Source organism: Paenibacillus sp. OSY-SE, from assembly GCF_000283315.1.
In the GTDB taxonomy this organism is placed as follows: Bacteria; Bacillota; Bacilli; order Paenibacillales; family Paenibacillaceae; genus Paenibacillus_B; species Paenibacillus_B profundus.
Window position 1 is genome coordinate 1 of the sequence record NZ_ALKF01000164.1, and the last position, 57,671, is coordinate 57,671.

Annotated in this window: 49 protein-coding genes, 4 pseudogenes and 1 riboswitch (1 of these 54 running past the window's edge); of the genes and pseudogenes, 24 read left to right on the forward strand and 29 right to left on the reverse strand. The window is 49.7% G+C overall.

Features of this window, described 5'->3' with window-relative positions:
- Positions 1-388: 388 nt before the first annotated feature.
- Positions 389-760: an iron chaperone gene (locus A372_RS0108250; RefSeq protein ID WP_019420364.1), complete on the forward strand. Its 372-nt coding sequence runs from the start codon at positions 389-391 to the stop codon at positions 758-760.
- A gap of 165 nt (positions 761-925) precedes the next feature.
- Positions 926-1,027 (forward strand): annotated as a pseudogene (locus A372_RS39510) (GrpB family protein); the annotation flags it as partial.
- An 82-nt stretch (positions 1,028-1,109) separates the two neighbouring features.
- Here A372_RS39510 and istB read toward each other — a convergent pair.
- Both istB and A372_RS33575 read right to left on the reverse strand, forming a co-directional pair.
- A pseudogene (gene istB, locus A372_RS33570) lies at positions 1,110-1,865 on the reverse strand (IS21-like element helper ATPase IstB).
- Positions 1,862-2,957 (reverse strand): annotated as a pseudogene (locus A372_RS33575) (Mu transposase domain-containing protein). Before A372_RS33575 ends, istB begins: the two co-directional pseudogenes overlap by 4 nt.
- 492 nt (positions 2,958-3,449) lie before the next feature.
- Between A372_RS33575 and A372_RS0108265 the strand changes: the two are divergent.
- Together A372_RS0108265 and A372_RS0108270 are read left to right on the forward strand one after the other, a co-directional pair.
- Positions 3,450-3,653 carry a type II toxin-antitoxin system HicA family toxin gene (locus tag A372_RS0108265; RefSeq protein WP_019420366.1) on the forward strand — a complete coding sequence of 68 codons (204 nt, stop codon included), beginning with the start codon at positions 3,450-3,452 and terminating at the stop codon, positions 3,651-3,653.
- A gap of 30 nt (positions 3,654-3,683) precedes the next feature.
- A complete protein-coding gene (locus tag A372_RS0108270; protein ID WP_019420367.1) occupies positions 3,684-4,097 on the forward strand; it encodes a type II toxin-antitoxin system HicB family antitoxin in 414 nt (137 codons plus the stop codon).
- Between the two features lie 693 nt (positions 4,098-4,790).
- Here the strand turns inward: A372_RS0108270 and A372_RS37265 are convergent.
- The 5 genes and pseudogenes from A372_RS37265 to A372_RS0108300 form a co-directional block, all read right to left on the reverse strand.
- Positions 4,791-4,931, reverse strand: coding sequence for a hypothetical protein (locus tag A372_RS37265; RefSeq protein ID WP_019420369.1), 141 nt, complete (start codon positions 4,929-4,931; stop codon positions 4,791-4,793).
- 153 nt (positions 4,932-5,084) lie between these two features.
- A pseudogene (locus tag A372_RS37905) lies at positions 5,085-5,222 on the reverse strand (NUDIX domain-containing protein); the annotation flags it as partial.
- Between the two features lie 159 nt (positions 5,223-5,381).
- Positions 5,382-6,308 (reverse strand): aminoglycoside phosphotransferase family protein, encoded by a 927-nt coding sequence (locus A372_RS0108290; RefSeq protein WP_019420370.1) that lies wholly within the window; start codon positions 6,306-6,308, stop codon positions 5,382-5,384.
- Positions 6,309-6,750: 442 nt separating this feature from the next.
- Positions 6,751-7,539 carry a class I SAM-dependent methyltransferase gene (locus A372_RS0108295; RefSeq protein WP_019420371.1) on the reverse strand — a complete coding sequence of 263 codons (789 nt, stop codon included), beginning with the start codon at positions 7,537-7,539 and terminating at the stop codon, positions 6,751-6,753.
- A gap of 448 nt (positions 7,540-7,987) precedes the next feature.
- Entirely contained in the window at positions 7,988-9,046 is a 1,059-nt protein-coding gene (locus A372_RS0108300; protein WP_337483669.1) for an SMP-30/gluconolactonase/LRE family protein, read from the reverse strand.
- Between the two features lie 62 nt (positions 9,047-9,108).
- Here A372_RS0108300 and A372_RS33580 point away from each other — a divergent pair, with 62 nt between their 5' ends.
- Entirely contained in the window at positions 9,109-9,384 is a 276-nt protein-coding gene (locus tag A372_RS33580) for a GNAT family N-acetyltransferase (protein WP_019420373.1), read from the forward strand.
- Positions 9,385-9,581: 197 nt separating this feature from the next.
- Here A372_RS33580 and A372_RS0108310 read toward each other — a convergent pair whose 3' ends face one another.
- From A372_RS0108310 to A372_RS0108355, 10 genes are all read right to left on the reverse strand, one after another.
- Positions 9,582-12,077: a CoA-disulfide reductase gene (locus tag A372_RS0108310; RefSeq protein WP_019420374.1), complete on the reverse strand. Its 2,496-nt coding sequence runs from the start codon at positions 12,075-12,077 to the stop codon at positions 9,582-9,584.
- A gap of 202 nt (positions 12,078-12,279) precedes the next feature.
- Entirely contained in the window at positions 12,280-13,251 is a 972-nt protein-coding gene (locus A372_RS0108315) for an LCP family protein (RefSeq protein ID WP_019420375.1), read from the reverse strand.
- Between the two features lie 336 nt (positions 13,252-13,587).
- Complete coding sequence (locus tag A372_RS0108320) at positions 13,588-14,547, reverse strand: serine hydrolase domain-containing protein (RefSeq protein WP_019420376.1); 960 nt, start codon at positions 14,545-14,547, stop codon at positions 13,588-13,590.
- Positions 14,548-14,627: 80 nt separating this feature from the next.
- The gene (locus tag A372_RS37275; RefSeq protein ID WP_019420377.1) at positions 14,628-14,801 is read right to left on the reverse strand and encodes a hypothetical protein; all 174 of its coding nucleotides are present in this window, start codon (positions 14,799-14,801) and stop codon (positions 14,628-14,630) included.
- 40 nt (positions 14,802-14,841) lie between these two features.
- Positions 14,842-15,417 carry a TetR/AcrR family transcriptional regulator gene (locus A372_RS0108330; protein ID WP_019420378.1) on the reverse strand — a complete coding sequence of 192 codons (576 nt, stop codon included), beginning with the start codon at positions 15,415-15,417 and terminating at the stop codon, positions 14,842-14,844.
- Positions 15,418-15,588: 171 nt separating this feature from the next.
- Positions 15,589-15,903, reverse strand: a complete 315-nt coding sequence (locus A372_RS0108335; RefSeq protein WP_019420379.1) for a DMT family transporter — start codon at positions 15,901-15,903, stop codon at positions 15,589-15,591.
- Positions 15,903-16,244: a DMT family transporter gene (locus A372_RS0108340; RefSeq protein ID WP_019420380.1), complete on the reverse strand. Its 342-nt coding sequence runs from the start codon at positions 16,242-16,244 to the stop codon at positions 15,903-15,905. Before A372_RS0108340 ends, A372_RS0108335 begins: the two co-directional genes overlap by 1 nt.
- A 677-nt stretch (positions 16,245-16,921) precedes the next feature.
- The gene (locus tag A372_RS0108345; protein WP_019420381.1) at positions 16,922-17,851 is read right to left on the reverse strand and encodes an aldo/keto reductase; all 930 of its coding nucleotides are present in this window, start codon (positions 17,849-17,851) and stop codon (positions 16,922-16,924) included.
- A gap of 25 nt (positions 17,852-17,876) precedes the next feature.
- A complete protein-coding gene (locus A372_RS0108350) occupies positions 17,877-18,866 on the reverse strand; it encodes a Gfo/Idh/MocA family protein (RefSeq protein ID WP_019420382.1) in 990 nt (329 codons plus the stop codon).
- Positions 18,867-19,239: 373 nt separating this feature from the next.
- Positions 19,240-20,577, reverse strand: coding sequence for a TrkH family potassium uptake protein (locus A372_RS0108355; protein ID WP_019420383.1), 1,338 nt, complete (start codon positions 20,575-20,577; stop codon positions 19,240-19,242).
- A gap of 324 nt (positions 20,578-20,901) precedes the next feature.
- On the opposite strand from A372_RS0108355, the gene A372_RS0108360 reads away from it, so the two are divergent.
- On the forward strand, positions 20,902-21,330 hold the full coding sequence (locus A372_RS0108360) for an EamA family transporter (RefSeq protein ID WP_019420384.1): 429 nt from the start codon (positions 20,902-20,904) through the stop codon (positions 21,328-21,330).
- A gap of 37 nt (positions 21,331-21,367) precedes the next feature.
- Here A372_RS0108360 and A372_RS0108365 read toward each other — a convergent pair whose 3' ends face one another.
- From A372_RS0108365 to A372_RS0108375, 3 genes are all read right to left on the reverse strand, one after another.
- Positions 21,368-22,333, reverse strand: a complete 966-nt coding sequence (locus A372_RS0108365) for a hypothetical protein (protein WP_019420385.1) — start codon at positions 22,331-22,333, stop codon at positions 21,368-21,370.
- Between the two features lie 340 nt (positions 22,334-22,673).
- Entirely contained in the window at positions 22,674-23,942 is a 1,269-nt protein-coding gene (locus A372_RS0108370; RefSeq protein WP_019420386.1) for an MFS transporter, read from the reverse strand.
- 626 nt (positions 23,943-24,568) lie between these two features.
- Positions 24,569-25,948, reverse strand: a complete 1,380-nt coding sequence (locus A372_RS0108375) for a YjiH family protein (protein WP_019420387.1) — start codon at positions 25,946-25,948, stop codon at positions 24,569-24,571.
- 421 nt (positions 25,949-26,369) lie between these two features.
- Here A372_RS0108375 and A372_RS0108380 point away from each other — a divergent pair, with 421 nt between their 5' ends.
- The 6 genes from A372_RS0108380 (at position 26,370) to A372_RS33585 (ending at position 32,419) form a co-directional block, all read left to right on the forward strand.
- On the forward strand, positions 26,370-27,707 hold the full coding sequence (locus tag A372_RS0108380) for an FAD-dependent oxidoreductase (RefSeq protein ID WP_019420388.1): 1,338 nt from the start codon (positions 26,370-26,372) through the stop codon (positions 27,705-27,707).
- A 692-nt stretch (positions 27,708-28,399) separates the two neighbouring features.
- Positions 28,400-28,993 (forward strand): RNA polymerase sigma factor, encoded by a 594-nt coding sequence (locus A372_RS0108385; RefSeq protein ID WP_019420389.1) that lies wholly within the window; start codon positions 28,400-28,402, stop codon positions 28,991-28,993.
- Complete coding sequence (locus A372_RS0108390; RefSeq protein ID WP_019420390.1) at positions 28,959-30,131, forward strand: DUF4179 domain-containing protein; 1,173 nt, start codon at positions 28,959-28,961, stop codon at positions 30,129-30,131. The genes A372_RS0108385 and A372_RS0108390 overlap by 35 nt, the downstream gene beginning before the upstream one ends.
- Positions 30,132-30,234: 103 nt before the next feature.
- Positions 30,235-30,360 carry a hypothetical protein gene (locus tag A372_RS39030; protein ID WP_272943459.1) on the forward strand — a complete coding sequence of 42 codons (126 nt, stop codon included), beginning with the start codon at positions 30,235-30,237 and terminating at the stop codon, positions 30,358-30,360.
- Between the two features lie 290 nt (positions 30,361-30,650).
- The gene (locus A372_RS0108395) at positions 30,651-31,445 is read left to right on the forward strand and encodes a DeoR/GlpR family DNA-binding transcription regulator (protein ID WP_019420391.1); all 795 of its coding nucleotides are present in this window, start codon (positions 30,651-30,653) and stop codon (positions 31,443-31,445) included.
- Positions 31,446-31,552: 107 nt separating this feature from the next.
- Positions 31,553-32,419 carry an MgtC/SapB family protein gene (locus tag A372_RS33585; protein ID WP_019420392.1) on the forward strand — a complete coding sequence of 289 codons (867 nt, stop codon included), beginning with the start codon at positions 31,553-31,555 and terminating at the stop codon, positions 32,417-32,419.
- A 257-nt stretch (positions 32,420-32,676) separates the two neighbouring features.
- Here the strand turns inward: A372_RS33585 and A372_RS0108405 are convergent, their stop codons facing one another.
- The 3 genes from A372_RS0108405 to A372_RS0108415 all read right to left on the reverse strand — a co-directional run bounded on the left by A372_RS0108405 (position 32,677) and on the right by A372_RS0108415 (position 35,704).
- On the reverse strand, positions 32,677-33,387 hold the full coding sequence (locus A372_RS0108405) for an ABC transporter permease (RefSeq protein ID WP_019420393.1): 711 nt from the start codon (positions 33,385-33,387) through the stop codon (positions 32,677-32,679).
- Positions 33,384-34,238, reverse strand: coding sequence for an ABC transporter ATP-binding protein (locus A372_RS0108410; protein ID WP_019420394.1), 855 nt, complete (start codon positions 34,236-34,238; stop codon positions 33,384-33,386). The genes A372_RS0108405 and A372_RS0108410 overlap by 4 nt, the downstream gene beginning before the upstream one ends.
- Positions 34,239-34,450: 212 nt before the next feature.
- Entirely contained in the window at positions 34,451-35,704 is a 1,254-nt protein-coding gene (locus tag A372_RS0108415) for a LytTR family transcriptional regulator DNA-binding domain-containing protein (protein WP_019420395.1), read from the reverse strand.
- A 289-nt stretch (positions 35,705-35,993) separates the two neighbouring features.
- A riboswitch (purine riboswitch) is annotated at positions 35,994-36,093 on the forward strand.
- A gap of 97 nt (positions 36,094-36,190) precedes the next feature.
- Between A372_RS0108415 and A372_RS0108420 the strand changes: the two genes are divergently transcribed.
- The 5 genes from A372_RS0108420 to A372_RS0108445 all read left to right on the forward strand — a co-directional run bounded on the left by A372_RS0108420 (position 36,191) and on the right by A372_RS0108445 (position 42,737).
- Positions 36,191-37,636 (forward strand): NAD(P)/FAD-dependent oxidoreductase, encoded by a 1,446-nt coding sequence (locus A372_RS0108420; RefSeq protein ID WP_019420396.1) that lies wholly within the window; start codon positions 36,191-36,193, stop codon positions 37,634-37,636.
- Positions 37,637-37,913: 277 nt separating this feature from the next.
- On the forward strand, positions 37,914-38,783 hold the full coding sequence (locus tag A372_RS0108425; protein ID WP_019420397.1) for a formate/nitrite transporter family protein: 870 nt from the start codon (positions 37,914-37,916) through the stop codon (positions 38,781-38,783).
- Positions 38,784-39,569: 786 nt separating this feature from the next.
- Entirely contained in the window at positions 39,570-41,480 is a 1,911-nt protein-coding gene (locus A372_RS0108435) for a beta-N-acetylhexosaminidase (RefSeq protein WP_019420399.1), read from the forward strand.
- 112 nt (positions 41,481-41,592) lie between these two features.
- Entirely contained in the window at positions 41,593-42,447 is an 855-nt protein-coding gene (locus A372_RS0108440; RefSeq protein ID WP_019420400.1) for a DMT family transporter, read from the forward strand.
- Positions 42,438-42,737 carry a hypothetical protein gene (locus tag A372_RS0108445; protein WP_019420401.1) on the forward strand — a complete coding sequence of 100 codons (300 nt, stop codon included), beginning with the start codon at positions 42,438-42,440 and terminating at the stop codon, positions 42,735-42,737. The genes A372_RS0108440 and A372_RS0108445 overlap by 10 nt, the downstream gene beginning before the upstream one ends.
- A 5-nt stretch (positions 42,738-42,742) precedes the next feature.
- On the opposite strand, the gene A372_RS0108450 is transcribed toward A372_RS0108445, so the two are convergent.
- Positions 42,743-44,095, reverse strand: a complete 1,353-nt coding sequence (locus A372_RS0108450; RefSeq protein WP_019420402.1) for an anaerobic C4-dicarboxylate transporter family protein — start codon at positions 44,093-44,095, stop codon at positions 42,743-42,745.
- A gap of 161 nt (positions 44,096-44,256) precedes the next feature.
- Complete coding sequence (locus A372_RS0108455) at positions 44,257-45,357, reverse strand: FAD:protein FMN transferase (RefSeq protein ID WP_019420403.1); 1,101 nt, start codon at positions 45,355-45,357, stop codon at positions 44,257-44,259.
- A gap of 230 nt (positions 45,358-45,587) precedes the next feature.
- Between A372_RS0108455 and A372_RS0108460 the strand changes: the two genes are divergently transcribed.
- The 7 genes from A372_RS0108460 to A372_RS0108490 all read left to right on the forward strand — a co-directional run bounded on the left by A372_RS0108460 (position 45,588) and on the right by A372_RS0108490 (position 53,679).
- The gene (locus A372_RS0108460) at positions 45,588-45,986 is read left to right on the forward strand and encodes a NusG domain II-containing protein (RefSeq protein ID WP_019420404.1); all 399 of its coding nucleotides are present in this window, start codon (positions 45,588-45,590) and stop codon (positions 45,984-45,986) included.
- Positions 45,970-47,535: an energy-coupling factor transporter ATPase gene (locus tag A372_RS0108465; protein ID WP_019420405.1), complete on the forward strand. Its 1,566-nt coding sequence runs from the start codon at positions 45,970-45,972 to the stop codon at positions 47,533-47,535. The genes A372_RS0108460 and A372_RS0108465 overlap by 17 nt, the downstream gene beginning before the upstream one ends.
- Positions 47,508-48,425 carry an ATP-binding cassette domain-containing protein gene (locus A372_RS0108470; protein ID WP_019420406.1) on the forward strand — a complete coding sequence of 306 codons (918 nt, stop codon included), beginning with the start codon at positions 47,508-47,510 and terminating at the stop codon, positions 48,423-48,425. Before A372_RS0108465 ends, A372_RS0108470 begins: the two co-directional genes overlap by 28 nt.
- Positions 48,410-49,201 (forward strand): energy-coupling factor transporter transmembrane component T family protein, encoded by a 792-nt coding sequence (locus A372_RS0108475; RefSeq protein ID WP_019420407.1) that lies wholly within the window; start codon positions 48,410-48,412, stop codon positions 49,199-49,201. Before A372_RS0108470 ends, A372_RS0108475 begins: the two co-directional genes overlap by 16 nt.
- Before the next feature lie 170 nt (positions 49,202-49,371).
- Positions 49,372-51,339: a peptidase U32 family protein gene (locus tag A372_RS0108480; protein ID WP_019420408.1), complete on the forward strand. Its 1,968-nt coding sequence runs from the start codon at positions 49,372-49,374 to the stop codon at positions 51,337-51,339.
- Positions 51,340-51,362: 23 nt separating this feature from the next.
- The gene (locus tag A372_RS0108485) at positions 51,363-52,661 is read left to right on the forward strand and encodes an aspartate aminotransferase family protein (protein WP_019420409.1); all 1,299 of its coding nucleotides are present in this window, start codon (positions 51,363-51,365) and stop codon (positions 52,659-52,661) included.
- A gap of 145 nt (positions 52,662-52,806) precedes the next feature.
- Complete coding sequence (locus tag A372_RS0108490; RefSeq protein WP_019420410.1) at positions 52,807-53,679, forward strand: UbiA-like polyprenyltransferase; 873 nt, start codon at positions 52,807-52,809, stop codon at positions 53,677-53,679.
- Positions 53,680-54,163: 484 nt separating this feature from the next.
- Here A372_RS0108490 and A372_RS0108495 read toward each other — a convergent pair whose 3' ends face one another.
- The 4 genes from A372_RS0108495 to A372_RS0108510 all read right to left on the reverse strand — a co-directional run.
- Positions 54,164-54,691, reverse strand: coding sequence for a hypothetical protein (locus A372_RS0108495; protein ID WP_019420411.1), 528 nt, complete (start codon positions 54,689-54,691; stop codon positions 54,164-54,166).
- Between the two features lie 171 nt (positions 54,692-54,862).
- The gene (locus A372_RS0108500; RefSeq protein WP_019420412.1) at positions 54,863-55,858 is read right to left on the reverse strand and encodes a polyprenyl synthetase family protein; all 996 of its coding nucleotides are present in this window, start codon (positions 55,856-55,858) and stop codon (positions 54,863-54,865) included.
- Positions 55,845-56,294, reverse strand: coding sequence for a hypothetical protein (locus A372_RS0108505; RefSeq protein ID WP_019420413.1), 450 nt, complete (start codon positions 56,292-56,294; stop codon positions 55,845-55,847). The genes A372_RS0108500 and A372_RS0108505 overlap by 14 nt, the downstream gene beginning before the upstream one ends.
- 97 nt (positions 56,295-56,391) lie before the next feature.
- A protein-coding gene (locus A372_RS0108510) for an FAD-dependent oxidoreductase (protein WP_019420414.1) crosses the window boundary here: on the reverse strand, positions 56,392-57,671 show its 3' portion. The gene runs 595 nt beyond the window's last position; only the last 1,280 of its 1,875 coding nucleotides appear in the window; its start codon lies beyond the right edge, outside the window; the stop codon is at positions 56,392-56,394.

Sequence of the window (57,671 nt, forward strand, 5' to 3'; positions counted from 1 at the left end):
GCTGCGAAAGTTGAGTTAATAACGATAAATACGTTACTTCTTATTATAGTCTTGATAAGTCAACGAACATTACTACCCGTTTGCGCTTCTTTTCCATCGACATCATCCTCACATCGAACAATCGTTCTTATCATATGCGAATATACGTTCGATTATCAATAGAAAAACTTACTACAACATATAAGGTTTATCTACTGATAAAATGGTTAAAGGTGATGATAAATGTTTGTATCCCCAATGCTGCTGGATACGAGCGATAAAGCTTTTAACAATCCAGACTTTATATTTGAATTAAAAGTATCTCCATAAACGTTCATGTACATTATTTAATAGTTGGGTTTGAGGAATTTCTCTGAACGACATAATTTTTATTTTAGGAGGGAACAACATGGAAGTTTTTGCAGAATATTTAGCGCATATTGATAACCCGCAACATCGGTCCCGAACGGAAGAAGTTTTGGCTTGGGTAACTAAGAAATTTCCAAATTTAATGCCAAAAATTGCGTGGAATCAGCCTATGTTTACCGATCACGGCACATTTATTATTGGCTTTAGCGTAGCCAAACATCATTTGGCTGTTGCCCCTGAAACGGCAGGGATTAATCATTTTTCTGATGAAATTGTGCAGGCTGGCTATGATCACACCAAGCAGTTGGTACGTATCCAGTGGGATAGTCCGGTTGATTTCTCATTACTTGAGAAAATGATCGAGTTTAATATTTTGGATAAGGCAGACTGTTCAACTTTTTGGCGGAAATAATTATGAGCGTATAAGCAACCACTTTTTTGGTTGCTTTATTTTCTTTCGGCAAAAGTCAAATGTGCAGCGGAAAGAAAAACGTGGCATTCGTCAACGGCAAATGTCTGACCGAAGGGAATTTAAGGAGTTGATGAATTCGCTCATCCCGAACCCTCTTACACATTAGTTCCGTGGGATGGTAGTAATACAAACTGGATTGAACACCATTTATACGTGTGTGATAAGGATAGTGAAAAATTAGCTAAACATATAGCATTTCGAAATTATTACGTACCAATTCAGAGGCGGTCGCTGAGTACAAATGTCAACGTAAACATGTACACTTTCGCTTGTTTAAGTATGTACAAAATCACTTGTCCTCATGGTCAAAATGATCCTTCAATCGGTAAGATTCACCTACAATAGTAACGACAGTTGCATGATGCAGAATCCGATCTAAAATAGCATTAGCCAGTTTCGGCTCACGAAACACTTCATCCTATGATCTGAAGTTAACATTGGTCGTGAAGATGGTGCTTCGCTTCTCATAGCGCATATCAATGAGCTGGAAGAATAGTTTGGCATCTTCAGGCTCAATTGGAAGATAGCCTATCTCATCAATAATGAGCAGCTTGTATTTCGTATAATGCTTCAATCTTGCTTCTAGTCGGTTTTCTAACATGGCACGCTTAAGATTCTGGATCAGATCGTGACATTTAATAAAGTAGGTGCTCGTTCGTTTCTTTGCTGCTGCAATCCCAATCGATGTCGCTAAGTGAGTTTTCCCTACCCCACTTGGGCCTAAGAACACAATGTTCTCGTTGCCTTCAATAAAGCGTAGGCTTGTAAAGTCCAGTATTTGCTCTCTATTCACAGAAGACTGGAAGCTAAAGTCAAAATCTGAGAGTTCCTTAAAATGGGGAAAGGCACCGACCTTGACCATGGCATGAATCATGTTCTGCTCACGCACGTCTATCTCATAGCTTGTAAGCTTCACAAGTGTGTCCATGAATGGCATCTGGTTGCGAATACTAAAGTCCACCACTTCATTTAAATGTGCCTGCATCTGCTTCAGTTTCAGGTATTCTAAGTTACGAACAGCTTGCTGGTAGGAGGTTAAAGTCATTCAAACGCACCTCCAATCGCTTGAAGATTCTTTTTCGCTAAGTCATCAATGTCGGGATATCTTGGCATAGACTGCCTTAACTTAAGTTCTCTCTGTAATGCTCCTCGGTATAATTTAATATTGCTTCACCAATAGGATGGCGAACCAAAAGTTCCATGTTATAATAAGCATATAAATGGTTGTCATAAACTTGTATTCCCACCGTTTTTCCTTGATACCCAGCAGGAACTGAGTATTGTCTGGATTGGTAGGAGATCATGTTCGATGCATTGATCTTTACAAGCTTATGATGTATGCGATAGGAACTTCTTATACGCTCCGCTGGTAACGGGTGTAAGGAGTTCTTTTCCTTTTCTAGGGCTAGAACTGGCACTTTTCCCGTTCCTTGATGGAACGATTGATTTACTCGATCACATAGCGTTTGAATGTCGTCCATGACGGTCTTCATGTTGTCTGTAAGAATCTCATGAGGCACGCCACCAATGGTATCAAAGGCCTCCGTTAAGAAAGATAGCAGCACGCTTTGTGATTTAGATACGCTCATGTGATACACCCTGAACCGAGAATACGAGAGCAGCAGTACAGCTACATTCACTTCAACTTTCTCTCCGCCCTTCGTTTCAAAGGGAATGCTTTCTTTCCAGTCTAACTGGGCCTGCACACCTGGATCTGTCTCGAACCGAATCGTTCCCTGTGGTGATGGCATTCGCTGTCCATGCTTAAAGTAGGCTTCAAATTCAGGTTTACGGGCAATGTAAGCTCTGAATGCAGACGCTGAACATTGCAGTCCATGGTTGTCCGTAAGGTATTGCCATAATACTCGCTTGTAGTAAAACACTTGCTTGCTGTCTATGGATAGAAGTGCAGCAGTGATTTCATAATACTCATCAATCTTCGAGCCTTTGTCTCGTGATCTGCTCTCGTATACCCATCTAGGTATTTCTGAATGGTTCGACGATCCACACCCAGTTCTCTAGCTAACTGACTTTTATTGATTTTCATATTGAGATTCTCCATTAATGATTTGAGTTTTGGTAAGTCTAGTAAACTGCGGATTTCCATATTTGATTGAACATTCAACGTGATATACATACTCATCTCTCCCTTGAGACAAGTATGGTTCATCTCGTCAAATCTGAACATTCTTATTCAAGCATTTCTGTACATGTTTAGACTAGCATTTGTAAAATCGTCTACTCTTTGGCTGAATGTTACCAATCCATCAACATTACTCACTCTTTTCGCCACCCTTAGTAGTGTATTTCCTTAAGTTTACACTCGTCTAAGTTATTCCGTAAAGTAATTGGCCGCCCCCGAAGGAGCGGCTATATAGGAGAAAGGTTATGAATTAACATAGTAAGTAGACGCAGCACGGTTTCCACCGGAGAAATGGAGAGCCGCTGGCGACCATGCCCGGGTTTATTCTCCGTGCTATTTTAGCGTCTTATATATTAGGTGGCTTTTGTATGGGATGAAAAATCTTCGTTCAATTTCCACAAACAATCAACACGTGTAAAAACATTTGTAATTCCTATTTACACGTGTTATTACATGTGTTATAATGAAATTGGAAAGGAGGTCAATATGGTCAACCTTGATAAAGCATACTCATCAAGAGAAATCATCAAGATAATAAAAGCAGATGGTTGGGTACATAAAAATACAGAAGGTGACCACTGGCACTTCAAACATCCAACCAAATCGGGTAAAGTAACTGTTGCACACCCCAAGAAAAATCTTAAACGTAAGACAATAAAAAGTATCTTTGAGCAGGCGGGACTAATTTAAGCCCTGCCTCTCCCAAGGAGGTTAACATATATGAAGTACATTTACCCAGCTGTATTCTCTCCCGGCGAGCCAGACGAAGGCGGCTTCACTGTCACATTTCCTGACCTTCCGGGCTGTGTAACCGAGGGTGACACTCTCGACGAAGCCCTATACATGGCGAAGGATGCCCTTGGTGGACACCTTTACCTCATGGAAGATGACAACGATGATATTCCTCAGCCGTCGAAACCAGACGTTATCCAATTGGAAGCCGGTGAATTTGTGTCTCTCATCCAAGCTAATACAGATTTCGTCCGCGAGCGTATTCGCAATAAGGCCGTGAACAAAACACTCACGATCCCGAAATGGCTGAACGATGCAGCTGCAGAGGAAGGGATTAATTTCTCCCAGACGCTGCAGGATGCACTTAAGCAGAAACTCGGTGTTAAAGACTTCTCTTCATGAGGAGTCTTTTTCTTTTATAGATAACAAAAAAAGCACCCCTGCAGGTGCTTAATTCAATCGTTATGTTAGCTGCTTAATTTCCCTTGGCAGTACAAATCGTATTTGCTTATGAAGTCTGGCCAATGTGATTCATCCCCTAAAACTGATTGGTCGTTCATCCAGATTGTATAATAAAACGGTTATCCTGACTAGCAAAATGGTTGCTGAATAAATTATTATTCAAGAAATCGATGTAATTCCTAGAAAATCCGTTCATGCGGCTGCATTCGGCGCGTGGGCTTATCGCTTGAACTCTCTTTTCTCATATCCCTATTAACAATGGCAGGAACACTTTTTTCATAGCCGATTTTTTGTAGAGCAGCGAAATGAATTCCCCGGTTCCCGTGTATGCGGAGGGCATTTTCACACGGTAACCCGAATGGGGACCATACAGGATGAATCTCGCAGGAAAATTCCTGACTGTTATCTTCTGTATGTCCGAGAATTGAATCTTCTGTATCCCGAACATGGTATGGACCCGAATCGTCGTTTCATCGACAACTGCTTTGGTACGTTTCATAAACAGCGCACAGAATCCGGTAAGTAGAACTGTAGCCGCCGCGCCATATGGCAGAGATGGCTCGATTGGTTCTGCAGTGAACTGATCCACAATAACAATAGCCACAAAAATCTTGACAGACCCATCCACACCGTTCAGGCAAGTCCACGGTTCGGAAGAAGCACCATTTCACCTTGACTATTACGACTGGCAGGCTTCCATATACTCTCCTCAATTTTAGTGACAATTGCTTCTGTTAACGCTTTTTCCATACGGTAATCGAATTGATGATTCATCTATCCTATCTCCCTTCACAAGCAATCACATACAAATATCGGAAGATAACTCCTTTTTCTGAATATTTCATCGTTCAACTTTCGTTCATCCGCAGGAATGACGGCTTGATAAGTAATAAACATTTGCGACTGCTAGACTGAGACCGAGCCGCTCACTTGATTATTTGTACTCCTGATAAAGTTATATGTACCAGTTGTGCCAGTAAGTTTCACATCCAATCCTGTTTCTTCTTTTACTTCCCTACAAGCAGAATAGAGAATGTTTTCTTTGTGTTCAATACGTCCAGGCGGATGTTTTTTATTTCAATAAAAGCATTTTTTAACTTTATACACATTTTTAAGTTTCCTTTTTCACATATGCTCCCCAAGTTTTATATTTTAAAATTTCTCTGCTACCTTCTTCTATTCATAGTACCTAAGCCCTTTCAAATATTGATTTTTAGCAGTCATTTAGTGTGTTATCGATAATAAGCGGTCGCGCAGCTCTACGTAAGCGTGATCCCAGCCCATTTTCGCAAAGAAGCGTAATCCGTCCAGTCCTTTGAAGTAACGGGCACCAATCAACCGTTCGTTAAAACAAGAAATCGGTGATTCCTTCTTTTCATAGTGAATGCGGAAAGCTTGTGCGACATCCTTATCCGGAATTGCACCCTCGACCGTGGCGATATCAATAAGAAAATCACCGTACATGCAGTTGCCGTCAATGATCCCGGTTATGCTTCGGCCATCGGATAGAATGTTCCATTCATGGCAATCACCATGTACAAAATAGCGATGAGGAGAGTTATATTTGCTAAAAGTTAGTAGACGGGCATAAATTTCGTTAAAGACATCCCTTTCCAAGCAGCTTGTCCGGAACAGCTCATGCCAATTTTCCCAGAAGGTCCCCGTTTGATTTTCCTCATAAAATGCCTTTATAAAGCTCTCCCAAGCATCATACGCTCCATTGCCCGAGGGTATCAGAGGACCAAAGCCGGTCGTCGTGCTATCCAGTTGAATCTGGTTCATATCGGTAATGACGCGGACCAGATCGGGGAGCAGTTCAATCTTCTGCTTTGCCTGCAGGTCAGCCACGACACTGCCCTTAATCCGCTCTAAGATGCAATACTTAAATGGCCCCTCTTCTCCTCGTCCGAATGTCTTCGGATAAAGCACATCCTGAGAAGAGAGTATATCGGCAACATAATGCTCCGTTTGAAACGCATCCACTGCATCGCTGAAGCGGATGACATAATCGCGATGTTCGATCTTAAATGAAAAGACACTGCTGAAATTTCCGCCTTCGACTGCACTGACATTCTCAGCAGATTGTCTCCAGTGACGCTCTAGTACCGCGTGGACATCCGTAATTGTTAAACTTGGCTTGGCATGGCTCATTTCGCTTCAACCCCTATTAGTTAGTCATATTAATGAAATAAAAGAGAAGCGCACACCTTGATGAGAATAGAAAAAAGCCGTGGAATGAACATAGTTCACCCACGGCCTTTCGTAAACGATCACCACAAATAGACGCATGTCTATCGCAGCAATGTAAACAATAGCAATGATGATAATATGGTTCATGACAAGTAAGGATGAACCGTGACATTACAAAATTACCTCACCGTAATACAGAGTAAGGTTCGCAGTCCAGTTCATGTGCTATTCAGTTAAAAGATTAACCGATAACCATTGTCAGAAACGTGCTCATCATCAAAGCACTAATCCCGCCATTTCTTTTATTTGTTTCCATTATAAATGGTTTACAGGATATTACAACCTCTTTTATTGTAAAACGCTCATTTACAAATATCAGTACTCTCATTGAGATTGAGGCAACTTAAACCGCAGCGCGAACAATGTAATGTTCAAATGTTGTCGGCAAGCCTCTTTCGGTGGCATGTTCATGAAATATCCTTTCTATTTCAGACATGCATTCATTGATTACCATATCAAATACGGAAGGCGTTTGACCAAAGCAACGAACTTTAACAACATCCATAGGCTCATGTAAATATTGAATACTGGTCACGGTTTCAACCTCAGCGTGCTCCAGCGCACCTGCTTCAAGCTTATTTTTGATTTTATCTAAAATGGGAGCTCCTTCAGAATGCGGTTCGAAAAGATTGGGGAATAGTTGCGGCAGCTCAGCCGATAATCGATCGCCTGGGTGGAGACCAAGTATTTGTCCGCCCTTCTTCACAACCCTGCTTATATCTACATAAGCTGAAGTTGGGCCTCTGCGATTGTAAACGCAATCAAATTCCCCAGCATCAAACGGTAGTCTGTCTCTTGTATTGCCTGTAACAAATGACACATTTGAAAGGGTGCGATTGCTACCCGCTATGATGAAGTCGCTTGTAACATCCAAACCTATGATTCTGTTAACTATCGGACTCCATTGAATAGTGAAGTCTCCATGACCGCATCCAACGTCCAGCACAATTTTATTCCGAACCATTTGCGACACTTCATTTGTAAACAGAGCCTCACCATTAGGCTCCGTAATCGTGGAATTCCATGGATAAGAATACTTCCCTGTCAATTTGCCGATCTGAGCGTACCACGCAAAAGAGTGGGGAGATAACCAATCCTTGTGGGTCTTTGGATCTGATAACTTCGGGTACAATAAAACACCTCCTATGAGTCATGAGTTTACATTATAAGACATACCAACATGGATACACAATATATTCCTCAATCATGCCGATTAACTCACATACATTCCCTTCTCTGAGCATTTGGGAGAGTGGCCAAAAGCACCAAGTGACGGATACATTCGCCAGACCCGTACGTAACTCATTACCCCTAGAAAACAGTTCACTGCACAACTAATCTCTTCTCCCACTAACGCCCTCCCTTGAAGGCCATATCCCTGTATCATTATCCCCGATCAAAAAAAGACAGCCCGCCATCAAGACAAGCCATCTCTGCATCCATATCTGCCAACCCACCATCAAAGAACAGCATTCCATCTCCCATGCCCTAGCGGCGCATCAGGAGCGGATTGCAGGCATCCTCTGCAACATTCGTCACGATACGAAGCAGCACTCACTGCCCCTGTTCATGCCGATGTATTATCCATAGCGAAATGTCGGCATCCCCTGAACATCCGTTACGATGCGGAACAAGCTGCCTGCATGAGGCTCGGCTTGCAGCTGTGCTTCGCTCAAGCCTTCCCGCGCTGTCGTTATATACAGCTCGTTCAGATCCCGCCCGCCAAAAGAGCACGAGGTTACGTGCGACGCTGGCACCGCTACGAAACCTACCTGGCGTCCCGTATGCGGATCCCAACGCGACACGCCGCCACCGCCCCAATGCGCGATCCAGAGCATGCCTTCGGTATCGATGGTCATGCCGTCCGGGTACCCTTGCTCTGGCGCAAAGGTGATGACCGCTCGTGGATTGCTAATGTTGCCTGACTCCACCTCATAATCCCATGCCCTCACCTGCAGCGTCGGCGTATCGATATAATAAAAAGTGCGGTGATCTTGACTCCAAGCAAGGCCGTTCGATGTCGACACCCCGTCAAGCAGCGTGCTCAGTTGTCCATTCCGCTCGAGCTGGTACAGCTTACCCGCCTGCGGCTTCCCAATCTTACTCATCGTGCCAGCCAGAAAACGACCTGCCGGATCGCATTTTCCGTCGTTGAAGCGGATGGATTCATCTTGCGTCTCCTCAGGACGAGCGCACAGCTCCGTTTGTCCCGTCTCCATATGGTAGACGTACAACCCGTTCCGCAGCGCAAGCAGCAGCGTATCATCCACCTCCGTCAAGGCAACGGCGCCGACCATCTGCTCCATTTGAATCGCCTGCACCTCTTCCTCGCGCGGGCTCCAGTGAAACACGAATTGACCAGTAATATCGACCCAATACAGCCGCTGCAGCCGCTCGTCCCATACGGGCCCTTCTCCTAATATCGCTTGGCGGTCAACGACCAGTTCCGCTTGCATCCCCATCTCTCCTTTTTTGCCAACTGTCATTCGACTATAACATGCAATGCTGCACAGCGTCACCCGTCGGGCAAGCTCTTCCTCCGGCACGTCTAGATGCAGCCGGCGCGCAGCGATATCGAGCTCGATAACGTCGCCGTCGCGCACGAGCGCCAGCGGTCCGCCGAGCAGCGCTGACGCTATACATCATTTCACCCGCCTGCTCTATCAACTAAATAACAGGTTAATTGGACAAGGAATAGATAATGTTAGGCTTTGAAGGAGAACAGCTTGTTTCGTTTGCAACAGGACACTACTTCGCTGAAGTAAATTCAGGATTTATAGTTTACATAGTTACTAATCCTTTTGTACGAAGTAGAGGGCTTGGGGCGAAAACATTATCGAAATTAGAAGAATTATTACATAAAGATGCTGCTGCAGCTGGATATGATTCGTTAAGTGCAATAATCTTGGAAACAGAAACACAAGAAATAGCACATACAGAAGCAGAAAAAGAAGACTGTATGAAAAGAAATCAGTGAAATAATCCGAGCAATTTACCAAGAGAAATATTACTTTGTGAATAGAATAGATGAAAAAGTTCTTATTAATTGTTTTGAGAAAATGGGATTAATGGAAAAAGCCCGCATCCTCCGATGCGAGCTTCGCAGCCAGTGAACATCATCCGCGGCTGTCCCTCTGCCTCTATACCAACTGTACCGTTAGATTAAATAGACCGCTATACGAACAGGTTCAGGTTGGCGTCTTCTGCCTTGCCCAAATATGTGGCGACTCCGCCGATCGTGACACCGTCGATCATCTCTTCCGCCTGGATGCCCATCACATCCATCGACATGGAGCATGCCACCAGCTCCACGCCGAGATCCATCGCATTGCGCATTAGCGTCTCAAGACTATCCACGTTCTTCTTTTTCATAACACGCTTAATCATTTGTGCGCCCATTCCTGCCATATTCATATTGGAGATCGGCAGCGCGTCCGGTCCTTGCGGCATCATTTTCCCGAACATCCGATCCATAAAGTCTTTATCCAATCGTGGCGCATTCGCCTTGCGCAATATATTCAGCCCCCAGAAGGTGAAAAACATCGTTACCTTCTTCCCCATCGATGCAGCTCCGGTCGCAATAATGAAGGAAGCAATCGCTTTGTCCAAATCTTGATTGAATACGACGAGCGTCGCGCCTTTCTCCCCCTCCGGTTCGCTGCTAGAGGCCGCAGCCTGACTCTCGGCGGACCGGCCCTTCTGCAGCCAGACGCGGATGTTGTCTTTCTCCATCACTTGCTTCAGCAGCATGTTCCCTGTCTTGCCGCACCAAGCCGCAATATCCTGTGGAAACGCCGGATCAGTAACGGACACCTCGATTACGTCTCCTTCCTCCGCCTTCTGCATCACTTGATATACTTGGCTAATCGGGCCCGGGCACTGCAGCCCGCACACATCTAATTGATAACGGGATTGCAGCTCGCCGCTGAATTCAAGCTGCGGAGGCTCTGTATCGGAAGCAGCCTGCGACGTGGATGAGCCGGGCCCGTGCTGTCCCTGTGCCTCTTCCGGCGATTGCTTCCCGAAGTACATCGAGTACGTCTTATATCCGCCGCTCAAATTGATCGCCTTGAAGCCATTCTGCTCCAAAATTCGCGCAGCCAAGTAACCGCGCAGCCCGACTTGGCAGCTGACATAGATCGGCTCGCTGCCCGGCAGATCGTGCAGACGAGAGCGCAGCTCCCCGAGCGGAATGTTGATCGAGCCCGCAATGAATCCGGACTCGCGTTCGACCGGCTCGCGCACATCGACCAATGTCGCGCCATTTCGAATGAGCTCGTCGATGTGGTCGTAATGAACGACGTCCAGCACGCCGTCCGCCACATTGGAAGCGACATAGCCGAGCATATTCACTGGATCTTTCGCCGAAGAATACGGCGGCGCATAAGCAAGCTCCAGATCCGGCAGATCATGCACCGTCAGCTTGCCTTTAATGGCGGTCGCGATCACGTCAATCCGCTTCTCCACACCGTTCATGCCGACGCCCTGCACACCGTAGATTTCCCCCGTCTCCTTGTTGAACGTCATCTTTAGCGATACCGGAAATCCGCCCGGATAGTAACTGGCATGAGAAGCCGGATGGATGTGTACCGCTTCGTATGCAGCCTCAAGCCGCTTCAATGTCTTCTCATTATTGCCCGTCACCGCTACGGTCAAGTCGAACACTTTCGCGACGGACGTGCCCAATGTCCCCCGATAAGGCCGCCCCTTCCCGTAGATATGATCCGCTACCAGTCTCCCCTGCCGATTGGCCGGCCACGCCAGTGGAATCATTGCCGGCGTCTGTTGAATATAATCCTTCACTTCGATCGCATCGCCAATGGCCCAAATATGCGGATCTTCCGTACGCAGCTGCTCATTGACCATAATGCCGCCACGGCTGCCAAGCGCCAATCCCGCAGCTTTCGCCAACTCATTTTCGGGACGCACGCCAATCGACAGAATCGTCATGTCTGTCTCCAATGTTCTGCCGCTCCCCAGCTTAACCTTGCGGCCTTCCTCCATAAAAGACGACAGTCCGTCGTTCAAAATGAGCCGAACTCCTTTGTCCCGCAAATGCTGGTGCACGATCGCCGCCATTTCCGGATCCAGCGGCGCCATCACCTGGTCCGCCATCTCAACGATGGTGACTTGAATACCGCGCAGGTGCAAATTCTCAGCCATCTCCAAGCCGATAAAGCCGCCGCCTACGATAAGGGCTTGCTTCGGTCCTGCTTCATCCACGAATTGTTTGATTCGATCGGTATCCGGAATATTGCGCAGCGTAAATACATACTTCGCCTCGCTCAAGCCTTCAACTGGCGGCACAATCGGCTTTGCTCCCGGTGATAGAATTAACTCGTCATACGATTCCTCGTAGTTCTCCCCTGTCTTCACATTGCGTACAGTGACAACCTTGCGCTCACGATCGATACCTGTTACCTCGTTCAATGGCCGGATATCGAGATTGAACTTCTTCGACATCCCTTCCGCCGTCTGCACGAGCAGCGATTCACGCTTCGGAATGACATTGCCTATATGGTAAGGCAGTCCGCAGTTCGCGAATGAAATATGTTCACCCCGCTCGAACAGCACAATATGGGACGTTTCATCCAAGCGCCGCAATCTCGCTGCAGCGGTTGCACCTCCGGCGACCCCGCCAACGATAACAATTTTCTTCTGGTTCGACATTAAGATCATCCTCTCCATTTATATACCCATAGGGGTATATTATAACATCGTTGATGATCCGTCAAATCGGGAATGGCGGCGTAAAACAGCAGCATACTCCACACATAAAAAAACACCGCCTTCCTAAGAAAGCGGTGCAGCCCACACATTTGCCGTGCAGTATAGTCTGTATGTATGTTAATAAGTACAGCATGAATATTGATTATGCTTTTTCCTTCGGCTCCATTAATCTCTCGGAGTCCACCGTCGGATCGAGCCAATTCTCGATCAACTGCCGTGCATATTGCAGGTCTTCATCATCGAGCATGTAGTACCATACTCCATTAATCATCGCGCCTTCGCCATCCAGCATATAGCTGCTGAATGCAGGGAGGCTGTCTTTCGCAATAATCGACTTCGCCAGATCAATCATATCCTTGGGGAGCATATCGGTCGTGAAGTTGTCGCCCGCAATTTCCATGAGCTCAGGAATTCGGCCGATTTTGTCGAGCTCAACCGCACGCTCCATGACGGCCTGCAAAAAGATGCGGTTCCGCATCGTTCGATTCATATCCGAATCCTCGCGATATCGCACATAATTCAATGCCTCCAGCCCGTTGTAAATCGGCTTGTTCGCTTCGATTCTGAATTTATCATGGCTCCAATGTTTATTGACAATGTCTTGTGTTATCGGCAATTTAACACCATCGAGCGCGTCAACCACATCTTTGAACCCTGTGAAGTTGATTGCTGCATAATGATTTACCGGATGCTGAAGCAAGTTCTCTACACTCTCCACGCTCATTTTCGCCTCTCCGAACGCATATGCGTGTGCGATTTTATCCTGTATGTCCTTTCCGACGAGCTCCGCATAGGCATCCCTCGGGATAGACAAGAGCAGAATTCGATTCTCTTTGGGCCGCACGATGGAGTAGATGATTGAATCTGAACGGCCTGCCTCTTTGTCACGTTGGTCAATGCCCAGCAGCAGTAGGGAGAATGGAGTGTTCTCTTCGCGGATGACTTCTATTTTTCCGATAATCGGTTTGTACGTTTGTTCCAGCGTCTTCTCTACCCGCTCGGACAGGAACATGTCGAATGCAAGAACCGCAAGCTGCTTGCGAAAGAGAAAGCCTCCAATTGCAAGAATGACCACTGTCAGCAGTACGATTCCCCATTTTTTATATTTTCTCATAGCCGCTCCTTCCTTCAAATTTTTAAAATCTCATTACACTTTACTTGAAGAAGGAACACTTTTCCACATCCTAATTGTCATATATGGTATTTTTTGGTTAGTTTCGACATTGTTTTTGCTCTCCTTTATAAGTTTTCTCCATTAAATCCTCACTCTTCCATGGATGAAGCAGTCGATCTGCTCTACTCCGACCTCAACCGCGAACCGTAGAGCATGAAAAGAAAAACCAGTCATAGGGCATGTCCCACGACCGGCTTAATTGATATCTAACGCTATCGAACGGCATCCCGTTCATTTCACCCAACAACCATTCACCGATGAATGCCACCCTTGTTATCACAACCAGCTTGTGATGTCCTGCTTCAAGCGTTCGATCGGCTCCAGACCGGTATCGCCCAGATTGCTCAGCGCAATCAATACAGCATCTTTATCCGTATTCCGGTATAACGTGGAGCGGAATCCCACCAAGCTTCCATTATGATAAGCCGTATTCCGGCGCTCGGAATATATCATCCAGCCATATCCGTATCCCCGCTCGTTATCAATGGCGACATGGGGCGTGAACATCGCGCGTACTCCTTCGCTTCCGATTAGCTGCGTGGCATGAAACGCTCTCTCCCATCGATATAAATCCTTTACCGTGGAATAGAGAATGCTGCCGGCGCTGTTGTAGCTGGGGATATCCTGCTTCCATGCCGCTTTGCCCTCCGTATATCCGATTGCCCGATTTTTTTCCGCAAGGTAGGAAGCGAGATGTCCTCCCGTCCGCTCCATATGAAGGGGCAGGAATAGCTCCTCGTGAATAAAAGTTTCATATTTTCGACCTGATGCTCTTTCAACGATGAGTCCGAGCAAGGCGTAACCGAAATTGCTGTAATGAAAGCTGCCTACCTTATGGGTTGGGGCTATCCTATCCATCGCCTCAAGACGAAGAGGTTCCAAATCTTCATCGACATCCCAATTTACATGAACATCCTCGTCCAATCCAGCCGCATGAGTCAGAAGCTGATGAAGCGTCACAGGACCGAGTCCCGGCAGTTCTGGAACGTAATGCGCCAACGCATCCTGTGCGTCAAGCTGGCCCCGCTGCTGCAGGAGCATAATGGCGGCTGCCGTGAACTGTTTCCCAATCGAAGCGATTTTAAATATGGTATGCTTATCGTTCGGCCGCTTCTGCTCCATATCCGCCCAGCCATAGCCTTTGCACAGGCGAACGCTGCCTTCATAGGCAAATAAGAACGAACCGTTAAAGCCTTGCTCGATTAGAAATTGATCGATATGAGTATGGATCTCCATTTTATAGAGCACCTCTTTTGCGATTGATGACAACGAGTCGTTTATTTCCTACCATTTCGCTTACAACTTGCGATTTTCCTTCAACGTATCGTCATGCAGCAGAGAAAAGCGCCCCGAACGATTAGCGTTGCGGAGCGCTTTGATTTCATCATATTCATATAATTGCTTAAGATACTAGCTTCAGGCCGATAGCCGCGCTGAGCACCATGCCGATGAATAGCAGCCGCAAACACTTTTAACCACTGAACATTCATCTGTTTCCCACTCCCTTGCTGTACCCATGCCTCTAATGTCTTATGGGGTCAAGCTCAGCCAATATATTTTCCAGGATGCATCCAAACGTTTCTTGAAACGGACCGGTCCGCCCAATAGCATCTCTACGAGCACGCCATCGAGCAGGCACATGAATGACGCCGTGACCGTCCCCACGTCCAGCTGCGCCACTTCTGCCCGTTCCATCCCCCGTTCGAACACCGTCACGAGCATTTGCTCCATTTTGTCCAAATAAGCGTTGATATGCTCCATCACCAATGCCTGCAAGGACACGGGCGGGAAAAACATCATCCGCAGCAAAAATTTCACGCTATTGTCGTTATCATACCTATCTTTGTATTGCGCAATGAGCTCAAATAGCTGATGCTGGACCGTGTTATCCCGGTTCCGTTCGCAAAATTCCCGCAGCAGCTTCAGCTCATCATGAATCGCTTGCTCGATAACTCTCAAGAACAAATCATCCTTGCTCTTGAAATGAGCGTAAATGGACGGTGTCTTGATGCCAACCTGCTCTGCGATGTGAGCCAATGAGGCGCCCTCATACCCATTCTCCGCAAAATGATCCAAAGCAATCTCTATAATCCGATTCGCGGTCATAATCCCCCTCCTGCTGCCTAACTAACATTAGTTATATACGAAATTTTTACATAGCTTTTAGGCGTTTGTCAAGCAAAAAATCCCCTGGCAGCAATGTCGAACTCTTCATGAGCATCGCTTGCCGGCAGGGGATGCTTGCAACTACATCCGTTGAGAAAATAGTGTCTTCAATTATGATACCAATTTCAAGCCCACAGCTGCGCCGAGCACCATGCCGATGAACAAAATGCGTTTCCATTCCCGCGATTCCCCGTACAGAATCATGCCGAGAATGGCCCCCCCAGAAGCGCCGATTCCCGTCCAAATCGCATACGCGGTTCCCATCGGCAGCGTCTCCATCGCCAGCGCCAAGAACACAAAGCTAGCGCCAAAGCCTGCCATCATATAGACAACCGATTGCCATGTGTGTTCCTTATGGAATTTATTAATCATGGCAACACCTGCCATCTCAAACACACCGGCCAACAGTAAACTAACCCATGCCATCAGGATTCAGCTCCTTTCTCTGCTTTCTCCTTCGTAACCAGCTTCAAGCCGATAACGCCGCACAACAGCAGCAGAATAAGGAGCACCTTGGCCATGTTGAACGGTTCGCCGAAGAACACGATATCCGCAAAGACAGTACCTGCCGTCCCCAACCCTACGAATACCGCATAGACCGTTCCGACGGGAAGATTCCTCCCGGCCATAATCATGACATAGAAGCTTATGACAATTGCAATAATTGTACCGCTCCAAGTCCACACATCATACGCGTGCTTCAGACCGATAACCCAGAACACTTCAAAGAATGCGGCAATAAACACTTTAATCCAATGAATATTCATGATTCCTTCTCTCCTCTTCGCTGCCCTTTCTGTCTACACTATGGAACAAATCAACCTTCACTCATTGTGCGCTACAATAAGGCGATATTATGCCTGCAATAACTTATTTCCTTCCTCCGTTCAAAAGTAAACAACTCCCTTCTAAGCCAACCTAACTAACATTAGTTAATTGGATTTTTTCACACAAAGAACTTACTGTCAAGAGGTTACATTCGTTTTCCAATAAAAATGGTTTAGATTCAACCATTATCATTATGAGTGTTCCACAAAGTCCTTTTGTCCACTATCCCCTTAATTCAGTAAACAAAAATCTATCGAACCACCAGTTGATAGAGTGAATCGCTCTTCACTGCTAGGATCAGATCAGATCCGCTCTAAAAAGAACAGAATTCCATCCTATCTCACCAAATAAACCGATACCTTCAATTCCTGAGCTGTTCCTTCCACAATCTGAATGGTGGGGAGAGTGAACAAAAGAACACTTCGACGACCCTCGCCTTGCTCAATCTGAGTTATTGGGATAAAACCGATTGATCGCCACATAATGCTTGAACCCTGCACTCAGGCAATTTCATAGATAGACCCTATCTTACTTTTTACCAAAAGAAAAAAGCAGACCTATTCTCAGATCTGCTCCATACGCTTATTTATATTTATTTGCCTGATACGCTTGCAGCCTAGGCTCTCAGATCGAGCCAAGCCACTTCTTCCGGAGTCAGCGAAATTGCAGCAGCATCTTTGCACGATTCCATTTCCGACCGGTTTTGCGGTCCGATAATCGCGGCAGTAGGGAATGGCTGATTAAGCACATATGCAAGTGCTATCTGAATCGTCGTGACCCCTTTTTTATCCGCCAGTTGAGCAGCGCGATCGTAGCGTTCCCAGTTCGCATCATTATAAAATACGCGCACAAGGTCCTCGTTCGAGCGATCGTCACGCGTAAAGCGACCTGTGAAGAAACCGCGAGCTTGCGATGACCAGGACATTATCGGAAGCCCTGAGCGCTTATGCCAGGAGAGTGTTTCATCATCTGCACTGATGCAATCGGTCCAATAGGGCTCCTGCGCCTTCGCCAAGCTCAGGTTCGGACTGCTGAACGAGAAGCCGCGCAGCCCGTGCGATTCAGCATACGCATTAGCTTCCTCCAGACGCTGCCACGTCCAATTGGAGCCGCCGAAAGCACGAATTTCACCCTCTTCCACCAGCTCGTTCAACATTTCAAGGATGGCTCCGACCTCCACGTCCGGATCGTCCCGATGCAACGCATACAAATCAATATAGTCCGTGCGCAGCCGCTCCAGACTTGTCTCCAACTCCGCCCGAACAGCAACACGATTCACCTGCGGTCCGTGCTGGTTCGGATGGCCGCCCTTGGTCCAGACACGGATCTGATCCCGATTGCCCCGCTCCTCCATCCACATTCCGATCGCTTGCTCGCTCTTGCCCCCGCAATAAATGAATGCTGTGTCAATCGTGTTCCCGCCGATGTCCGTAAAGGAATCTAAGTTGTTACTGACTAATTCATATACTTCAGGCGAAAAATAATCCGAGCCCATAATGAGCTGCGATACCGGCTTTGGCAGACCGTCAATGGACAGCATCTTCATCAGGTTCACCCTTCCCCACGCATTTTTAGGTTATAGCTACACGTCTGCGCTCATAAGCGGAAGCAAGACATGCGTCAATGACTTGCATATTCAAAATGGCATCATCCGGATTCAGCAAAAGCGGCTGCTCTCCCCAGATGGCTTGCGCCATATTATCCGCTTGCAGCGCATACGCATTCAGCTTCGGCATTTCTTCCTCGCGCTGTCCTTCTTGCGTATGTACGATAAAGTTCGGATCGCCGATAAATGCGGAGGGCACCTCGATCCGGCCGTCGGTTCCCAATATTTCCAATGTGTTGCGGAACGCCGCCCACATGGCGCAATCAAATGTAAGCGCAACCGAATCCGGAAATTCAATCAATCCCGAAGCCATCATATCGACATTGTCATGCTCCGGCGACAAAAAAGCATGGACGGTAGCCGCTTCTGGTTCCGAGCCCAAAATATATCGGGCAGCGCTTATCGGATAACAGCCGACATCATAGATGGAGCCTCCGCCCCAGTCGCGGCGATAACGGACATTGTTTTTGTCACCCGCGTTATTGAAGGAGAACGTGCCGTGTATACCGCGAACGGTTCCGATTTCACCGGACTGGACAATCTCACGGATACGCTCGTAGCGGGGATGATGGCGGTACATATATGCTTCGGCCAGCTTCACGCCAGCCTTGGCGCACGCCTCGACCATACGCCGAGCCTGATCGGCATTTAACGCAATCGGCTTCTCGCAGAGCACGTGCTTGCCTGCTTCCGCCGCGCGAATCGTCCATTCCAAATGCAAATGATTCGGCAGCGGAATGTAGACCGCATCGATATCCGGATCATGCAGCAGCTCCTCATAGCTGCCGTATGCCTTCGGTATCTCCAACTGCTCCGCTTTCTCTTGCGCTTTATGAACATCCCTGCTCGCAATCGCGGCGACTTCACCCGTCTTTGATGCCCGAATTCCAGGAATAACCGAGTGAATCGCAATAGTAGCACAGCCGAGCACACCCCAACGCAGCTTCTGTTCCATAGCGTCTTCCCCTCCTGCCAATGTTTGGATTCCCTAATCACCAGCTATTATAGAGGATGGCATCTTCAAAATCTATAGAAGCGTTTTCATATGAATATAACGATTTGAAACTAAAAGACAATGCCCCGATCCGATGAGAAACCCAGAATGAATTGAAAAAGAAACAAGAATGGTGGGCGTATCCGCTTCCGTCGCTGTTGAATCCAAGTCATTGGGATGAGACGATGCGGGGATGACTCGGATTCAAAGGCGATCGCCAGGTCTCTCCAGCGGATACTCTCCACCCCTTTTTGTTTCGTTTTCAGCCTTAATGTGGTTTCTGAACAGCCTAAGGCAGCAGCGCACCGGCGCTTGCTGCCTCTTTATTTTTTCCTTACCCAATCATAATCTTGCCTTCCGGATAACGGAACAAGGATTGCTCCTTGCGGTTGCCGAGCGCATAGGCGAGCGTCATCGGGCCGATCCGTCCGATGAACATCGTCATGCAGATGACCAGCTTGCCGAAAGGCGTCATCTCCGGCGTTAATCCCATGGACATTCCGACGGTGGCTACGGCGGACACTGTATCGAACAATATGCTGATGAACGGCTCGTCCTCTGTAACGGCAAGCAGCATGGACACGGACAGCACCATGAACAGCGCTAGGAAAATAATCGTCAACGCCTTCACGATTTGGTCTTTGGCGAGGCGATGGCGGAACAATACCGCATCTTCACGCCCGCGCAGCATGGCATACACTGCCGCCAGCAGAATGGCGAACGTCGTCGTCTTAATTCCGCCGCCGGCCGATCCCGGCGATGCTCCGATAAACATCAATATGATGAGGAAGAATTGCGTCACTTGCCGCATATCGGCAATTTCAAGCGTCGCTGTCCCGGACGATCTCGCGGAAATGGATTGGAAGAACGACGCATACAGCTTGCCGTCCCATGTTAACGATCCGAGCGTATTCGGGTTCGTTACTTCAAAGATGAATATAAATATGGCTCCGACAACGACTAGAAGCGCTGACATGGACAGCACGACTTTCGAATGGAGCGACAGCCGGCGCGACTTCGGATAATCGTACAGCTCCGCCAACACGATGAAGCCGAGCCCGCCAGACAAGACGAGCAGAAAAGCGATCAAGTTCGTTAAGAAGTCTCCCGCATACTGCTGAAAGCTTGACCCAAACAGATCGAAGCCCCCATTGTTAAAGAGGGACACGGAATGGAACAGGGCGTAGTAGAACGCTTGTGTCAAGGACATATGGCTGGACCAATGCAGCATGAGAATAACGGTTGCGGTGCCTTGAATGACAAATACAAAGATGATGACGCGCTTAATCGTGCGCACGATGCCTTCCATGCTGTTCGCGTTAATCGATTCCTGTAGGATCAATCGTTCGCGCAGCGATATCCGCTTGCCGAGCATCAAGTAGAAGAGCAGCGCCACGGACATGAAGCCGATGCCGCCAATTTGAACGAGTGAAATAATGACCCCTTGTCCGAACGCAGAGAAGGTCGTCCCGATATCGACCACCACTAGCCCTGTGACGCACACGGCGGACGTTGCCGTGAACAAAGCGTCAACGATCGAGAGGGAATGATCCGGTGCGGTGGAAATCGGTAATTTCAATAAAATTGTGCCTATCGTAATAATAAACAGAAACCCGGTCACCAGCACGCGTGCCGGAGTCCAGTGCAACGTTCGCTTTCGCCAAGCAGTCATGTGAACGTCTCCTTTTTATAGAACTATATCATGAAGGAACGGCTCCTAATTTCAACTTTACTGGTGTATGTTTTATGAAATGCATTTGTCCGAACCTGAACCAAAACGTTCACTAGTATATCGTTTCCAGCAACGTATGTAAATGACCGTTTTAAATTATTAACATTTTCCTATTTCAAAGGGGTGTTGGCAAGCGGACTCTTTTGTTATAATTGATAATTGTTCTCAATATATTGCGATAAGTTCGGCATTAGTTCGATGTATGTAAATCATTGCCGACTTGAGCATGATACTATTATTTGGTGAAGAAGGGGATGGAAATCCATGGGAAGTTGGTTTTGGTTCGCTTTGGCCTCTGCCGTAATGGCTGCTTTCGTGTCCATTTTCGGAAAAATTGGCTTGCAGCAGGTGGATTCAAACACGGCCACGGCAATCCGTGCCGTCATTATGGCGTTGTTTCTGATCGGCGTCATAGCCGTTCAAGGAAAGCTGACGCAAATCGGCGAAGTGTTGGCGAACCGCAAGGCGCTGCTATTCATCGTGTTAAGCGGTGTGGCGGGAGCGTTGTCGTGGTTGTTCTATTTTTTAGCCATTCAAAAAGGGGACGTGGCGAAGGTCGCTCCCATCGACAAGCTCAGCGTCGTGCTGGCTGTCGGATTTGCATTTCTGTTTCTGGGGGAGAAGCTGTCGATCTGGGGAACGATGGGGGTCGTGCTGATTGCCATAGGCGTCATTCTGACGACGATTGCATAAGCTGGACGGTTCCACCTGCGCAGGCCGAGAGGGTGCCTTATGACACCCACGGCCGACCGTATACTTTCCAATTCACGACGAAGCGGCTAAGCCAATACGTTGCAATATGAAGCACAATGAAGCCGATAAGCAAAGCAGGCTGAATGATGGCGAAAATGATCCAAATGATAAGGAGAATGAAGGGCTGAAGCTTCTGAAATAGTTGTGCTGGCCACCACACTAGGCGAAACCACAGGTGCGTCTTCTGCAGCGCATCCATATATTCTTCCCGCACCTGCTGATCGCCCGGATCAAGGCGAACCGCCTCTCCCATGAATTTGAGGGAATGCTCATGTTCCCCGCGCTGGTCTGCCGCCCATGCCAGCTGCATGAACGTATACGCATGTTCTTCGTTCATCTCAAGCGCTTTGCGCTCAGCTTCTTTAGATTCCGGAACACGTTCCAATTGGGCGAGTACATAGCTGTAAGTGGCATAAGCAATTCCGGCAGGCTCGATGGCAATGCAGCGTTCCAGCGACAGCAGCGCTTGTTCTAGCGCGCCTCTTCGCATTTGGTACTGCGCCAGGAGCAAATGGGGCGTCGGGTCGTCTGGAGCCACGATGGCGAGCTGCCGAGCGGCGGTCTCGAATGCGCTCCATTCCCCGCGGTCGTAATACACCGACATTCTGACCCGCCAGGCATCCGGTTGATAAATATCGCGCTTCAGCGCTTCCGCAGCCCAATGCAGCGCTTTGTCCGGCGCTACCGGCTTGTGGACCATCGCAGCGAGCGACATAACCGTTGGATGCTCCGGATATTGCTGCTGCAGCCGGGCGGTCCCCAGCAGCGCCTCTTTATATCGTTGCCGCTGATACAGCTCATTAATTTGTTGAATCGCCATTTGGAGGTGTTTGATCGTCTCGCGGTCTTCAGACTCTTCCGCCTCTTCTCCCTGCTGTTCCTGGCAAGCCTGATGCTCTTCGACCGCTTCGATCGCTTGTTTCCCGTCTTGCTCTTGCGACATCCTCCGTCACCTCCGTGTTGAAATCATCTATCTTCCATCCTGTTGCCAATGAATATATTTATTCGATAACCAAAAAGGTGTGCTGTTAAATATATCAGTTAGGGAAGTTGACAATATTGTAGATCTCAGCGGCTACCGCCGCAAGTCCCCAGTGGGGCTGTTTGTTAAAATGTGTCTAAATAATGGTATGTGTTACGTTACCATACACCCCATATGAATGTCATCAGATGCATGAACAAATATATATATATGACATATAAAAGAACCGCTATCGGAGAGCAAGCGTCTCTTTAGATAGCGGTGCCAGTTTTTTGCGTTATTCGCTTGCGTCCATTAATAATTAATCCTCAGGCAATTCCTTCGCCCACTCATCCAGCGTCGAATCGTTAGGCAGCAGCCACGTCAACAGGCCGAGAATCGGCAGGAAGCCGCATGCGATCATCACGTTTGTGATGCCCCAGCCGTCGATGAAGTAACCAAGCACGAGTGCGCCAATACCGCCCATACCGAATGCGAAGCCTGTAATGAGCCCCGATACGGTCCCGATATTGCCTGGATGAAGCATCTGAGCATAGACGACCGTCACCGAGAAGCTGGAGAGCAGGATGAACCCGTTCAAGGTCAACAGGACGGCAGCCCAGAATGGAGTGACGAACGGCAGCGCCAGCGCGATCGGCACCGTGCCGACGATGGAGACGAGAATCAGATTGCGTCTGCCGAAGCGGTCGGCAAGCGGACCGCCGAAGAACGTTCCAACCGCACCGGCGGCGAGGAACAGAAAAATATAAATTTGCGCATTATCGAGACTAAGCTTATAGGCATCCATCAGATAGAATGCATAGTAGCTCCCGATAGCAGCCCCGTACCACGAGCGGACAAAGACGAGCACGACCAAAATGATTGTCGCCCAGAGGATGCTTTTGCGCTTCGCAGGGTCCATCGCTCTTGCCTGATGGCGCTTTTTGAACGTGTAGCCGGCATCGAGCATGCTGCGATACCACTTGGCTACATACATCTGCACAGCGATTCCGGCGGCTGCGATAATCGTGAAGCCGAGCGCCCCGATCTGACCGAACGGGATGAACACCCATTTCGTCAGCATCGGCGCCAAGGACTGCCCAGCATTCCCGCCGACTTGGAAGATGGACTGCGCCAGACCTTTGCGCATTCCGGCGGCCATATGGGCAACCCGGCTGCCCTCTGGATGAAAGGCGGCGGAACCGAGGCCGACGAAGATAACGGCAAGCAGCACCATCCAATAATTCGGCGCATAGGCGAGCAGGAGCACACCGGTAAAGGTAAAGCCCATCCCAATCGGCAGGAGGATCGGCGTAGGTCTGCGATCCGCCGCATAGCCGACGACAGGCTGCATGAGCGATGCCGTAAAGTTGATGGCGAATGAAATCCAGCCAATCTGCGTGAAGGACAGGCTCATCGTGTCCTTCAGAATCGGGAATATGGCCGGGATGACGGCTTGAATCGAATCGTTGAACAAGTGTACGAAGCTGATGGCGAGCAGAATGCGGAAGACGGTCGTCTGCTGCGGGCTAGCTTGCGGCCGAAGCGCTGCGGATGCAGGGCCCGTGCCGGCGGCATCTTTGCCGTTCATGGACAAGCTCCTTTCTCTCTGGCGGTAATATGTATGTGATATCATCGACGATACAGGAGTCAGTTCGTGATAGGTACAGCGTGCCTTCCCGTTGCCGCCATGGGATGATAGCGGAAGAAGGAGCGAGCGAATGAAGTAGAGATAGCGCAGCGGGATGCGTGATGACTGACGGTAAAGAGGCTGCTTTCGCAGCACTTCTAGAAGACTGGTGATAAAGTGACGGCAAACTGCAAAAGTGCAGGTTAATGGAGTATTGAGCGCCGTTTACCTTGAACAACCCTTTCGAAATGAATGATGTAACGATAATCGTTTTTAGGAAGGGAAGCAATATATAAAAAAGCCCATATCCAAGCAAAAAACGGGGATTCCCGTCACCGGATAGGGGCCTTTCGAGCGATTTCGCATTAGTGCGAATTGAAAAAGTCACTGTTCAGCACCGAGGAGGTAGCAAGAACTCGAAGCGTATGCTCCCGAAGCGAGTTTTGCTCCGCAAAACTTGTAAGGAGCAGCGGCAGTGCAGGCGAGACTACATGAGCACCGGACTTCAAGAGTGAATTGCAAGATTCGATGTCGAATCACATCTTGGGTTACTTCGTGATCAATAGGGGGTTTTTGAACAACCTCTATTAGAACAGCAGATGCGCAATCAATGTAATAATCGGCAGCGTAATAAGGGTGCGCAGCACAAATATAATTAAAAGATCCTTCAGATTGACCGGTATTTTGGAGCCGAGCAAGAGACCGCCCACCTCTGACATATAAATGAGCTGCGTTACGGACAGCGCCGCGACGACGAAGCGGGTCAGCTCGCTTGTTATATTGGAGGCGAGCACAGTAGGCAAGAACATATCGGCAAAGCCGACGAGAATCGTCTGTGAAGCCGCATCCGCTTCTGGCACACCTAATAGATTCAGGAGCGGAATGAACGGCCAGCCGAGCCATTTGAACAACGGCGTGAACTCGGCAATCGCCACCGCGAGCGTGCCGATAGCCATAACGACCGGGATGACGCCAATCCACAGGTCAATGATGTTTTTGCTTCCGTTCTGCAGGAAGGATCTCGTCCCCTCATGCTGCTTCGCCTTGCCGACCGCTTGATGGAGCGCCCAGCGCCATGGCTTCCACGAAGGAGGTATCACTTCTTCTTCGGCTTGTTGCACTTCGCCGTAATACGTATCCGGCTTGCGTGAGAGCGGCGGGATGCGCGGCATGATGATGGCTGCGACCATACCCGCGAACGTCACTGTGGCGTAGAACGGCAGAAACAGATGCGCCATATTCACGTTGGACAGCACGATAAAGCTGAACGTAATCGAGACGGCCGTAAAGGTCGTTCCAATAACAGCCGCTTCCCGTTTCGTATAATAACCCGACTCATATTGCTTGCTCGTCATCATGACTCCGATCGTGCCATCACCGAGCCAAGAGGCCATACAGTTAATGGATGAACGACCGGGCAAGGTGAATATCGGGCGCATAATTTTCGTCATCAGCGTTCCGAAAAATTCGAGCAACCCGAAATCAACAAGCAGCGGGAGCAGCAGACCCGCCAACAGAAAGACGACGAACAGGCCGGGAATCAAGCTGCTTAGCAGCATTCCGCCCGTATTCTCCGACCCTATCCAGTCAGGACCGATCTGAAAGTATGTCAGCAGCGCAAATATCATTCCCAACGTTCGGGTGACGAACCAGAAGGGGGTAATGTGAAACATGGATTTCCATAATGGAAGCGCAAGCAGGTGCTTCGGCGCGAGCCAGCGGGTGTAAGCCGTCCCGATCCAAGCAAGCACGATGACGATAGTGGCGGCCAGCGGCAGCCATGGCGCTAATGCATGCTGAATTGCTTTGGCCAAAAATGCAATGGGAACCGTTACTTCCCCATTCCATTGCAGGGGCACGACGAAGAGCAAAAGCCCTAGCAAGGAGGGAATGGCAAATCGCAAAATCCCTGTCCAGCCTTCGCCCCGTACGGGAGCGGATGACTGTGGGTCGTTCGTTGGTGTCATGTATATAATCTCCTTCGAGTTGAAAGTATAATTATGCAGACCCCGTATACTTTAATACAAACCTATATAAAAACCAAGGATTTGCGCCATAATCAAAAATGGTAAATATATGAATACACATAGCTGCGAGCGAACGAATCGGAAGAGCGTTCTATAATATTTATCACATTTTTTTCGCTATACATTGTGAATGTTATTATTTTCACAAAATAGACAAATGATAGCGTTTGCGCGAGGTTGTCGTGGCTAAAGAAACGAATATAATAAAAGTATGTTCGGTTGATGCAATGAACAATGTCATACAACGAGCACAGGACGCAATATTTTTTAATTTAGTAAGTGAAGGTATTCACATTCACATGGATTATTATTTATCACCTTTCAATACAATTCTGATTTGAACATAAGGGAGGAACTTACTATGAAAGTTGCAGTCATCGGTTGTACACATGCAGGCACCGCCGCTATCGTCCAAACGGCCAAGCGTTACCCTGAAGCTCAAATTACCGTATATGAACGAAACGACAATATCTCCTTCTTGTCCTGCGGCATTGCCTTATATGTGGGCGGCGTCGTGAAAGACCCGCAAGGACTATTCTATTCTTCGCCGAATCAGCTTGCAGACCTTGGAGTCGTCACGAAGATGCGCCACGATGTGCTTGATGCAGACACAGCCAATAAGACGCTCCGCGTACGCAATCTGGAGACGGGTGAAGAGCTTGAGGATACATTCGATAAGTTGATTATTACGACGGGTTCATGGCCGGTTGTGCCGCCGTTCGAAGGTATCGACCTTGACAATATTATGCTCTGCAAAAATTATAATCATTCCAATGCCATTATTGAAAAAGCTCAGGATGCCCGCCGTGTCGTCGTCATTGGTGCAGGTTATATCGGCATCGAGCTCGTTGAAGCGTTCGAGGAGAACGGTAAAGAAGTGACGCTTATCGACATGAGCGATCGGGTGATGTCGAAATACTTGGATGCTGAATTTACGGCTCCCGTAGAAGAGACATTGCGGGCAAAAGGCGTGCGGCTGGCGCTTGGAGAAACGGTAGCTCGATTTGAAGGAACCGACGGGCGCGTCTCGAAGGTGGTTACCAATCAGGGCGAGTATGAAGCGGAACTCGTCATTCTCTGCATCGGCTTCAAGCCGAGCACGGAGCTGTTCCGCAGCCAGCTTGACATGCTGGATAATGGAGCCATCGTAGTCGATGAATATATGCGCACGAGCCAGCCTGATGTATTTGCCGCAGGGGACTGCTGTGCCGTACAGTACAATCCGACGGGTCAAGCCGCGTACATTCCACTGGCGACGAATGCCGTCCGCATGGGCACGATTGCCGCATGCAACCTGGTGGAGCCGCGTATCCGCTCGCTTGGCACGCAAGGGACGTCTGGGATTAAGATTTATGATCATCACATCGCTTCTACAGGCTTAACGGAGCAAGCGGCACTTGCTGCCGGAATGAATGTGAAAGTGAGCACAATAACAGACAGCTACCGGCCCGAGTTCATGCCGACTCATGAGGAAGTCATGCTCAAAGTGGTGTACGAAGCGGATGGCGAACGCATCGTCGGCGCGCAGCTGGCATCGAAAATCGACTTGACGGCTGCCGTCAATACGCTGTCACTCTGCATTCAGAACAAGATGACGATGGATGAGCTGGCAGTTGTCGACTTCTTCTTCCAGCCTCATTTCAATAAGCCGTGGAACTTCTTGAACACGGTCGGGCTGCAGACGCTGGCACGAGTATAAAGGGCTGTTGTCAGGCGAACCGCAACCTGATTAATGTATATACATCTATACGCAACCGTCAATGTCGCATTCCATGTGATATTGGCGGTTGTTGACTTCTAAGAAGACAATCCCTGATACTTAATAGAGGTTACATATATAACGAAACGCAGGAGGAGGGAACATACTCCTTCATACATACGATAGTCGGGAGTGAGCAAGATGTACGTCGTTGAATTAACCTCTACGAAGCCGATGACAGAAGTGGATGTGCATTTGGATGGGCACCGTTCTTCCTGAACGAACAATATGCGCAAGACAAGTTCATTATTTCCGGAACTATAGATGCAAGCGCCGTCTAATGACGACGCTTTTTCTTTTTATATAAGGTTAATTCTTAGCATTAACGAAAAAGGGTTACAACTCATAGCATCATAGAGTAGTAAACTCATTTTATATCAACTTCATTAAAGCCCAAGCGATCTCGGAAAGTGGTGGTATTATCCCCTCCAAGTTCACTCTTGTTCCTTATGATAGCACAAGGTTTTTTTTTTGAGTGTCTACTTAAAGGGGATAATACCATAATGAAATTTTGGCGGGTTTTTTCAATTGGAGATGAGTAAAGCTACTATAATTCGCCACAATAAAAAGATAGTGTCACAAAATCGCATCTTGAGATTGTTATATAGGTATACGAGAAAGGAGGTGATCTCTTGCAGCCTACCATCCCCGGGGAAGCGGAAGGAAAAAGGAATGCAATTGAAGCGGTTGTAGAGCAGGTCCAAGCAGGAGACACACAGACATACCATGCGATCATTATCCAGTTTGAACGGCAAATGTATACTTACTGCTACTATATTCTGAAGGATCATACGGAGACGGAAGATGCCGTTCAGGAGATCTTTATTCGCGCCTATGAAAATCTTCATCAGTACAGCAGACAAGTATCCTTCTCTGCTTGGCTGTATAAGATAGCCTACCATCATTTGATTAATATAATGAAAAAGCAGAGCCGCTGGCTCAAGCTGATCGAACATTATAAAGAGCAGCAGCCTGCGCTGCAAATCTCACGCCACGAGTCAGTGGTCTATGAGCTTTTGATTTATCTTACAACGGAAGAGCGGCATATTTTACTCCTTAAGGCGGTAGAACAGTACACCTTTGAGGAAATAAGCGAAATTATGGGCCTCAAGCCCGCCACAATACGGAAAAAATATGAACGATTGCGTCGAAAACTGATGGAACGTACAAGCCAAAAAGGAGAGATGGCACATGGGACATTGGCCGAAACAAACGGAATTCGCTGAAATGGATGCAATAGAACAAATGATTCGTGAATCGTCATTACCAAACAAAAGCAGGAGTGATCAAATTATGAATAAAATTGGAGAGAGTGAACTGACAAGAAGATCTTCGAAACGAAAACCAAATATAATGAGAAGAACCGTCTTGGTCGCATCTGTCGCAGCAATACTAGGTGGAGGTGTGATTGGTACGGGATTTGTATCGCCGGCAATGGCTGCAACATTACAAAATATTCCAATGATTGGCGATCTTTTTAAAGGATTAAGCAAAGAAGCTCTGGATACTGCCATTAACCAGGGAATCGTATCTGATCCCAACCTGAGTGTAACCCATGATGGAGTAACGCTGAAGCTAGCCAGTTTGCTCTACGATGGAACCCGTTTATCCTTCGTGTTGGAGCGTGAAGGGGCAGATTTGCCGCCAACTGCTGCTTATTCATATCTATCTGAAGAGGGGTTCAAGGGAGAAATTATCGATCCTGACTTTGAGAAGCAACCGGTTCATCTTAAAGGGTATATTAAAAGACCAACCATTCTTGTTAACGGACAAGAAATTGAATATGACGGAGGCAACTTTGGGGATTATTCTGTAGAGGACAATGTTGCTTATAAAGTTGAACTGACACATGGCTTGAAATTGCCTGACCAATTCGAGCTCACGATTCAGGCGGATGTCACACAGGTGAATGAAACCTTTGAATTCAAAACTCCCGTGAAGATAGAGAATAACTCGCTTGTGTTGAAGCCGGAGGTCTCCAAATCGGACGGACAGTTCAGTTATACCGTCAAGGAACTGGTTAGTTCGCCAGTGTCTACCCGTCTCGTTCTGGACAGTAAGGGCCTGGTTCCAAAATCTCCGGAGCAAACGGGCGATTACAGCGCCAGCATGGTCTATTATGAGCTTGTGGACGACAAAGGAAATGTCCTGCAACCAGATGGGGTCGAGTACTTCTGGAGCGAACCCAAAACAGAATATCACATTGATAAGCTGTATTCCCCTTTTGACGGCAATACGAAATCGATCACGATCAAGCCGTTTACACTTACTGTGAAAACCAAGGATTGGAAGGTTGTCGGCGGCAATGACAAGAATAGAACATATCTGAAAGATCTGGAAGTGACCATTCCTATAAAAAAATAGCAAAAAAATAGAGAGGCTGTTCCAAAAGTCATCAAAGATGACGAGGGGATAGCCCTTTCTTCTTTTTGACATACCGGATAATCATCTTGCGCATGTCGTGAACGTGGCGATTGATCGTCTGGATGACCAGGACCCTTTCTATACCCTTGGCGTAGCGGAATATCGCTTCATTGTCTTCAAGCCGACGAAAGCCGTCGAAGGGCTGCACAGCCGTCTGTTTTCAAATTAATACGGAACAAAACCCGGCGGTCTTCATTCTGCCGGGTTTTGCTTTTTTACTTCGTTATATTAGTTTCGCACACCGTTAACCGGCGTTACGAAAAACAACCAGAACTCGCATTTTTGTGCTGTGTTCCACCAGCGATATTTTCCCTTGTTTTAAAGGGTTCCTTATACGATTATAAAGAAGCAGATTCGCGTTTTTTCATCATTGACAGTCTATCGGAAACCTTCTATGATTAACATCAAACAACATAAATTAACAAGAATCCACAACAATACACAGAAGGAGCTGGCTCGATGTCTTTGTCCTATGAGGAGCGTAAAGTAGACATCCTTGCGACGCTGGACCGAACCGAACGCGTCCAAGTGCAGTCGCTGGCGGATCAACTCCAAGTGTCCACCGAAACGATTCGCCGTGACTTGGATCGGCTCGAGAAAGAGGGCAAGCTCAAGAAGGTATACGGCGGGGCCATCAAGGCTCGTATGGAGGCATGGGAGGCGCCTTTTGTTCAACGTACGCACATGCTTGCCGCAGAGAAGCGGGCTATTGGCCGATATGCTTCGTCCCTGATTGGCCAAGGCGAGACAATTATGGTCGACAACGGAACGACAACGATCGAGCTCATCCGTCATTTGCAGGATCGGCCAGACGTGACGATGATCACCCATTCCATTCCCGTCATGCTGCTGGCGCTTGAACTATTCCGCGGCAAGATAATATTCGCCGGAGGGGAGATCGACGGCCGCTCGCAGACTGCGTCTGGCACGCTCACGGAACAGATGCTGCAGCAGTTCACCGTGCACAAGGCATTCATCTCTGTCGGCGGCGTGTCGCTTGTTGAAGGCACCACCGATTATGAATTGAACGAGGCGAGCCTCTCCCAGCGGATGATGGAACGGGCTGAAGAGGCTATCGTGCTGGCCGATCATACGAAGTTCGGCAAGACGACCTTTGCCCGTATTGCGCCGTTGGAAGAGGTGTCTAGGATCATTACGGACGAAGGCTGTTCTCCGGAATGGATACGGCAAATCAGCGAGCTTGGCGTTCAGGTCATCGTTGCGGCCGAAGATGGCCGCAGCGGGCAGGGTTAATCCTTTGTTACACCGTGATCAAGCGTGCTTCCGGGCCGGATAAGCTTCTTAATGCCCGGGCAGCCGCATAAGCTAGAAACCATGTGAACTTTATAAGGATGATGAATATGATGACGGACATGATAGCCATACACCCCGAAGTATGGCAAATCGATTATTGGGAATTAACGATTCGCGTGATCATTGCGGTAGCGCTCGGCGGCGCGATCGGGCTGGAACGCGAGCTGGGCGAGCATGCGGCCGGTTTCCGCACGCATATTCTCGTCTGTCTCGGCTCGGCATTGATTATGATGCTCTCCAGCTATGGCTTCTCGGCATTCATCTATGAGACGAACGTCCGGATGGACCCGGCACGCCTTGCGGCTCAAGTCATCAGCGGCATCGGCTTCTTGGGAGCAGGCACGATTCTGCGGACCGGGATGACTGTGTCAGGGCTGACGACGGCAGCCTCACTATGGGTAGTAGCCGCCATCGGCCTCGCTGTAGGGGCAGGCTTCTATTACGGCGCCATCTTGACCGCATTCACCGCTTTCTTCAGTCTGTTCATGCTGAATAAGCTCGAGAAAAAGTTCGCGCGCTTCACGAAGTCTTCGCAGACCCGGCATCTTGCCCTCGTCGTGCATGATGCGCCGAGCCATATTGGTACGGTGCTGCAACTCCTTAAGGAGCAGGGGCTAACCGTATGCGACATGGCAGTCGAGCCTCTTGATTCGTGGAATGGAACTGGAGATGGATTGCAGTCGAATACGGATGTCGGCGCATTGGATATGGAATGCGTCTTGCTTCAATTGACATTGAAGTCCCGGGCTTGGCATGTCGAGACCTTGCTCGGGGAGCTGTTATCTTTGCCATGCGTCAAATCCATCAAGCATTTCGCCCTAGAAGACTTGGTGATTGAACGAGGGAAATGGAGCTTGAGCGATCTGTTCGGCGGCGAAAAGCGTCCGGGACGTGACGTGGACACGAAACTATAAAAATAATTATAAACAATTTTAAAAAAAGTTGTAAAAGAGGTTGTTAAACTCAATCGTAGATCACCTTTATATAAGAAGAACCAAACCCCAATTGCCACGCTCGTCTATGTTCAAAAGGTTCAATGTGAACACCTTTAAATAAGAACACCCCGTGCAAGGATCCTTCAATGGTGTCCTCACACGGGGCTTTTTGTCATCATTCGGCGTATTTCTCGGGAAATAACGCTTCCTCGCCATGTTCGCGTCGAAAGAACTCGTTACGCGTCATAACGTTTTGCACGATACACAATGATGCATAATAGGACAGAGGCAACCGCCCAGATGCAAGTAACGCCGATATGGCTCCAAATATTAGTCAAGCTGCCGCCATTCCAGAGGATGTCGCAAGCTGCCGCCATTTGTTCCGTCGGCAAGTAGCCAATAGCGACGTTAACGGCTTCGCTGTTCAGCAAAGCGCCGAACATCGGTCCCATGAGGAAGATGAGCAGGAGCGGCATGCCGAGGAATGACGTTTCCATTGACGTGCGGGACATCAATCCGATTAAGGTGCCGAGCGCCAAATACATGACGATGTTCGGGATGAGCAGGAGTAAGAAAGACACCAGGTTGATGCTCGGTGTATTGGCAATCAAGATGGACAGGATGACTGCACTTACTGTCATAATGGCCGAGATGGCGCTCTTGCCGAGCAGCACTTCTATCGGCTTAGCCGGAGAGAGCATGAGTACGCGCAGCGTATGCTTCTCTTTCTCTTCGGCAACCATCATCGCCTGCACGAAAGCTCCGGTAATGCTCAGGGCCATGTTCATAGGCATTGTGAGGACGGAAGCCCCCACACTCTGTTCGCTGCGGAACAAGAAAGCAAATATGACAGGAATTGCGGCAGTTAACAGCAGCACCGGGTTTTTGGAAGAATCCTTCCACTCCTTTTGAATAATGGCCGAAACACGTTTCATTGCAAGTGTCATTTTAATATGCCCCCTGTTACTTTGATGAAAATATCACTTAAGGTCGGTTCGTTCGAATGAATCGCCACCATTTTGCCGGTCGTCATCCAGTCGTAAATACGGCGTGCGCCTTCGTCATCGCGCTGCACCGAATAGGTGCCCTCGGTAGTCGTTACCGTTATTGTCGAATCCGCATATTTTAAGCGCAGCCTTTGCGGTGTGTCCATTGCAGCGATATGACCTTGATGGAGGAAAGCAACCTGATGACAGAGCGATTCGGCTTCTTCCATATCGTGTGTCGTGAGGAAGATGGTCGTCCCAGCACGGTTTAGAGCTTTCAGCGCATCATGAATATGTCTTGTGTTGGTAGGGTCCAGAGCCGATGTCGGTTCATCCAGGAACAAAATGTCCGGATTATGCAGCAGAGCTCTTGCCAGTGTAACCCGCTGCTTCATACCCTTGGAGAGTGTCTTGACTGTTGTCTGCCGTTCATTAGCGAGATTGACCTGCTCCAATACTTCCTTGGCGCGGCTCGATGGCACATTGTAAAGCTTGCAGAATAGCTCCAGATTGTCTTGAATCGACAGCCGGTCGTACAAGGTGCTGTTATCGGTTAGAATCCCGATTCGCGACAAGTGGCGATGACGTTCGACTTCGTTCATCTTTGCAATGTCAACGCCGAATACGCGGGCCGTTCCGGTAGTTGGAAGCATTTGACCAGACAGAATTTTCACCGTCGTCGTCTTACCGGAGCCGCTCGGCCCGAGAAAGCCGTATATTTCTCCGCGTTGTATTGTAAAGTCGATTTGTCTCAAGGCCTGTTTGTTGCCGAACGCCTTCGTTAAAGCCTGCACTTCAATGATTGGTTCCATGTCACGTTACCTCGCTTTATATAAATGGTTATGATGAGTGTCGTACTCTGTGTCGTCTGCCTGCAAGCTGCGAACGGTAAGCGTTGTTTGCAGCTTGCCTTTTGACATCCTCATCATATCCCGAATGCCCGGGAGACGCCTTATAAAGGCGGCAACTAGCGCACTCTGGAGGGTGAATGGAACACTTCACGGGGTGAGTGGAGCAAGTGGGTTCAACTAATTCCCATGATGGTTTTCATCTCTTCGTACTTATTCTTTGATAACGGCACCGTGCTTTTCTTCTCATCATCCAGCACCAAGCTATAGCTGTTGCGGGACCAAATGATGACTTCGCGCACCCGCTGCAGGTTGACCAGGTAGGAGCGATGACAGCGGAAGAAGCCGAACGGCTTTAGTTTCTTTTCCAATTCCGTCAGAGTCATCGAGCAAGGATACATGCCGGAATGAACGTGCAGCTGTGACGTGCCATCCTGACTCTCGATGAAATTCATTTCAAGCGGGTCGATGAGCACGATTTTGTCTTCCACACGTGCTGGAATTTTATCGAACGAGAGCTGTGGATACCAGCGTTGTCCGGGTGTATCGGCATCGTCCTCCAGCGCCGAATCCGATGAGACCTCGTCAGCGTTGCCCGGATCCTCGTTCCGCGCGGCGGAAGCCTCTGCTGCCTGAGCTGCTGACACTGCTGGATCATAAAGCGTTTCTTCGCTGTCTGGAGCTGATACATCTATGTCGTAGACAGTATTCGGTTCCTCCGGTTCCATAATGGCTGCGTCGTTCTGTTCCTCCGTGCCGTCGGCTTCCTCCTCGATCAATACGGGCTTGAAGCCGGACGGGGTCCAGCGAATGACATCCTCCGTCATCGTTAACGCGCTTTCTAACGATGGTACCGTCATGAAGATGGAGACACCCTCCCCGCACATCGACTGAATCCATTGACGCAGCAAATAGCTGCTCTCCAAGTCCATCTGGAATTCAGGATCTTCAAGGACGATCAGTTCGGGGCGATGAACAGCAGCCCGAGCCAGATGGAATCGCCGCTGCTCCGATACCGAGCATTTGTCGAGCAGAGTATGCTGCTGTTCTTGCAGTCCGACCAGTTGCAGCAGCTGGTCCACCCGCGATTTGTTGAACGAGCCGTACAGCTTCATATAGAAAATGAGCGCTTCTCGCGCAGAAAGCCGCTCATGAATGGCGTCTATTTGCCTTATCCAGCCGATACGGGAAGTTGCGGAGGCAGCGGACAGAGGCTGGCCGCCCCATGTCGCTCGTCCAGCAGAGAGCTTCGATCTGTCCATTAACACATCTATAATTAGCGAGCCGGTTATATGATTGCATTGAACTGCCAGGCATTGGCCGGGCCGTATCGTTAAGCTAAGTGATTCTAATAATGTTGAATTTCCTTTCGTTACGTACAGTTTGTCTAAAATAAGACCGTCCGAATCCGAGGCGGGCTTCAAGGTCATGGAGAACACTCCGTTTCTTTATAATCAAAAATTGTGTAATAAATATCATTTATTATCATAGATCGAGATGATGGAGTTGAGTAGTCTGTTGTCGTGGAAAAGAAGCTTGTAAAAGCAGGGAAAAGAGTAAACGTTCGTGTTTTATCCATATAAAATAAGGTTTGAAACTGAATTCCGCCTGTTTTTAATGTTTAATCACGAACATTAGGCTGATAAACTGTTGACATGTTCGGTAGAGTTCGATACAATATCCATGTCGCCAGCAAAGCGACTGCAAGGAGCGATTGGACTCTTATTTGTTTATCCTGTTCGTATATCCCTGGAGATAAGGTCTGGGGGTCTCTACCAGGAGCCGTAAATTCCTGACTACGATGGGTGTGCTTTTGCATACCTGAACGTAACAGGATTTTTTTTTGCCCGCATCATTGTGGGCCCTGGAACAGAGACGAATCAGACCAAGACAACGCGCATATCGAGGAGGAACCAATGAGCAAATATGATGTAATTGTCGTTGGCGCAGGACCGGCCGGAATTTTTACATGCTATGAACTGACGTTGAAGGCTCCCCATTTGAAAGTGATGCTGGTGGATAAAGGACATGATATTTACCGCCGCAGCTGCCCAATATTGGAGGAGAAGATTCAAATGTGCCCGCCGGCTGCTGGCAAGAAGGAATTTGCGGGCTGCCTTCCGGCGTGCTCTATCACGAACGGGTTCGGTGGTGCCGGAGCTTACAGTGACGGCAAATTTAACGTTACAACCGAGTTCGGGGGATGGATGACCGATTATTTGCCGCCCTCGCACGTGTTGGACTTGATTAAATATGTAGATGGCATCAATTTGGAACATGGTGCGACACCAGAAATTACAGACCCAACGACTGAGACCGTTCGCCGCATTGAGCAGCAAGGTTACGCAGCTGGGCTGAAGCTTCTGCGGGCGCAGGTGCGCCATCTGGGTACCGAGCAGAACTTGGAAATTATGAAATCGATATATGAATATTTGCGCCCGCGCATTGATATGGTGTACAAGGCGGAAGTGGCCGACATCGTCACCGTCAAGCAGGACGGCCGCCATGTGGTGACAGGCATCGAGATGAAGAATGGAGACACCCATGAGGCTGCTCAGGTCGTAATCGTCCCCGGACGTGACGGTTCGGCGTGGCTGACGGAAATCTTGAAGAAGCGCCGCCTGAAGATGTTCAACAACCAAGTGGATGTCGGCGTGCGCGTGGAGACATCCGATGTTGTTATGCGTGAAATTAACGAGCATTTATATGAAGGGAAATTCATATTCAATACGTCCGTCGGGACACAGGTCCGCACCTTTTGCAGTAATCCGTCAGGGCACGTCGTGGTGGAGAATCATAGCGGCATTATGTGTGCAAATGGTCATTCCTTCAAAGACCCGAAGCTCGGCTCCGCCAATACGAACTTCGCGCTGCTCGTCTCGCATAAGTTCACGGAGCCGTTCGACAAGCCGAACGAATACGCGCGCGAGATCTGCAAGCGGGCGAATGATCTGTCCAACGGGGGCGTCATTGTACAGAAATTCGGCGACATTATGCGCGGACGCCGTTCCACGGACAACCGCATCAAGGAAGGCTTCCTTGAGCCGACCTTGAGAGAAGCGGTTCCGGGTGATTTGGGCCTCGTCTTGCCATACAACACGATGAAAAGTTTGGTGGAGATGGTGGAGGCACTGGATAAAGTAACGCCAGGCATCGCTTCGGAACATACGCTGTTCTATGGGGTGGAGGCGAAGTTCTATTCTGCCCGGCCGAAGCTGGACCAGACGTTTGAATCGGAAATCGCGGGGCTATATTGTGGTGGAGACGGTGCGGGAACGACCCGCGGACTGGCGCAAGCCGGGGCGGCAGGCGTTCATATCGCCCGCAGTATTATGGAGAAGCGCGAAGGAACCTTCATCTAATATAGGCAACAAAGTACGTTCAACAGGCTTGCAGGCGTTATACGCTCGCAGGCCTATTCGGTATGGGGAGCACCGTTGCGACTTGTGAATAAAATGGTACATCTTTGAAGCAATCTTTGTGATAAATTGCACAACATCGTCTGAAACACTTCGTTACAATGAACTTGCAACCGGAACTTCTCATGCACATGATGCTCGAAAAAGAGAGGAACGGCTGCAGATTTTCTTGACATGACAGAATCAGGCATATCTGTATTGGTGTACAGGGGGGATTCATATGGCTGGCTATTTAAAGCCGCAGCAGATTGCAGAGGCGACGGTAGAGACCGGTGTTGTGAAAGCGAGAAATCCGCTCTCGGCGATGATTATCCTTGGATTTCTTGCCGGAGCGTTCATTGCGCTCGGGTACTTGCTATATATTCGTGTAACCGCAGATGCGCCTCAAGAATGGGGCAGCATCAACAGCTTAATCGGAGCGTCATTGTTCCCGGTGGGGCTCATTCTCGTTCTGCTTGGAGGCGGGGAACTGCTGACAGGCAACATGATGGCAGTGCCATTGGCACGTATGAAAGGCCGCATTTCTACGGGCGAAATGATGCGCAATCTGATCGTCATTACATTGAGCAACTTTGTAGGAGCGCTGTTCGTTGCGTATTTCTTCGGGCATATCGTCGGTCTGACGGCATCTGGGGTTTACTTGGAAAAGACGGTGGCAGTGGCGGGGCATAAGCTGCACGACAGCTTCCTGCAAGCATTCATATCCGGTATTGGCTGCAACTGGCTTGTTGCGCTGGCAGTCTGGCTATCTTACGGGGCCAAGAGCTTCAGCGGCAAAATTATGGGGATATGGTTCCCGACCATGACATTCGTTGCCATCGGATTTCAGCACGTTGTGGCTAATATGTTCGTCATTCCGGCGGCCATATTCGAAGGCCACTATAGCTGGGGAGACTATTTCGTGAACTTCGTTCCGGTCTGGCTTGGCAATTTGGCTGGCGGCGTCATCTTCGTGGCTGGAGCTTATTATTTGACCTACTTGCGGAACGTTCCCGAGAAAGAAACAGCTGTGAAGACGCAAGCTGTGCCAGCGCAGTCAGGCACTTCCACATCTGCGGGGGCATCGACGGCAGGGGCGAGCATAAGCTAATTCTATTTATATTAAAAAACTGACATATGAACCAAGCCCTTATACGGCTTGGTTTTTTCGGTATCTCGCCTTAGAGTGTCACGTTACCCTTCCCGAAGAAGGTATGCCTGTTCCTTCCCTTGCCTTGCTTCACTCTCCCATTGATTCAGAAAGGCAGCATGCCCTTCCCTTTGAAACGAAAACATGATATCGGGCTTCCGTGCTATGGCCCTTATGTTCATTCTCCCATACAGTCAGGAGGGATAACATCGAGGATAAGGCACATTCCGTTTCGTATCCTGCCATGAACCGACCGCTCATGATGGCAGTTAACTAGAGTGGTCACTGGACGTGTCGCTTTCTGATGGAAGGGGAGAATGGAGCAAAGGGGCGGGTGAAGTGAATCACCGTCAGTTAGAACGCGCACTGTACGACGGAACATTGCGTTCATGATGAAGAGTCAATGCCCTACTATTCGACAGACGGTGCGCGTGTCTGTATATGCCCCGGTTGAGCGAGCTGGGAAATGTGCTAGAATAGGCAGTGGTTCGTGTTAAAAGAATGAACTTTGCAGCAACAGGAAGGTGAGCCATTACTATTCTCTGTCTGTAAATGATCACATATAGTACAATAATACAGTGGCTCGATTAGCTGTGGGCGGCATACTAAGCTGTAACCGTTTCCGCAACGGACGTATTGCTCACGGCGTGCCGCAGGAGGCGCAGCCGTTCCGGCTCGGGCATCGCGCGCAACATGTAGAAAAAGGCTATCAGGATATGAAATGATGACCACTTGGAGGGAACTGGCATGAAACTGAACATGCAAGGCAACATCGACGATTTGACACAAGGGGTGGTTGAACTTCAGCGACTGTTAGGTATTGAACTAGCGGAGGACGGCATTGCTGTGCACGTGGAGCGTGGGGACGGTCCTCTCACAGTCAAGCTTTCACAAGGGCAAGGTGTGATCCGCTATCAAGACAAGATTCACTTCTTCCGTGCGCTTGGGCTCTTTGTAGAGCAGGCGCGTGCGCAGGCGGAATTTAGCATAACGGAACATCCTCAATTTACTTATAACGGAACGATGATCGACGCTTCGCGTAACGCTGTTCCGAATGTGCATATGATGAAAGAAATGATGCGTTCCATGGCTCTGATGGGCTTGAATGGCGTCATGCTCTATACCGAAGATACGTATGAAGTACCAGAACGTCCATATTTTGGTTACATGCGGGGCCGCTATACCGCCGAAGAATTGTACGACATCGATCAGTATGCTGCACAGTTCGGCATCGAGATCGTTCCATGCATACAGACGCTGGGCCATCTGGCGCAAGCGCTGAAGTGGGATTACGCGGATGAATTGCGCGATACGGAGGACGTGCTGCTCGCCGGTTCCGAGGAGACGTATCGATTTATCGAAGATATGATCGTGGCTGTTACGAAGCCGCTTCGTTCCAAGCGCATTCATATCGGCATGGACGAAGCCTTCGGACTTGGCCTCGGACGCTATCTGTTCAAGAATGGCTTCCGCGAGCGGTTTGACATTATGAACGAGCATTTGAACCGTGTCATGGACATTACGCGCAAGCATGGTCTGGAGCCGATGATGTGGAGCGATATGTACTTCCATTTATTGATGAACAATGGAGGACATTATTACGATCTCGATATTGATTTCTCAGCGGAAGTGGTAGAGAAAATTCCGAAGGGCGTACAGTTCGTCTACTGGGATTATTATCACGATGACCAAGGCTTTTATGAGGAATTCATTGAGAAGCATCGCAAATTTGGTTCTGATCCGGTATTTGCGGGCGGCGTCTGGGTATGGGGCAGCATGAGTCCGAACTACGGCAAGACGTGGCAAAATACGAATCCGGCGCTCATGGCTTGCAAGTCGAAGGGGATTAAGGAAGTATTCGCTACGGCTTGGGGCGATAACGGTCAAGAAACGAACCACATGACGATTTTGCTTGGCTTGCAATTGTTCGCGGAGCACGGTTATACGGCAGGCGAAGTGGATGAAGCGAAGATGAAGGAACGCTTCAAGCTGTGTACGGGGCAGGACTTCGACGATTACTGGCAGCTGACGTATCTGGACGAGACGCCGGGTGTAACGAAGAACAACATGCACGGCTCGAACGGCTCCAAGTTCTTGCTGTGGCAGGATACGCTTATCGGCTTGTTCGATAAGCATATTGAAGGCGAGCTGGAGACCGCGCTGCCGGAGCATTATGCGAAGCTGGCGCAACGGCTTGCGGATGCGCGCGGGAAGGCGACCGGAGACCACGTGCGCGTGTTCGACCTGTACGCGAAGCTCGCCGAGACGCTCGCCGCGAAGGCGGCGATCGGTCTGCAAGTGACGCGCGCTTATCAAGGCGGCGGCACAGCGGAGCTGCGCCGTATCGCGGAGGATGTGCTGCCGCGCATTCGCGCGCTTGTCGACACGACTCGCAAGGCGCACCGCAGCGTGTGGATGGCGACGAGCAAGCCGTTCGGCTGGGAAGTGCTCGACATTCGCTACGGCGGCGTGCTTGCCCGCCTGCAATCGGCGGAAGACCGCCTCATCGATTATGTCGAAGGCCGGACTGACCGCCTGGAAGAGCTGGAGGCGGAGCGTTTGCCGTTCTATTCGAACGATCCGGTCGGGGAGCATCGCGTTTCCCATTCGCCGTTTTTCCACCGTATAACGACGGGAGCGGTGTTATCCGCCACTTAATAACTTGATGATTGCACGGGATGAGACTCGATGATATATGTTTCACCGAGTCTCATTTTATTGGAAATGGCAATCTGTGATACTTCTACATACCGAAAGAAGGAATCTCGTCATGTTTATTTACGGATTAATGCTCGTCATTGCTTCTGCCTTTGCACATGCTACATGGAATATGTTCGCGAAGCGCAGCATCCATAAGGAATCCTTTTTGTTTTGTCTGCACGGTTTGGCTGCCATTTTGTTTATGCCGTTCTTTATTCATGATATATACGTGATGGAATGGACTTGGCCAACCGGATTGCTGCTCTTATCTTCTCTATTCCTGCAAGGAATTTATTTATGGCTTGTCTCCAAAGCGTATCAGTATGGCGATCTATCTAAGGTCTATCCGATGATGCGGGGGACAGCAGCCCTTATCGTGCCTATCGTCAGTGTATTTATGTACAGCGAGAGCCTGTCTCTCGTGGGATGGATCGGATGGGGGTTCATCGTCGGCGGATTGTTCGCGTTAAGCGGGATGTTCTCCTCGAAGGAGCCGCGAGACAGACGATGGTGGATCACCTTGGCCGTAACGACTTCCGTCGGGCTGTGTACCGCAGGCTATACGCTTACAGACAAGACGGTCGTGGAATTCTTCAGCCCGCTCGGTCTTATCCAAATTTCTAACTTTGGCGCGCTTCTCTTTCTGGCTCCATCCATCGTCCGAACGAAGCAGCTGCGTCAGGAATGGCGCGTCAATTGGCGCACCATTGTGCTTGGCACCATTTTATCACCAGGCTCGTACCTATTGTTCCTGTATGCAATGACGTTGGCGCCGCTCGCTCATCTGGCTCCGATTCGTGAATTCAGCATTGTCATTGGGACATTGCTTGGCATATTTGTCTTGAAAGAACAGCAGGGGCGGACGAGGATCGTGACGTCGGCTGTCGTAGCGGCCGGTATGGCCTTAATTAGTATTTGGGGATAGGGGAGAAGGGAACGAAATTCAATGCAAAGCATGGCGAAGCTGCTTCTCGGGCAGGTACCGGATCGTTATGGAGGTTTGATGCTGATGCTAGTGTTAGCGGTCACACCGTTGACAGTCCATTCGGATCCGCTTGGAACCTTACTGCTGCCGCTTCCGAGCGCAAGCCGTGGGCGGGTGCATATCCGCTCGAGCCGGGTGGAGACGGCTTCACTGTGCTTGCCTGGGTGCGCGCCGAGCCGGGCAGCCAGGCGGCGGTTACTGCGGATTTGGTATGGGACCAGGCGACGTAGGCCGCCTAGAGCACAAGCTGGGATAGAATGAAGCCTATAACAACCGCGACCGAGGTCGCGACGAGCCCAGGCAGCATAAAGCTATGATTGAATAAAAAGCGCCCGATTCGTGTCGTTCCCGTTCGATCGAAATGAATGGCCGCAATGACCGTCGGATAGTTCGGGATGAAGAAATAACCGTTCACCGCCGGAAACATCGCTATGAGCGCAGGGGCAGGCAAACCTAAAGCGATGCCGAGCGGCATTAAGCCGCGCACCGTTGCCGCCTGACTGTTCAGTAGAATGGACATGGCGAACAAGGCGAAGGCGAACAGCCATGGAGCCGCAGTGACGGCATCATGGATCGATCCTTGCAGCACGTCCATATTCCCTTTAAAGAACGTATCGCCCATCCATGCAATACCGAATATGCTGATAACAGCCTGCATGCCAGCGACGAACACACCGCCTTTCACTACACTGCCGGCTGGTATGCGGGTGATGAGCAGAATGACGGCAGACGTAGAGAGCATGACCATTTCGACGACTTGGGGCATGCCCAGCGTATGCATGAGTCCTTCCGCATCTGTCCAAGCAGGACGCAGGGACGGAACGGAACCGAATAGGACGACGAGGACGACGCCCAGCAAGAACAGCACGACCGAAGCAACTGCTCCTCGGCCCAACCCGGGATTTGCACTGGACACTTCTTGCCCGCCAGCATCATGCCCGTCACGAACGCCAATTGGCGGCACGCTTCCTTCTGTGACGCGACGGCGAAATTCCTCGTCCTCAGCGAGAGGCTTGCCGTACCGGGTCATAATTAATGCGGCAACTAAGCAGCCAATGAACGTTGCGGGAATGCTCACCAGCAATATATCAAATAGATGGTATCCTTGATCGGACAGGAGCGATAGCAGAGCGACGGTCGCTGCCGAGATCGGACTTGCGGTAATGGCTTGCTGGGAGGCGATGACCGCGATGGACATTGGCCGTTCCGGCCGCACTCCCGATTGGCGGGATACCTCGGCAATGACCGGCATAACGGAGTATGCCACATGTCCGGTTCCGGCGCAGATCGTGAACAAGTACGTGACGAGCGGCGCCATGAACGTGATGTGCTGCGGATTGCGCCGCAGCGCCCGTTCGGCAAGGCGCACGAGCACGTCCATCCCTCCGGCCGCTTGCATAGTAGAGGCTGCCGTGATGACGGCAGCAATCATCAGCATCACGTCAATGGGTGGAGCGGTCGGTTCCAACCCGAAGCCGAAGGTGAGTATAGAGAGACCAAGTCCTCCCATGACACCCAGGCCAATTCCACCGAGTCTGGATCCGACGTATAAGGCAATGATGACAATAAATAGCTGTAACCAGAACATGGATAACATCCTTCCAACATCTTCATATTGTGCAAAAAGACAGAAGTGCCCGCTATCGCTGGCAGCCTGCATGGAGCAGGAGATGCCGCGATAGCGGGCGCTTTGATTGTTGATGCAACACGGATTGTGCAGGTTCAAAAGGGTGACTTTTTGAACAACCTTTAATTAACAATCTTATATTTATCGTTCGTCAATTCGAAAATTTTCTTGATGCCGGAGGTGCAGTACACGTCATGCTCCGTCGTAATAAAAATCGCTTCCACATCGGGATCGGATTCGACGAATTTCATTCCTTCCTCCAAGCCGAGGGCAAAGGTGGAGGTGGAGAGCGCATCCGCGTCCGTCGAGCTAGTCGTAACAATCGTCACACTACTCAAATGATTCTCGATAGGATAGCCAGTATCGGGATCAAGAATGTGATGATAGTGTTTCCCGTTCTCGACAAAATAACGCTCGTATACGCCAGAAGTGACGATTGTCTTGTCCTTCACCTTCATTTTGCCGATTTGATTGCCTCGGGTAGTGTCCGGGTCCTGCACGCCGATGGTCCAATCGGTGCCCCCAGGCTTCTCACCGACGGCGTAGATGTTGCCCCCCAAGTCGACAATCGCGCTTGGAAAGCCAGATTCGCGCAAATAGTCGGCAATACGGTCGGCTGCATATCCTTTGCCGATACTGCCCATATCCAGTTCCATTCCTGCTCGGTTCAGCTTGATTTCACGTTTGTCCGCATTGAGCGTCACATCTTGATAGCCGACCAGTTGCAGCTTTTCCTTCAATACGTTTGGATCCGGTACTTTGGCATTCTCGTGTCCAATGTTCCATAAATCCACTATCGGGCCGACCGTCGGATCGAAGCGGCCCTTCGTCCGTTCGGCATAATCGATAGACTTCGCCACTACGTCGAACGTTTCTTGCGATACTTGAACCGCCTCTTTGCCGGCAGCGCTGCGTATTTTAGCAAGCTCGCTCGTGTCTTTCGTTCGGTTCATGCTTGCGTCGATTTCATTTAGTATGGATTCAATATCTTTGAATTGTTTGTCTCCGGCACGCTCATCATATATCTTGACGGTAACGATGGTATCGAAGATGAAGTACGACTGTTGTTTAATGGAAGATTTGCTGCCAGCCGTACCGGATTCCGTCTTGGAGCCGGAAGCGCTGTTGTCTTTGCCGCCATTTCCGCATCCGCTAACAATGAGAGCGAAGGCAGCAAGCAGAAGGAGCGCGCTGCGCAGCAAACTGCGTGAACGATGTGTCATAGGCCATTCCTCCAACATTTTTAAGCTTAAAGTGGTCTTATGCAAGCATCTTATTATAGCAGTTCCCATAAAAGTTGCAAATCAAGCACATCATACATGGAGCGAAGAAAGCTCTTTTTATATCCTTTGTTCACGGTTCCGCCAAGTAACGAACATTGAACCTTCCTTCACGAAGAGGTATAATGACATATAGTTTCAAAATTAAAATGAATCCCGAGGAGTCAACAAACATGAAACGTGGAGACCTGATCCTCATCGGTGTAATTGTCATCGCGGCGCTGGCGTTTATCGTGCCGAAGTGGCTGTTTCAGAACGAAAGTGAAAATTTGCACAATTCAAAGGTGGTCGCCCATATATCCGTAGATGGCGAGCCCTATAAAAAAGTGGAATTGACACAGGAAGAGCAAATTATTAAAGTGGACACCGATCACGGCTTCAACATCCTGAAAGTTCACGATTACGGCATTGAAATGTTCGATGCTGATTGCCCGGACAAAGTATGTCTATCCTTCGGCTTCGTATCGCGACCGAACGATACGATTGTATGTCTGCCCCATCGCGTGCTCGTGGAGCTGTTCAGCGAAGGAGATGGCGGTGAGGAGAGTGACATCGATGCCGTCGTTCAATAAATCGGGGGGCTCACGCCTGCCGAACCAATCGGAAGCGTTGAAGAAAGCGGTCATTATAGCTATCTTCAGCGCTGTTGCTGTCGTGCTCGGATTCGTTGAAGCGATGCTCCCGGTACAGACGATTCTCCCTATTCCCGGAGCGAAGCTGGGGCTTGCCAACGTGATGATTTTGGCATGCTTGTACTTTTTGAACGGACGCGATGCGCTAATGCTCGTCGTTCTGAAGACGCTCCTCATGACATTAATGCTCGGCACATTCTCCGCTTTCTTATTCAGCTTTCTGGGATCGCTGTTCAGCTTTATCGTCATGTATGCCATCCTGAAGATAGGCCGCGACAGCGTGAGCTTAATCGGTATCAGCGTTGTCGGCGGGGCTGCCCACAATGCAGGTCAATTGACGGCGGCGTATATCGTCTTCGGTACGGCTAATATATTTTACTATTTGCCTGCTTTGCTCATTACCGGGGTCGTTACGGGGATTTTTATCGGCATTGCCGTAAAATACATCGTTGCCGCGCTGGAGAAGCTGCCGCTGTTCGACACTTGGACTCCTCAAGTCGACGCATCCGCAGCAGACGGCAAGCGCAGAACGCTCTCCGTGGAGCAGGAGCCAGTTCAGGCAGCGCAGTCGCATCAGGCTGTACCCGCACCTGCGCATGCGCAGCAATCTGCGTCCCATCCGTCTCTGGAATCGTCGGCCGCGCACGATTTAAATCCGGGCGATGCCATCGTAATGAAGGACGTGCATTTTCAATACGGAGGCAAGCAGAAATTGTTCTCGGGCATATCGCTGCATATACCGCATGGACAATGGGTATCCATCGTCGGTCCGAATGGTTCGGGCAAATCGACGCTCATTAAGCTGTTGAACGGTTTGTTTATGCCGCATGCTGGGCATATTTATGTGAATGGGCTGCACCTTGATGATAGCAGCGTAGGTGAGATTCGCCGACGCGTCGGTTTTTTGTTCCAAAATCCGGATAATCAATTTTTTGCAACGACAGTGAAGGACGATATTGCATTCGGCATGGAGAACCGCTGCGTCTCCCGGGAAGAGATGGAGCGGCAGATTGCAGAGGTTGCCGCTGAGTTCCGTGTTGACCAATGGCTGGAACGCCATCCGGCAGAGCTGTCTGGCGGTCAGAAGCAGCGGGTGGCCATTGCAGGAATTATGGTGCTGCGGCCCGATATTATTATTTTCGACGAAGCTACCTCGATGCTCGACGAACGTTCCAAGCGGGAGCTGACGGCGCAATTGCAGCAGATGCATGCGTCGAACCGTTACACCATTATTTCTGTCACACACGATGCGGAGGAAATTCTAGCTTCGGACCGTGCCATTGTGTTGAAAGAGGGACAGATTGCGGCCGATATGCGGCCTTCCGAATTGTTCCATAAAGAAGAACTAATGCGGGAATGCCGCCTGCAGCCTCCGTTTACGTTGGCATTGTCTCAAGCGCTGCAAGCGCGCGGCATCGGCGTGGCGGATACGAATGATGAAAGAGAGCTGGTGAATTCGATATGGCCATTGTGCGAGCAGAACGGTTAACGTTTCACTACCCTAGACAAGGGACATCTGCGCCTCTGGCGCTGAACGGACTGGATCTGACGCTGGAAGCGGGGCAATTCATTGCCGTGCTCGGTTCGACTGGCTCCGGCAAGTCTACGCTTTTGCAGCATTTTAACGGTATATTGCAGCCCGTCTCTGGCTCGCTGCAAATACTTGAATATACGTTTGTCGGCGGGGAGAAACAGAAGGGCCTAAAATCGCTGCGGCAGCGAGTCGGACTCGTATTTCAATTTCCCGAGCATCAATTGTTTGAAGAGACGGTGGAGCGCGATCTGAAGTTCGGTCCGCTCCAATTCGGGCAGAGTGAGGAGGAGGCTGCCGCTTCGGCCCGCAAGGCGCTGAGGCAAGTCGGCTTGGATGACGCGCTTCTGCAAGCGAGTCCCTTCGAACTGAGCGGCGGGCAAATTCGCAAAGTAGCGATTGCCACCGTGTTGTCTTCCAACCCGGAAGTGGTCGTATTGGATGAGCCGACGGCTACGTTGGATCCGGTGAGCCGGACGGAGCTGATTCAGCTGCTTCACCGCTTATGCAGGGAAGAGGGCAAGACGATCGTCATGGTTACGCATCGTCTGGATGAGGTGTTTGCTTATGCGGATACGTTCGTGCTGATGAAGGAAGGGACGGTGACGTTCCAAGGCACGCGATCTGAATTGATGAGTCAGCCGGAACAGCTGGAAGCGGCGGGCATCGTCATTCCGAGCACGCTGCGCTTTGCCGCTCTCGTAATGGAGAGGACAGGCGCTGCGTGGGAAGAACTGCCGTACGACACCGAGGCGTGGGCGGACTGGATTGCAGCCCGGCTCAAAGACATCCAGAATGACTATGATGGCGAGAACGGGAAGGAGGATCAGCTATGCAAGCCAAAATGATGATCGGCCGCTATGTCGCTGCCGACTCCTGGATTCATCGGCTCGATCCGCGTGCGAAGCTCATTGCGATGGTAATCTATCTGGTTACAGTTATTTTAGCCGAGCAATTCACGGAACTTGCCGCACTAACCGTATTCGCGCTCCTCATTATGATGAGCTCGCGCATTTCGCTGTACCGCTATTTTCGCGCGTCACGACCGCTATGGTTCATTATGGCCTTTATGTTTATTTTCTACATGCTGTTCGATAAGAGCGGAAATTCACTTGTGAATGTAGCTGGACTGAACATTACGACCGGCGGGGTCACCTATGGCGCGTATGCGGTATGGCGTATGGCGCTGCTCGTTACTTTTACAGCAATATTGACATTCACGACGACTCCGGTAGATTTGAATCTCGGATTGGAACGCGTATTCAAGCCTATCAAATACGCAGGCGGGTCGCCGCAGCAATGGTCGATGATGATCGGCATCTCGTTACGCTTCATTCCTACCATTTTTGAAGAGGCGGACAAGGTGATGAAGGCACAGGCGTCTCGCGGGGCAGATGCTCAAGATCTATCCTTTACCCAAAAAGGAAAAATGGTCATGACGCTCATGGTGCCGGTCATTGTGAGTGCGTTTCGGCGTGCAGAGGAGCTCGTGCAAGCGATGGAGGCGCGGGGCTATGTTTTGAACGCTCCCCGTACTTCACTTAGGAAGCTAGCGTGGAGTGGAGCGGATCATGCATTTATGGCTTTGTTTATCGCGATGCTGCTGCTTGTAATGTGGTGGTAAGAGCCTAAAACGTGAATTTTTTTCAACAATAGTGTTTGGAACAGCACATTTTTGGTCATAAATTGTGAAAATAATCACAAGTTTAGTTTAAAATATGATATAATTTTTGTGAGGAAATTGCTGCTGCATGCTGCAAAATAAACACAATATAAGCTTGGGGGAGAGCGACTGTGGCTAGATATTTTAACGGAAAAGAAATTGAACTGTTGGCTCCGGCCGGAACATTTGATATTTTCAAAGCGGTCATTGATTCGAATTGCGACGCGGTATACTTCGGGGGACCGAGCCTCAATATGAGAATGATGCGCAAAGGCTATAACTTATCGTACGACGAAGTACGTGAAGCAATTAACATGACGCATGAACGCGGCAAACGCGCGTACGTGACCGTGAACAACCTGATGAACGAAGAGGACCTGGACGAAGCAAAGCGCTATTTGTCGTTTTTGAACGATATTGGTCCGGACGCGATCATTGCACAAGATTTAGCCGTATTCCCACTCATCCAAGATATGAAATTAACGAATGTGCCTATCCATTCCTCCGTCATGATGAACGTTCACAATCTGGATATGATTGAAGCGCTCAAGCAAATGGGCGTCACGCGGGTCGTCGCTTCGCGCGAGATGGATCTGCATACAGCCGAGCTGCTGCATGCGAAGACGGGCATGGAGTTTGAATATTTTGTGCATGGCGATATGTGTACGGTGCATGGGGCGAACTGCTTGTACAGCTCGATGCTGTACGGCAACAGCGCCAACCGCGGCCGCTGCATGAAGCCATGCCGCTGGGACTACCGCGTGAAGAAGGACGGCAACGTATATCCGACCGAATATCCGCTGGCGGCGAAAGATATGTACATGTATGAGCATATTCCTGAACTGATTAAGTCAGGCATTACCTCCTTTAAGCTCGAAGGACGGATGCGCGATCAGGAATTTCTGCTTATGATTACTAACAGCTATGGCGACGCAATTGACCGGTATATTGCCGACCCAATCGGTTATGACCGCATGGAGAACAGTGAGACGCTGCACGAGAATCGTAAGCGTGATTTCTCGACTGCCTATGCGTTCGGCAAGCCGGGAATTGATTATATTAACACCCGTTATGAGGGTACAGGCAAGTTCTACAGCACAGGGAAAGTATTCAGCACGCCTACGGCGGAGCGCGAAGTGAAGCTGGAACGGTTGGAGCAGGTGCGTGACACCATTGCGGAAAGCCGCAAGCCTGAGACAGCGGATGTGCGTCCTCAGCTGTCCGTACACGTCAACAATTTGGAACAAGCGAAGGCAGCTGTGGAAGAGGGAGTCGATACGGTATATGTAACCGGTGATGTATTCCAGCCAGATCGGCCGTTTACCCGGAATGACCTCGAAGCGTTGACCTCGATGAAGGGCGCTTCGCAGATCATTCTCGGCATGCCGCGGATGATGAACGAAATGCATATGGAACAATACAATCACTTGCTGCGCAATGGCAGCTATGGTCTGGATGGATTGCTCGTGACCAATATCGGCGCGATGCACAAATTCCGCGACTTGGGACTGCCGATGATTGGCGATTTTAACTTGAACGTCTTCAATCATATGTCGGCAGAGCTCTATCACAACCATTTCGGCATGGAGCGGGTGCATTCTTCGCTGGAGCTTCCATTGGACGATTTCTCGAACCTGCTCAAGCAATCGAAGGTGCCGGTAGAAGTTATCGTGCATGGCTCGCCGATCGTGATGTATTTGGAGCTTGATTTGTACGAGAACGCGGAAGTGATGGACCCGATTATGCAGGAAGACAACAAGCATGTCGACAATCAGTACCTTGTGCTGCTGACGGATAAAGGGGAAAATCCAGTCTACCGCGATTGGAACGGCCGCAATCACTTGGCTCTGGCGAAGGAGCTGTGCTATATGCCGTTCCTGAAGGAACTGCATGAAGCAGGCGTGAACCATTTCCGGATTGAAGGCAAGACATACACGACCGAACAGCTGCGTGACATCATTCGGATGTACCGGACCGCTATTCAAGACTTGTCGCACTGCGGAGAACTGTACCGTGAGATGAAGCCGGTATATGCCGGTTATACGCTCGGATCGCTGCAGTTCGGACAAGCGCTGGCCTTGGAACCAGCCGGAGTATAAACGAAGGAAGGGGTGGATGAAAGGTGATAGACACTGGAAAAGATAAAGAGAACGGTTATATCGGACCGGAGGGCGTCATCGCAAAGCGGAAGCAATATTTCTTCCCGTGTACGCATCATTTTTATAGCAATCCGCCGCAAATCGTGCGCGGTTCCATGCAATATTTGTTCGACGATACGGGAAAACAGTACGTGGACTTTTTTGCCGGCGTATCGGTTGTAGCTTGCGGGCACTGCAATCCCCGCATTACGGATGCGACAATCAAGCAGCTGCAGTCGTTGCAGCATACGACTACCATCTATTTGACCCAACCGATGGCAGACTTGGCGGAACGGCTCGCGAACGGGATTCTGCCTGGAAATCTGAAGCGGACCTTCTTCTGCAACAGCGGCTCAGAAGCGAATGAGGGCGCGATGCTGCTGGCCAGATTGCATACGAAGCGCCGTGACTTCATCGCCTTGGAGCAAGGCTTGCATGGACGCACCTTCTTGACGATGGGCGTGACGGGCATTCCGATGTGGCGTTCCGACGATCACCTTGATCAGGGCGTAACCTTCATCCCGCGTCCGTATGATCCGACGACCGATGACGAGACGGCTGCGCGCCGTTCGATTGAGGCGTTGAAGCGAGTGCTCGCAGAGAAGGGAGATACGATTGCAGCCATGATCGTAGAGCCGATTCAAGGGAACGGCGGCATGATCGCGCCTCCGGATTGGTACTTCCGCGAAGTGAAGGCATTGCTGGAGCAATATGGCGTCCTCCTCATCGCCGACGAGATTCAGACCGGGTTCGGCCGTACGGGAAGCATGTTCGCCATGAGCCATTACGGCGTCGTGCCGGACATCATGTCCATGGCGAAAGCGCTCGGCAACGGAATACCCATCGGTGCCTTCGCTACGACCGATGAGATCGCGGCCAGCTTCAACCGCGCATCTGCATCGACGTTCGGGGGCAATCCAGTATCGTCAGTGACTGCGCTCGCCGTATTGGACTATATTGAGCAGGAAGGCTTGGTGGAACGAGCAGAGCGTCAGGGCGGCTTATTGAAGATGGGACTGCAAGAGCTCCAAGCGAAGCACAGAATGATCGCCGACGTGCGCGGCAAGGGCATGATGCTTGGTGCCGAGCTGCGCGGTGCAGATGATGGTGAGAGCGCGGCATTGACGGACCGCGTGCTTGAAGCGATGAAGGATCGGGGCTTCATTATCGGGAAGAATGGTGTGGGCCGCAACGTGCTCGCATTTCAGCCGCCGATCGTCATGACGGAAGAAAATATCAAGTCGATGCTGACCGAGCTGGATGACGTGCTGGCTGGCATTTAGGCCGGCGTTCAGCCGTAAGTCATGCGGGCGTCGCAGGCATCAGGTTTAAGCGGATACGGGCGTTCCTCATCAGGCTCGTCTATTCCGTTTTGACTTTAATAGTTGGGAGACAATGCCGGAACGTCCCGTAATGGAGGAGCAACTCATGGAAATGATTCAGAAAGTATTCCGGAAGACGCGCATGTTCGGCGAACTTGTCATGTTCTCGCATACGCTGTTTTCGCTGCCGTTTGCCGTCATCTCCATGGTCTGGGCGGCAGGCGGCATACCTTCGGCGCATGTGATGCTGTGGTCGCTGATCGCGCTTATAGGAGCTCGGAATGGAGCGAACGCCTTTAATAGACTCGTGGATCGGCGCTTCGACGAAGCGAACCCGCGCACCGCGCACCGCCATATGCCGCGCAAGCTGCTGCGGGAACGCGAAGTGACGCTGTTCGTCATCATTAATTTCGCTATCTTCATCTTAGCGGCAGGCATGCTCAATTCGCTCTGTCTCTGGCTGTCGCCAGTAGCGATTGTGCTCATCTGCTCGTACTCGTACACGAAGCGGTTTACATGGCTATGCCACCTGTACTTGGGCTTTACGATTGCTTCCGCGCCAGTCGGCGCCTGGTTCGCGGTAACGGGGCAGTTCGCCGTTACGCCGTTCATTCTGGGAACCATCGTCATGCTCTGGATCGCGGGCTTCGATATTATCTATGCTACGCAGGACATTGAATTCGACCGCAAGACGGGGTTGTGGTCGGTGCCGAGCATATTCGGGTACGAAGATTCTCTCTTCATCGCCCGCTCGCTGCATACGATTATGATTGTGCTGCTGCTCGCTCTGTTCTTCATACAAGGCTTAGGCTGGTTGTACTTGGCAGGCATCGGAGCTGCCGTCGTGCTGCTCGCGATTGAGCACAACATCATCAAGCCATCGAGCCGCCAACGAATGAATGTAGCGTCGTATAACCTGAACCAAGTCATTAGCATGGTCATCCTGTTCTGTACGATGGCCGATTATTTTCTGCGATAACATAAGCAAGGGGAGGTCATGCTCCGATATCCCGGCATGGCTTCCCTTTTTCATGTCAATGAACATCATGTTAATGAACACTTCAATTTCATTTTTGCAGTTTTTCAGGCTCTTATTAGAAAAAATGGTGAAAACGAATGTACATTTGCAGTTCGTTGGTTATGTCGTATGACATAACTGATAAAATAGAGAGTTACATTAACCTTTATACGCCCAGCGCTAGTATGTTCAGTATTTTCGAAGCCGCACCCTCTATATAAAATTGAACTACATTGTTTCCCGCGGTCGTAGTAAGCTCCATTGGAAAATGTACAGCGAAATGTACGGATAAGGCCATTAAAAGTCATGGGGACTGTATTTTGTACAGTGGATCTGGCGAAGAGGGGGACGGATGAACAGAGATATTTTCACACAGGCTCCAGCGAAAATAAATCATTTAAACAACAACAACCCGCCTCCTGACAAGCGAAGGGGCGGGTTGTCGCTACTTCATGTTGGAATCGCCTTTGGCGTCCTCTTGCTCTAGTGCATAATCAAGGTCATCGATATCATATATCGGAATTGGAATTTCATTCTCGATTAGACGGCCGACAAACTCGAATTGATCCGTGAGCAGGGGAGCTTGTTCGCGTAATGCAGTAAGAATAAGTTCAGTCTCCACTGGATCGAACAGCTCTCCATAGCGGGCATTGTCCATGGCATTCACGATGATGCAGGAGACGTTTTCTTGCAGAAGCAGCGGTGGGCTTTGACGCCAAGGCACCGTCAAGGCACGTTCGATTTTCTTTTTATTCAGCTCACTCTCGAAAAAAGTAATGAGCTGCTCAATCTGCTGCTTGGCATGTACGTCATCTTCAGGATCGGGCATCACCTGATCGCCTTCTAAACGCATCTCATACAATTCCATAATGGTCGTGTAAGGAATGATATACTCCACCGGGCGCTTGGGAGTAAATAATTGACCGTATACCGCTAACATCACGGCTTCGATTACAAATCGTCGAGGCTTCATTGTCGATCCCCCTTTGTCTAAGATGTGATAGCTTGACAAGCAAACTGCACATTAACATAATACCACCTTGCCCTAACGCGCAAAAGAGTAAACGGTACAATTTGTAAATGAAGATAACAATAAAGCCGAAGCCCTTCACAAAAAGGGTTCGGCTTTCCACTCATGATATCGTTAGTAAGTTCGTTCTTCGAAGTAGTTCCACAGCGTTCTTAAATCCTCATGAGCGTTGAAATCCGAGAGCTGATCAATGATGCCCCATGCCCGTTGCATAAAGTCATGGCTCATCAACAGCGCTTGGTCCAATGCGCCGCTGGCGCGAATGAATTCAATAGCCTCGTCGAACGCCGCATCAGGTGAAGTCGAACGCAGCTCGCGCAGCCTGCTCGCTACAGCCTCGTCCTTCATTGCTAATATGACAGGCAGTGTTGCATGGCCGTTGCGAAGGTCCGCACCGGCTGGTTTGCCCAATTGTTCCGCAGACTTGGTAAAGTCCATAATATCGTCGCGAACTTGAAACGCCATGCCAAGATGGTCGCCGAAGGCATAGAGCAGCTCCGATACCCTGTCGTCGGCATCGGAGGCTTTCGCCCCGACCTGCAAGCATGTAGCCATTAGGAGCGCGGTCTTGTTGCGCGTCTTCTCCCAGTATTCATCAAGCGACAGCTCGAAATTGTAGCGATGATGCATCTGCTGGTATTCGCCAATGCATAGCTGGGTCGTCGTCACGGACGCTACATCCTGAATGTAACGTTCGGGCTCTTGGACGTTGGAAGTCATCAGCTCGATGACACGGCTCATCATGTAATTGCCGATATGCACCGCTTTATATATGCCCGTCTTGCGGTGCAGGGCCGGTTGGCCACGCCGCATATCCGCCTGGTCCAAAATATCGTCATGAACGAGCGAGGCCGCATGGATAAGCTCGACGACAGCTGCAAGACGGTATGCGTCGTCGGATTCCGGCTCAGTGCCGAATCGGCTGCCTACGATCGTCATCATCGGACGAAGGCGCTTGCCGCCTGCACGGATGAGTTCCAAGACGCTTTGAGCGACAATGGATCGGGAGGATACATCCGGATCGTGCAGAACGATGCGCTCTAAATCGCGATTAATGCGCTGCAGCGGGATATTCAACTGCTCGTGAAGCGAATCGTTATATGACTTCATAAGCCACCTGCTTGTAATGCTTCGCTAGAAACCGGCATATGCGCTGGTGCAGAAGCATATCCGTCGTGTTGCCTTCCGCGCGCCGAATCTGAATGCGCTTGTTCGTTGTGGCCAAGTCGATGACGAGCTTCATCTGTCCGTGGCGAACGGCGAATTGGTAATACATGCTCATCAAAAAGTCGCCGTCCAATACGGTTTTACCCGCAAGTTGTTCCTCGGCAGGAACATGCTGATGGGTGCGCATGGCTTGACGAAGCAGCCAATAGCAGCCGAGCAGCGCCCGCCGCTCATCTGGCTCCATATCGTAGGCATGCAGCGCGCTCGCCATATCCAACAAAAAATGTTCATCGCTTCCGACCGTCAATCGGATGCCTGCTTCAGGCGGCATCTCTTGCGTCAGGAGCCGACCTGTTTCCATTATGAGTTGCCGATTCATGGGAACCCCCCGCTTCCCTCAGAAATAAGGAAAGTAATGTGACACATGGTACACATTACTTTTCCTATATGCAATAAAGACTATTCTTATTTACGTATTAATCCGTATAAAGGTACCAACGTTTCACGAACGGTATCTTCTTCCAGATTCGTTTCAGGCGAGGGTACAGATAGTAATCCGCACCGAACGTGCTGCCGGAACCGCCGATAAGCGCGATGCCGCCGAAGAAGTACCAGAACATTTCATAAGGAGCCATACCGGACGTGTAAATCATGACGCCCATTGCACATGTTGCTATCGAAGCGATAGCTGTGAACAAGCCCAAGATGAGCATAATGCCGAAGATGACTTCAGCCGCAACCATGCAGCCTTGGAAAATGTAAGCCATCGTCGTATAGCCGCCGTCATTCGTGTAGAACATTAAATCCATCGACCAATCCACAATGCCCTTAATGAAGTTAGGCACTGGAATCGCTTTGATGGCCGAGCTTGCGCCTTCTACGGCCGATGCCGCCGTTTGAGCATCTACGGTTGAATGCACCGCATCCACCGCTTGCGAAGCAGCCGTTACGCCGTCCATCGCCTTAGGCGGGATCAAGAACATCTGGGAAGGATCCTTCAGCAATTTTGCGCCTTTTTCCCAGCCTTGCATCAGCCACATGACACCGATATAAATCCGCAGCGGAACGAGCCAGAAATTCGGCGAACGTTTCGAGAAGTGACCGCCGACGAAGCTTCTGCGGTTTCTAACATGGAAGAATTCGTGCATCATGTAAGACCAAATCTTATGGAATCCGAGTACTTGCAAGAAGTACACAATATTGATCATATGTTTGAAGAACATCGCCATGAAGCCTGAGAAGTGGAACATTTTCTTCGGCGTGCCCACGGCAGCTACCCCATAACGGCCACCGATACACACCATCGTACCGTGGAACGTAGGCTTGTAGGATTTCTTCGTTCCGCCCTTGATGTCACAAGTGATATTGTGGGCGATGAGACCCGCGGAATGCTCTGCGTTCTCGACCATTTGCGGAACGGGACGCTCTTCGCCTTCCGGAATATAGAAGATGTTGTCGCCGACAACATACACATTTTCATGGTCAACGGACTGCAGCTTGTCGTTCGTCAAAATACGTTTGCGCCCTTGCTGCTGTACGTCGAGGTTGCCGACGAGGTCGGAACCTTCGACACCGGCCGTCCAAATGACGGTGCTCGATTTGATCTCGTTGTTCTCACCGAGAACGACGGAATTCGGCGTAACACCGGAAATTTTAGCCCCGGTTACAATTTCAACCTTCATTTTGCGGAGATATTTATCCGCTTTGTCAATCAGATTCTGCGGCAGAATAGGCAAAATCTTCGGAGCCATATCGG

Excerpts from the sequence above, each read along its gene's own strand:
- A372_RS0108405 (WP_019420393.1), bottom strand. The coding sequence starts at position 33,387 with ATGACACTTGCAATGAAACGTGTTTCGGCCATTATTCAAAAGGAGTGG.
- A372_RS0108455 (WP_019420403.1), bottom strand. The coding sequence starts at position 45,357 with ATGACACATCGTTCACGCAGTTTGCTGCGCAGCGCGCTCCTTCTGCTT.
- A372_RS0108475 (WP_019420407.1), top strand. The coding sequence starts at position 48,410 with ATGCAAGCCAAAATGATGATCGGCCGCTATGTCGCTGCCGACTCCTGG.
- A372_RS0108420 (WP_019420396.1), top strand. The coding sequence starts at position 36,191 with ATGAGCAAATATGATGTAATTGTCGTTGGCGCAGGACCGGCCGGAATT.
- A372_RS0108495 (WP_019420411.1), bottom strand. The coding sequence starts at position 54,691 with ATGAAGCCTCGACGATTTGTAATCGAAGCCGTGATGTTAGCGGTATAC.
- A372_RS33585 (WP_019420392.1), top strand. The coding sequence starts at position 31,553 with ATGATGACGGACATGATAGCCATACACCCCGAAGTATGGCAAATCGAT.
- A372_RS0108350 (WP_019420382.1), bottom strand. The coding sequence starts at position 18,866 with ATGGAACAGAAGCTGCGTTGGGGTGTGCTCGGCTGTGCTACTATTGCG.
- A372_RS0108435 (WP_019420399.1), top strand. The coding sequence starts at position 39,570 with ATGAAACTGAACATGCAAGGCAACATCGACGATTTGACACAAGGGGTG.
- A372_RS0108460 (WP_019420404.1), top strand. The coding sequence starts at position 45,588 with ATGAAACGTGGAGACCTGATCCTCATCGGTGTAATTGTCATCGCGGCG.
- A372_RS0108505 (WP_019420413.1), bottom strand. The coding sequence starts at position 56,294 with ATGAATCGGCAACTCATAATGGAAACAGGTCGGCTCCTGACGCAAGAG.
- A372_RS0108370 (WP_019420386.1), bottom strand. The coding sequence starts at position 23,942 with ATGAACGGCAAAGATGCCGCCGGCACGGGCCCTGCATCCGCAGCGCTT.
- A372_RS0108440 (WP_019420400.1), top strand. The coding sequence starts at position 41,593 with ATGTTTATTTACGGATTAATGCTCGTCATTGCTTCTGCCTTTGCACAT.
- A372_RS0108330 (WP_019420378.1), bottom strand. The coding sequence starts at position 15,417 with ATGACCGCGAATCGGATTATAGAGATTGCTTTGGATCATTTTGCGGAG.
- A372_RS0108390 (WP_019420390.1), top strand. The coding sequence starts at position 28,959 with ATGGGACATTGGCCGAAACAAACGGAATTCGCTGAAATGGATGCAATA.
- A372_RS0108265 (WP_019420366.1), top strand. The coding sequence starts at position 3,450 with ATGGTCAACCTTGATAAAGCATACTCATCAAGAGAAATCATCAAGATA.
- A372_RS0108490 (WP_019420410.1), top strand. The coding sequence starts at position 52,807 with ATGGAAATGATTCAGAAAGTATTCCGGAAGACGCGCATGTTCGGCGAA.
- A372_RS0108340 (WP_019420380.1), bottom strand. The coding sequence starts at position 16,244 with ATGAATATTCATTGGATTAAAGTGTTTATTGCCGCATTCTTTGAAGTG.
- A372_RS0108345 (WP_019420381.1), bottom strand. The coding sequence starts at position 17,851 with ATGAAGATGCTGTCCATTGACGGTCTGCCAAAGCCGGTATCGCAGCTC.
- A372_RS0108450 (WP_019420402.1), bottom strand. The coding sequence starts at position 44,095 with ATGTTCTGGTTACAGCTATTTATTGTCATCATTGCCTTATACGTCGGA.
- A372_RS0108415 (WP_019420395.1), bottom strand. The coding sequence starts at position 35,704 with ATGACCTTGAAGCCCGCCTCGGATTCGGACGGTCTTATTTTAGACAAA.
- A372_RS0108465 (WP_019420405.1), top strand. The coding sequence starts at position 45,970 with ATGCCGTCGTTCAATAAATCGGGGGGCTCACGCCTGCCGAACCAATCG.
- A372_RS37265 (WP_019420369.1), bottom strand. The coding sequence starts at position 4,931 with ATGAATCATCAATTCGATTACCGTATGGAAAAAGCGTTAACAGAAGCA.
- A372_RS0108320 (WP_019420376.1), bottom strand. The coding sequence starts at position 14,547 with ATGGAGATCCATACTCATATCGATCAATTTCTAATCGAGCAAGGCTTT.
- A372_RS0108500 (WP_019420412.1), bottom strand. The coding sequence starts at position 55,858 with ATGAAGTCATATAACGATTCGCTTCACGAGCAGTTGAATATCCCGCTG.
- A372_RS0108375 (WP_019420387.1), bottom strand. The coding sequence starts at position 25,948 with ATGACACCAACGAACGACCCACAGTCATCCGCTCCCGTACGGGGCGAA.
- A372_RS37275 (WP_019420377.1), bottom strand. The coding sequence starts at position 14,801 with ATGAATGTTCAGTGGTTAAAAGTGTTTGCGGCTGCTATTCATCGGCAT.
- A372_RS0108290 (WP_019420370.1), bottom strand. The coding sequence starts at position 6,308 with ATGAGCCATGCCAAGCCAAGTTTAACAATTACGGATGTCCACGCGGTA.
- A372_RS0108395 (WP_019420391.1), top strand. The coding sequence starts at position 30,651 with ATGTCTTTGTCCTATGAGGAGCGTAAAGTAGACATCCTTGCGACGCTG.
- A372_RS0108425 (WP_019420397.1), top strand. The coding sequence starts at position 37,914 with ATGGCTGGCTATTTAAAGCCGCAGCAGATTGCAGAGGCGACGGTAGAG.
- A372_RS0108315 (WP_019420375.1), bottom strand. The coding sequence starts at position 13,251 with ATGAGAAAATATAAAAAATGGGGAATCGTACTGCTGACAGTGGTCATT.
- A372_RS33580 (WP_019420373.1), top strand. The coding sequence starts at position 9,109 with ATGTTAGGCTTTGAAGGAGAACAGCTTGTTTCGTTTGCAACAGGACAC.
- A372_RS0108355 (WP_019420383.1), bottom strand. The coding sequence starts at position 20,577 with ATGACTGCTTGGCGAAAGCGAACGTTGCACTGGACTCCGGCACGCGTG.
- A372_RS0108310 (WP_019420374.1), bottom strand. The coding sequence starts at position 12,077 with ATGTCGAACCAGAAGAAAATTGTTATCGTTGGCGGGGTCGCCGGAGGT.
- A372_RS0108335 (WP_019420379.1), bottom strand. The coding sequence starts at position 15,903 with ATGGCATGGGTTAGTTTACTGTTGGCCGGTGTGTTTGAGATGGCAGGT.
- A372_RS0108360 (WP_019420384.1), top strand. The coding sequence starts at position 20,902 with ATGGGAAGTTGGTTTTGGTTCGCTTTGGCCTCTGCCGTAATGGCTGCT.
- A372_RS0108365 (WP_019420385.1), bottom strand. The coding sequence starts at position 22,333 with ATGTCGCAAGAGCAAGACGGGAAACAAGCGATCGAAGCGGTCGAAGAG.
- A372_RS0108270 (WP_019420367.1), top strand. The coding sequence starts at position 3,684 with ATGAAGTACATTTACCCAGCTGTATTCTCTCCCGGCGAGCCAGACGAA.
- A372_RS0108250 (WP_019420364.1), top strand. The coding sequence starts at position 389 with ATGGAAGTTTTTGCAGAATATTTAGCGCATATTGATAACCCGCAACAT.
- A372_RS0108410 (WP_019420394.1), bottom strand. The coding sequence starts at position 34,238 with ATGGAACCAATCATTGAAGTGCAGGCTTTAACGAAGGCGTTCGGCAAC.
- A372_RS0108380 (WP_019420388.1), top strand. The coding sequence starts at position 26,370 with ATGAAAGTTGCAGTCATCGGTTGTACACATGCAGGCACCGCCGCTATC.
- A372_RS0108470 (WP_019420406.1), top strand. The coding sequence starts at position 47,508 with ATGGCCATTGTGCGAGCAGAACGGTTAACGTTTCACTACCCTAGACAA.